General features: G+C 38.1%; 48 protein-coding genes (2 of these 48 running past the window's edge). 44 read left to right on the top strand and 4 right to left on the bottom strand.

The window, feature by feature from the left end; all coding sequences use genetic code 11:
• The 14 genes from F0Q01_RS05360 to F0Q01_RS05295 all read left to right on the top strand — a co-directional run.
• A protein-coding gene (locus F0Q01_RS05360; RefSeq protein ID WP_242941831.1) for a response regulator crosses the window boundary here: on the top strand, positions 1–313 show its end. The gene continues 2,657 nt to the left of window position 1, outside the view; 313 of the gene's 2,970 nt are visible here — the last part of the coding sequence; its start codon lies beyond the left edge, outside the window; its stop codon occupies positions 311–313.
• Positions 314–337: 24 nt separating this feature from the next.
• Complete coding sequence (locus F0Q01_RS05355) at positions 338–1,102, top strand: response regulator (RefSeq protein WP_090486997.1); 765 nt, start codon at positions 338–340, stop codon at positions 1,100–1,102.
• A gap of 104 nt (positions 1,103–1,206) precedes the next feature.
• The gene (locus F0Q01_RS05350; protein ID WP_090486992.1) at positions 1,207–2,568 is read left to right on the top strand and encodes an ATP-binding protein; all 1,362 of its coding nucleotides are present in this window, start codon (positions 1,207–1,209) and stop codon (positions 2,566–2,568) included.
• 88 nt (positions 2,569–2,656) lie between these two features.
• Positions 2,657–6,163 carry a DNA topoisomerase gene (locus tag F0Q01_RS05345; protein WP_090486989.1) on the top strand — a complete coding sequence of 1,169 codons (3,507 nt, stop codon included), beginning with the start codon at positions 2,657–2,659 and terminating at the stop codon, positions 6,161–6,163.
• Between the two features lie 22 nt (positions 6,164–6,185).
• The gene (locus F0Q01_RS05340) at positions 6,186–6,854 is read left to right on the top strand and encodes a UDP-N-acetylglucosamine pyrophosphorylase (protein ID WP_090486986.1); all 669 of its coding nucleotides are present in this window, start codon (positions 6,186–6,188) and stop codon (positions 6,852–6,854) included.
• Positions 6,855–6,981: 127 nt separating this feature from the next.
• A complete protein-coding gene (locus F0Q01_RS13975) occupies positions 6,982–9,114 on the top strand; it encodes an HD domain-containing phosphohydrolase (RefSeq protein ID WP_163927154.1) in 2,133 nt (710 codons plus the stop codon).
• A 23-nt stretch (positions 9,115–9,137) separates the two neighbouring features.
• Positions 9,138–13,367: a two-component regulator propeller domain-containing protein gene (locus F0Q01_RS05330; protein WP_090486980.1), complete on the top strand. Its 4,230-nt coding sequence runs from the start codon at positions 9,138–9,140 to the stop codon at positions 13,365–13,367.
• A gap of 20 nt (positions 13,368–13,387) precedes the next feature.
• Complete coding sequence (locus tag F0Q01_RS05325; RefSeq protein ID WP_090149353.1) at positions 13,388–14,143, top strand: response regulator; 756 nt, start codon at positions 13,388–13,390, stop codon at positions 14,141–14,143.
• A 20-nt stretch (positions 14,144–14,163) separates the two neighbouring features.
• A complete protein-coding gene (locus tag F0Q01_RS05320; RefSeq protein ID WP_090486978.1) occupies positions 14,164–16,545 on the top strand; it encodes an HD-GYP domain-containing protein in 2,382 nt (793 codons plus the stop codon).
• Between the two features lie 141 nt (positions 16,546–16,686).
• The gene (locus tag F0Q01_RS05315; RefSeq protein ID WP_015549537.1) at positions 16,687–17,379 is read left to right on the top strand and encodes an iron-sulfur cluster assembly scaffold protein; all 693 of its coding nucleotides are present in this window, start codon (positions 16,687–16,689) and stop codon (positions 17,377–17,379) included.
• A 20-nt stretch (positions 17,380–17,399) separates the two neighbouring features.
• Positions 17,400–18,410 (top strand): GGGtGRT protein, encoded by a 1,011-nt coding sequence (locus tag F0Q01_RS05310; RefSeq protein WP_090149357.1) that lies wholly within the window; start codon positions 17,400–17,402, stop codon positions 18,408–18,410.
• Positions 18,411–18,618: 208 nt separating this feature from the next.
• A complete protein-coding gene (locus F0Q01_RS05305) occupies positions 18,619–20,478 on the top strand; it encodes a methyl-accepting chemotaxis protein (protein ID WP_090149360.1) in 1,860 nt (619 codons plus the stop codon).
• Between the two features lie 226 nt (positions 20,479–20,704).
• The gene (locus F0Q01_RS05300) at positions 20,705–22,498 is read left to right on the top strand and encodes a methyl-accepting chemotaxis protein (RefSeq protein WP_090486975.1); all 1,794 of its coding nucleotides are present in this window, start codon (positions 20,705–20,707) and stop codon (positions 22,496–22,498) included.
• Between the two features lie 126 nt (positions 22,499–22,624).
• Positions 22,625–23,599, top strand: a complete 975-nt coding sequence (locus F0Q01_RS05295) for an aldolase catalytic domain-containing protein (protein WP_090149365.1) — start codon at positions 22,625–22,627, stop codon at positions 23,597–23,599.
• Here the strand turns inward: F0Q01_RS05295 and F0Q01_RS05290 are convergent.
• On the bottom strand, positions 23,596–24,759 hold the full coding sequence (locus F0Q01_RS05290; RefSeq protein WP_163927152.1) for a glycosyltransferase: 1,164 nt from the start codon (positions 24,757–24,759) through the stop codon (positions 23,596–23,598). The genes F0Q01_RS05295 and F0Q01_RS05290 overlap by 4 nt on opposite strands.
• Before the next feature lie 108 nt (positions 24,760–24,867).
• Between F0Q01_RS05290 and F0Q01_RS05285 the strand changes: the two genes are divergently transcribed.
• The 3 genes from F0Q01_RS05285 to ilvC all read left to right on the top strand — a co-directional run bounded on the left by F0Q01_RS05285 (position 24,868) and on the right by ilvC (position 27,290).
• A complete protein-coding gene (locus F0Q01_RS05285) occupies positions 24,868–25,524 on the top strand; it encodes a 4'-phosphopantetheinyl transferase family protein (RefSeq protein WP_090486969.1) in 657 nt (218 codons plus the stop codon).
• A 179-nt stretch (positions 25,525–25,703) separates the two neighbouring features.
• Complete coding sequence (gene ilvN / locus F0Q01_RS05280; RefSeq protein ID WP_090149376.1) at positions 25,704–26,204, top strand: acetolactate synthase small subunit; 501 nt, start codon at positions 25,704–25,706, stop codon at positions 26,202–26,204.
• A gap of 57 nt (positions 26,205–26,261) precedes the next feature.
• Positions 26,262–27,290 (top strand): ketol-acid reductoisomerase, encoded by a 1,029-nt coding sequence (ilvC, locus tag F0Q01_RS05275; protein ID WP_090149379.1) that lies wholly within the window; start codon positions 26,262–26,264, stop codon positions 27,288–27,290.
• 128 nt (positions 27,291–27,418) lie between these two features.
• On the opposite strand, the gene F0Q01_RS05270 is transcribed toward ilvC, so the two are convergent.
• The gene (locus tag F0Q01_RS05270; protein ID WP_090486967.1) at positions 27,419–28,228 is read right to left on the bottom strand and encodes a hypothetical protein; all 810 of its coding nucleotides are present in this window, start codon (positions 28,226–28,228) and stop codon (positions 27,419–27,421) included.
• A 67-nt stretch (positions 28,229–28,295) separates the two neighbouring features.
• On the opposite strand from F0Q01_RS05270, the gene F0Q01_RS05265 reads away from it, so the two are divergent.
• The 16 genes from F0Q01_RS05265 (at position 28,296) to thiI (ending at position 46,904) form a co-directional block, all read left to right on the top strand.
• Positions 28,296–29,027 carry an AzlC family ABC transporter permease gene (locus F0Q01_RS05265; protein ID WP_090149385.1) on the top strand — a complete coding sequence of 244 codons (732 nt, stop codon included), beginning with the start codon at positions 28,296–28,298 and terminating at the stop codon, positions 29,025–29,027.
• Positions 29,020–29,325, top strand: coding sequence for an AzlD domain-containing protein (locus F0Q01_RS05260; RefSeq protein ID WP_090486965.1), 306 nt, complete (start codon positions 29,020–29,022; stop codon positions 29,323–29,325). The genes F0Q01_RS05265 and F0Q01_RS05260 overlap by 8 nt, the downstream gene beginning before the upstream one ends.
• A gap of 238 nt (positions 29,326–29,563) precedes the next feature.
• Positions 29,564–30,703 carry a multiple monosaccharide ABC transporter substrate-binding protein gene (gene chvE / locus F0Q01_RS05255; RefSeq protein ID WP_090486962.1) on the top strand — a complete coding sequence of 380 codons (1,140 nt, stop codon included), beginning with the start codon at positions 29,564–29,566 and terminating at the stop codon, positions 30,701–30,703.
• Positions 30,704–30,785: 82 nt separating this feature from the next.
• Positions 30,786–32,357 (top strand): multiple monosaccharide ABC transporter ATP-binding protein, encoded by a 1,572-nt coding sequence (gene mmsA / locus F0Q01_RS05250; RefSeq protein WP_090149394.1) that lies wholly within the window; start codon positions 30,786–30,788, stop codon positions 32,355–32,357.
• Entirely contained in the window at positions 32,338–33,504 is a 1,167-nt protein-coding gene (mmsB, locus tag F0Q01_RS05245) for a multiple monosaccharide ABC transporter permease (protein WP_090486960.1), read from the top strand. The genes mmsA and mmsB overlap by 20 nt, the downstream gene beginning before the upstream one ends.
• Before the next feature lie 192 nt (positions 33,505–33,696).
• Positions 33,697–35,295: a response regulator transcription factor gene (locus F0Q01_RS05240; protein WP_090149399.1), complete on the top strand. Its 1,599-nt coding sequence runs from the start codon at positions 33,697–33,699 to the stop codon at positions 35,293–35,295.
• 80 nt (positions 35,296–35,375) lie between these two features.
• The gene (locus tag F0Q01_RS05235) at positions 35,376–37,112 is read left to right on the top strand and encodes a sensor histidine kinase (protein WP_330388698.1); all 1,737 of its coding nucleotides are present in this window, start codon (positions 35,376–35,378) and stop codon (positions 37,110–37,112) included.
• Positions 37,102–38,049 (top strand): hypothetical protein, encoded by a 948-nt coding sequence (locus F0Q01_RS05230; RefSeq protein ID WP_090149405.1) that lies wholly within the window; start codon positions 37,102–37,104, stop codon positions 38,047–38,049. The genes F0Q01_RS05235 and F0Q01_RS05230 overlap by 11 nt, the downstream gene beginning before the upstream one ends.
• A 9-nt stretch (positions 38,050–38,058) precedes the next feature.
• Positions 38,059–39,093 (top strand): galactose ABC transporter substrate-binding protein, encoded by a 1,035-nt coding sequence (locus F0Q01_RS05225; protein ID WP_090486953.1) that lies wholly within the window; start codon positions 38,059–38,061, stop codon positions 39,091–39,093.
• 95 nt (positions 39,094–39,188) lie between these two features.
• The gene (locus tag F0Q01_RS05220; RefSeq protein ID WP_205467952.1) at positions 39,189–40,064 is read left to right on the top strand and encodes a hypothetical protein; all 876 of its coding nucleotides are present in this window, start codon (positions 39,189–39,191) and stop codon (positions 40,062–40,064) included.
• Between the two features lie 73 nt (positions 40,065–40,137).
• Positions 40,138–41,802, top strand: coding sequence for a glutamine--tRNA ligase/YqeY domain fusion protein (locus F0Q01_RS05215; RefSeq protein ID WP_090149414.1), 1,665 nt, complete (start codon positions 40,138–40,140; stop codon positions 41,800–41,802).
• 47 nt (positions 41,803–41,849) lie between these two features.
• Entirely contained in the window at positions 41,850–42,719 is an 870-nt protein-coding gene (locus F0Q01_RS05210) for a DUF2225 domain-containing protein (protein ID WP_090486947.1), read from the top strand.
• Positions 42,720–42,866: 147 nt separating this feature from the next.
• Entirely contained in the window at positions 42,867–43,823 is a 957-nt protein-coding gene (gene prmA, locus F0Q01_RS05205; RefSeq protein WP_090486945.1) for a 50S ribosomal protein L11 methyltransferase, read from the top strand.
• Between the two features lies 1 nt (position 43,824).
• Entirely contained in the window at positions 43,825–44,556 is a 732-nt protein-coding gene (locus tag F0Q01_RS05200) for an RsmE family RNA methyltransferase (protein WP_090486942.1), read from the top strand.
• On the top strand, positions 44,556–45,710 hold the full coding sequence (locus F0Q01_RS05195) for a cysteine desulfurase family protein (RefSeq protein ID WP_242941830.1): 1,155 nt from the start codon (positions 44,556–44,558) through the stop codon (positions 45,708–45,710). Before F0Q01_RS05200 ends, F0Q01_RS05195 begins: the two co-directional genes overlap by 1 nt.
• A 12-nt stretch (positions 45,711–45,722) precedes the next feature.
• Entirely contained in the window at positions 45,723–46,904 is a 1,182-nt protein-coding gene (thiI, locus tag F0Q01_RS05190) for a tRNA uracil 4-sulfurtransferase ThiI (RefSeq protein WP_090149431.1), read from the top strand.
• Between the two features lie 56 nt (positions 46,905–46,960).
• Here the strand turns inward: thiI and F0Q01_RS05185 are convergent, their stop codons facing one another.
• Positions 46,961–47,191, bottom strand: coding sequence for an HPr family phosphocarrier protein (locus F0Q01_RS05185; RefSeq protein ID WP_028243612.1), 231 nt, complete (start codon positions 47,189–47,191; stop codon positions 46,961–46,963).
• 113 nt (positions 47,192–47,304) lie between these two features.
• Between F0Q01_RS05185 and mtaB the strand changes: the two genes are divergently transcribed.
• The 11 genes from mtaB to yajC all read left to right on the top strand — a co-directional run bounded on the left by mtaB (position 47,305) and on the right by yajC (position 57,230).
• Complete coding sequence (gene mtaB / locus F0Q01_RS05180; protein WP_090486937.1) at positions 47,305–48,630, top strand: tRNA (N(6)-L-threonylcarbamoyladenosine(37)-C(2))-methylthiotransferase MtaB; 1,326 nt, start codon at positions 47,305–47,307, stop codon at positions 48,628–48,630.
• A gap of 109 nt (positions 48,631–48,739) precedes the next feature.
• Positions 48,740–49,006, top strand: coding sequence for an IreB family regulatory phosphoprotein (locus F0Q01_RS05175; protein ID WP_090149437.1), 267 nt, complete (start codon positions 48,740–48,742; stop codon positions 49,004–49,006).
• Positions 49,006–49,425, top strand: a complete 420-nt coding sequence (ruvX, locus tag F0Q01_RS05170) for a Holliday junction resolvase RuvX (RefSeq protein WP_090149440.1) — start codon at positions 49,006–49,008, stop codon at positions 49,423–49,425. The genes F0Q01_RS05175 and ruvX overlap by 1 nt, the downstream gene beginning before the upstream one ends.
• A 105-nt stretch (positions 49,426–49,530) precedes the next feature.
• A complete protein-coding gene (locus F0Q01_RS05165; protein ID WP_090149442.1) occupies positions 49,531–49,794 on the top strand; it encodes a DUF1292 domain-containing protein in 264 nt (87 codons plus the stop codon).
• 44 nt (positions 49,795–49,838) lie between these two features.
• The gene (locus F0Q01_RS05160) at positions 49,839–51,515 is read left to right on the top strand and encodes a ribonuclease J (protein ID WP_090486934.1); all 1,677 of its coding nucleotides are present in this window, start codon (positions 49,839–49,841) and stop codon (positions 51,513–51,515) included.
• A gap of 1 nt (position 51,516) precedes the next feature.
• Positions 51,517–52,161, top strand: coding sequence for an O-methyltransferase (locus F0Q01_RS05155; protein WP_090149449.1), 645 nt, complete (start codon positions 51,517–51,519; stop codon positions 52,159–52,161).
• Entirely contained in the window at positions 52,161–53,387 is a 1,227-nt protein-coding gene (locus tag F0Q01_RS05150) for a peptidase U32 family protein (protein WP_090149451.1), read from the top strand. Before F0Q01_RS05155 ends, F0Q01_RS05150 begins: the two co-directional genes overlap by 1 nt.
• Positions 53,388–53,446: 59 nt before the next feature.
• Positions 53,447–54,502, top strand: a complete 1,056-nt coding sequence (locus tag F0Q01_RS05145; protein ID WP_090486930.1) for a lactonase family protein — start codon at positions 53,447–53,449, stop codon at positions 54,500–54,502.
• Positions 54,503–54,552: 50 nt separating this feature from the next.
• Positions 54,553–55,647, top strand: a complete 1,095-nt coding sequence (aroC, locus tag F0Q01_RS05140) for a chorismate synthase (RefSeq protein WP_090486927.1) — start codon at positions 54,553–54,555, stop codon at positions 55,645–55,647.
• Entirely contained in the window at positions 55,644–56,780 is a 1,137-nt protein-coding gene (gene tgt, locus F0Q01_RS05135; protein ID WP_090149460.1) for a tRNA guanosine(34) transglycosylase Tgt, read from the top strand. Before aroC ends, tgt begins: the two co-directional genes overlap by 4 nt.
• A gap of 150 nt (positions 56,781–56,930) precedes the next feature.
• Positions 56,931–57,230: a preprotein translocase subunit YajC gene (gene yajC, locus F0Q01_RS05130; protein WP_090150006.1), complete on the top strand. Its 300-nt coding sequence runs from the start codon at positions 56,931–56,933 to the stop codon at positions 57,228–57,230.
• 112 nt (positions 57,231–57,342) lie between these two features.
• Here yajC and F0Q01_RS05125 read toward each other — a convergent pair whose 3' ends face one another.
• Positions 57,343–57,671, bottom strand: partial view of a putative ABC transporter permease gene (locus F0Q01_RS05125; protein WP_090486924.1) — the 3' portion only. The gene runs 463 nt beyond the window's last position; the window shows 329 of its 792 coding nt (coding positions 464–792); its start codon lies off the right edge, out of view — the gene reads right to left on this strand; it ends in the stop codon at positions 57,343–57,345.

Here is a 57,671-nt window from a genome sequence, read left to right as displayed (position 1 = left end):
AGGTAACAAGGGTGATTATATAGCTATACAAGAGAAAAATGATGTGATGATAGCAAAATATCTCTCTTATAAAGATTCTTTAGCAGCTATAGATGATTCGGGAGTTGATAAACAGCCTATATCTAAGGATGAGGTAGAAAATGCATTTAAAGATATAAAAGAACTTGTTGAAGCTTATGATTATGATACTGCCGATTCCATTATGAATATGTTAGAAGGATACAATATTCCTGATGATATAAAGGAAAAATACATGGAAGTGAAGAAGCTTATGGTGGATGTTAATAGAGATAAGTTGCTAGAGATACTGTAAAGTAATTAAGAAAAGGAGCCAATTATGGATAAACGAATAGTATTAGTTGGAGATCCCAAAAGCTTTATGGTGGGCTCGATTGTTAAGGAGTTAAGGGATAGAGAATTTGAGGTCCTTCAAGCCTCTGGAAACGTGGATGAGATTGAAAATTTAGAGAATAAGCCATCGGTCTATCTTGTGTATATTGATGAGATGGCTGTAATGAGGGATTTATTTATTTATCTTAAAGACCATTCTATTGAAGAGGATATCTCTCTTTCTGTTGTAGGGTCTAAAAATGACTTGGAGCAGGTTAAAGAGATTATGCCGAATTTCAGACTGGCTGAGACTTTTATGCGCCCAATTAACGTGAAGGATATGGCAGAAAAGATGGAATGGATTGTGGAAGCAGAGGACGAACGCCTTCAGAAAAAGAAGATTTTGCTTGTAGATGATGACGGAACCATGCTTAGAACACTTAAAAGCTGGCTGGAGACTCATTACCAAGTATTTATGGTTAATTCCGGAATGGCCGCCATTACATTTTTGGCGAAAAATGAAATAGATTTGATTCTTCTTGATTATGAAATGCCAATCACCACTGGTCCGCAAGTTCTTGAAATGCTTCGTTCAGAGGAAAATACAGCTAAAATTCCCGTTATGTTTTTGACAAATAAAGGGGATAAAGAGTCTGTTATGAATGTGCTTGGATTGAAACCTGAAAAATATTTATTAAAAACAATGTCCAAATCTGCATTATTGGGGCAGATTGATGAGTTTTTCGAAAAAGAAAAGGCAAAGCAATATTAATTAAATTTGAATAAAATTCTTTTTTACTGTAGCAAGCTAAAGTAAAGTATGTTATGATAGTAGCCGTATCATTGTTAAGACGCAGTTTTTTATGGAGAATTGTTATGGTTGCTAGAACAAACGAACTTAAGAAGCTTGACTCAATTTATCAAAGTAATGCCAATAATTTGGTACTCATGTATGGCAGAAGCGGATCTGCTAAGGAAGGACTTATAGATTCCTTTACTACAGGGAAGCCTTATTTTTACTATAGAAGCCGTCAGTGTTCTGATGCAAAGCAACTCAATTATGTAAGCAAACAGGTGGCATTAACTTACAACACAGCTGGAGAGTATGAATCTTTTGAAGCATGCTTTAAGGATTTAAAATCTAAGGATGGTTCAAAGCTTGTAATTATTATAGATGAGGCTCAATATGCTATTAAGAAGACCAACGAGCTTTTTAGTGCATTAGTAGCTCTTAAGAATAAAAAGCTAATTTCAGGCCAGGTTATGATTATTGTAGCTAGTTCATCGATTGTTTGGTCTGAGAATACTTTCTACGATATTGTAGGAAGTCAGAAGTCTGTTGTTGATGAGACTATTAAGTTAGAGAATTTATCATTCCTTGATGTTGTTAGAGCTTTTCCTAGCTATTCAGTAGCTCAGTGTGTTAGTACCTATGGTATTATCGGTGGTGTTGCTGATTACTTAGATAGATGGGATAGCAGAAAGACTATCAAGCAGAATGTTTGTGAGAATATTCTTTCTCCTTCTGGATTTCTTTACAGTGAGGCAGAGGATTATATAGCATCAGAGCTTAGAGAGCTTTCTTGCTATAATACAATCTTAGGTTCCATTGCAGCTGGCAATGAAAAGCTTAATGATTTATTTGAAGATACTGGATATTCTAGAGCTAAGATATCTGTTTATATGAAGAATCTTGCTGCTTTTGATGTAGTTAATAAGGTAGTATCATTTGAGACTGGCGGTTGGGACAACGCTAAAAAGGGTATCTACAGAATCTCAGAACCATACGTCAATTTCTGGTTCACATTTGTATATCCTAATTTGTCAGAGCTTATTTCTATGACACCTGAGAAATTCTACGATAAATTTATCGAGCCAGAGCTTGATGCATACTTACAATCATATTTTGTTGATGTATGTAGAGAGTATCTCCACCTTTTAAATATGGTAGGACAGCTTCCTATTAAGCTTGAGAAAATTGGTACTTGGCTTGGTAAGGAGGGTTCTATCGATGTAATCGGTCAGAGCTCAAATAGAGAAAATGTTGTAGGTATTTGCAACTGGACAGAAAAGTATATGAGCTTTGATGCTTACGATAAATTGCTTGAATTGATGAAGCTGGCACGTATTACTGCTAATACAGTTTTCCTCTTTTCAGCTACCAGATTTGATCCAAAACTTACACAGTTATCAAAGGAAAATAAATCAGTTGTGTTGGTAGACATGACCGAATTATAAAGTTATAATTATTAGAGCTCCTTGCCATAGGTGAGGGGCTCTATATTATTTTAATCTAAAATTAATTTTCTTAAAGGGAGTTTTAAGTTTGGGAAAAAAGCTAATCATCACAGAGAAACCATCAGTTGCTAGAGACTTTGCCCGTGTGTTAAAAGTCAGCGGTAATAATAATGGCTTCATTGAGAATAATGAATATGTAGTTAGCTGGTGTTACGGCCATTTGGTTCAGATGGTTTATCCCGAGGAGTACGATGCTAAGTATAAATCATGGAATCTAGAGGATTTACCTTTCCTTCCAAAGGATTATAAATACGGTGTTGTAGAGAGTGCTAAGGATCAGTATAAGATTGTAAATGGTCTTCTTCATAGAGAGGATATAGACACTGTTTATTGGGCAGGTGACTCGGGAAAAGAAGGTCAGACTATTGAGGAGAACATCAGAAATTATGGTGGTGTTCGAGAGGGGATGACAGAGCTTAGAGTTTGGATTGATTCCCAGACTGACGAGGAGATTTTACGAGGTATTCGCGAGGCTAAGCCTATGTCAGAATATGCTAAGCTTGGAGCCTCTGGCATTATGCGTACTATTGAAGATTATAGTCTTGGTATTAATTTTTCGCGAGCCCTCTCTGTTAAATATGGAAAGTTAATTAATGATGCTGCTGCCACAACCAAATACGTTGCAATCGCAATTGGCCGAGTTATGACTTGTGTGCTTGGAATGGTTGTTGAGCGAGAGCGTGAGATAAGAGGATTCAACGAGGATCCTTTCTTTAAAGTTGTAGGGAAGTTTTCTGATGTTAATTTTCCGGCTGAATGGAAGGCTGTTGAGTCTTCTAAGTATTTCGAATCTCCATTATTATATGGGGATAAGGGCAATGGCTTTAAAGAAAAGGCTAGCGCTGAGAAGTTAATTCAAGAATTAACTAATAAAGATGCGACGATTTCTGATAAGGAATCAGGAATTTCAAAGAAAAAAGCTCCACTTTTATTTAACTTGGCAGAGCTTCAGTCTGAGTGTTCTAAGAGATTTAAAATATCTCCAGCCCAGACTCTAGATATAATTCAGGAATTATACGAAAAGAAATATACTACCTATCCACGTACAGATGCCAGAGTTTTGACTACTGCAGTGGCTAAGGAAATCAATAAAAATCTCAATAGATTACAGAACTATGGTCCTACTGCCAAGTATGTTCATGAGATATTAGGTGAGAAGAAATATATTGGCATAGAAAAGAATGCTTATACAGATGATAGTAAGGTTACTGATCACTATGCAATCATACCTACTGGTCAGTGCAACGGAATCGAGAATCTTTCTGCTCTTAGCCAGAGAGTCTATGATTTGATTGTTCGTAGATTTTTATCTATTTTTTATCCTCCAGCTGAGTACAAAAACGTTAAGGTCACAGTACAGGTAGGTGATGAAAAGTTTTTTGCAGGTGCCAAGTTACTGGTTAAGCCAGGATATCTTGAAATTGCCGGAATTCCAAAGGCTAAGGATTCTTCTGATGGCGAATCTGAGGATGGAGAGGATACAGAAGATAAGTTCTCCAAAGAGGATTTTGTTAAGTTTATTGAGGCTGCTAATATTGGAGACTCAATAGATGTTAATGGATTTGAGCTGAAAGAGGGTAAGACATCGCCACCAAAGCGATATACTTCAGGCTCTCTTATTCTTGCAATGGAAAATGCTGGAAAGCTTATTGAGGACGAAGAGCTTCGAGAGCAGATTAAGACCACGGGTATTGGTACTTCTGCTACTAGAGGAGAAATCCTTGAAAAGCTTGTGCGAATTGGATATTTGAATCAAAACAATAAGACTCAGGTCATTACTCCAGAGCGATTGGGAGAGATGATATACGAGGTTGTTCTACTTACAACCCCATCATTGCTTAAGCCAGAACAGACAGCCAACTGGGAAAAGGGGCTTGAGGGCATTATTAATGGAACAGTTGATTTCACTGAGTATAGAGGTAAGCTAGAGGACTATATCAGAAAAGAAACTACTAATATGATAGAGCAGGATTTGACTCAGACTATTGCTCTTAACATTAATCAGTTTACTGGCAAGGATTCAAAGGGCCTTGCTACTAAAAAGCCTCTTGGAATTAAATGTCCAGCTTGTGGAGGCGAGCTGACTACAACATCTTTTGGTTATGGATGTAGTAATTACTCTGATGATTCTATTAAATGTAAGTTCAGTGTAGGCCAGATTGCTGGTGTAGATTTAGATGAGACTCAGTTTAAAAAGCTTGTTACAGAAGGCAAGACAGATTTAATCGAAGGCTTCAAAAGCAAATCAGGCAAAACTTTCAAGTCTGTTCTTAAAATGGAAAAGAACGAAGACGGAGAGTATAGAGCAAGCTTTGATTTTTCTGAAACTCCTACTGAGTATATCCCTGACCTTAAGTGTCCTGTATGCCAGGGACGCATTGTGGAGACTGGCTACGGATTTGCCTGTGAAAACAGATTTAAGGAAGAAGATCAGTGCTATTTTTCTATAGGTGAAATAGCAGGAAGAAAGCTTAATCTAGATGAGTTTTCTGCTCTTTTAAATAATGGTGTTACAGAAGTGCTTTCAGGCTTCAAGTCAAAGACCAATCAAAAGTTTTCTGCAAGGCTCAGACTTAAGGACAACGACGAGGGCAAAAAGGCTATTGTATTTGATTTTGATGGTATCGAGAGAGAAAAGCTTGAGGGCGTAAAATGTCCTGATTGCGGCGGCGATATGGTTAAGACACCATTTGGTTACGGCTGCAGCAATTATAATAAGGACGAGCCTGAAAAGGGCTGTCGTTTTATGATTGGAAAGATTGCTGGTAAGCAGCTTTCAAAAAATGACTGCATAAAGCTGCTTTCAGAAGGCAAAACTGACACTATCAGAGGATTTAAGGGTAAGTCAGGCAAGAAATTTGATGCATGCCTCTTACTTAAGAAAAATGAGGAAACTGGCAAGCATGAAATTGCTTTTGATTTTGATAATGTAGAAGCTAAAGAGGTGAAGGATGTAGTTTGTCCAGTCTGTGGTGGGAAAATAGTTGTTACACCTTTTGGTTATGGATGTAGCAACTACAATAAAGAGGACCCTGAGAACTCATGCAAGTTTAATATTGGCCAGATTGCCGGTATAAAACTAAAAGAAGCTCAGGTTAAGGAGCTTTTAAAAGACGGTATCACATCTACTATTTCCGGCTTTAAATCTAAAAAAGGTACAAAGTTTGATGCAAAACTTGCACTTTCTAAAGATGATGAAGGAAAAGTATCAGGTGTTAAATTTGTCTTTGAGGACAATGAAACCGAGCTTAAAAATGTAAAGTGTCCAAAGTGCGGTTCGCCGATAATAAAGAATCATTTTGGATATAGATGTAAGAATAATATCAGAGATAATCAGGACAGCTGTCCATTCTTCCTTGGTAAGGTGGCTGGAGTAGATATTCCTGAGGATCAGTTTGTAAAGCTTATTACAGAAAAGAAGACTGATGTTATTACTGGATTTTTAAGCAAAAAAGGGTTATATTTTGATGCGAGACTAAAGCTCAATGATGAGTGTAGGACAGAATTTGAGTTTGAAAACTATAATGGTCAATAATTAATAAAGATAGGAGTTTACAATGGAACAGGCTAAAATTAAATCTATGTATAATTTAAATGAGACTATCGCAGCGGATCTTTTCCAAGGGAAGGATTATCCATGGGAAGTGCTTCCTGAGATATCTGAGTTCATTAAGAAGTTAGGCCCAACACTTGATCCTGAAAAGTTTGAAAAAAGAGGAGAGGATGTATGGGTTGCCAAGTCAGCTAAGGTATTTGATTCTGCATATTTAAATGGTCCACTTATAATTGATGAAGATGCTGAGGTAAGACAGTGCGCTTTTGTAAGAGGCTCTGCTATTGTTGGTAAGAATTGCGTTGTTGGTAATTCTACAGAGCTTAAGAATGTAGTTTTATTTAATAATGTTCAGGTTCCTCACTACAATTATGTAGGCGACTCAGTCCTTGGCTACAAATCTCATATGGGAGCTGGTTCGATCACATCTAATGTTAAGTCTGATAAGACTCTTGTGGTTGTTAAATCTAGAAATGGAGAAGAAATTGAAACAGGATTAAAGAAATTTGGAGCTATGCTTGGTGATAATGTTGAGGTTGGTTGTAACTCAGTTTTAAATCCTGGTACAGTTGTTTGTCCTCGTTCTAACATTTATCCACTTTCTCCAGTGCGTGGTGTGGTGGAAGCTGACAGTATTTTTAAGAGTCAGGATAATATTGTAAAAAAGAATTAATGAACATATAGTGAAATCTTTGTGAAGGCCTATGAATATAGGCCTTTTTTTATTGTTTAGATACAAAATGGACATATTCTTCAGTTATGATTATAAATATCTATTTTTAAAATGTGGGGGGCATAGGGTGAGTTTCCATTTTAAGAAGAGAAAATATGGAATTATATATCGATATGTGGTGATTGTAATTGGTATTATTATCAATATTACTTTTGGTCTGATTATAAACAGTTTACTAAATCTACCATTATATCTAGATGTTACCGGCACAGTATTTGTTGCTTCTGTTGCGGGATTGCTTCCTGCTGTTCTGACAGGATTACTGACTAATGTCATCATCAGTTTTATTATCCCAAATGCTTTTTATTTTGCACTGCTAAGTGTTTTAGTGGCGATTATTGCTGCCTACTTTGTGAGATATGACAAGCTTCATAATATCAAAGGGCTAATAATTTATTTTATTATTTTGGCCCTCCTTGGTGGCAATCTCACAACTTTAATTCACTGGCTCCTATTAGGTGAGCCTCAATATAAAGCTGTGGCAGATTTGGCTCATGCTATAACTTCAACCGCTAGTAATGGTGTGGTTTTTTATTTAGGAGTTATTTTAGTTAATACAATTATTCAAGGAATTGATAAGTCATTAGCATCTGCTATAGGTTTTGGCCTAGCAAGATTTATACCAAATAAGATAAAAGAAGATATATATAATTCTGGTTGGCGTCAGAAGCCTATTCCAAAGGAAGAGATAATTGCTTCAAAAATAGAAGGCTATAGAAATACTCTTTTAAAGAAGATTATTGTAATGTTAGTAGTTGTTGCTTCTTCCTTTGTAGCTATTATTTCTCTTGTCAGCATTAACATATATTTCGAAGATCGCAAGGAAGAATATTCAATAAATGCGATGAATGCAGCTACATTTGCTTCAGAAGTTATTGATGGCGATAGGATTACTGATTACATAAAATGGGGAGAAGATACTTCTGATTACAGGGATACTCAAGATTTATTGCAAAAAATACTTAAAAATTCCCAGGGAGTTCACTACCTATATGTTATAAGGGTAGAACGTAATAATTTGGTCTATCTATTTGATATGGATACTGGAAAAGAACAAGGATATACTGCTGGGGCGGTTAAGCCTATTGATGAATCTTTTTCTTCATATTCAGATCAACTAGTAAAGGGAGAGGAGGTTGGAACTGTTATTGGAAAAGAAGGTTCAGAAATGGTTCTTACCGCATTTGCTCCAATAAAAAACTCGGCGGATAAAACAGTGGCATATGCCTGTGCAGATATATATTTTGGGTATATGTCGAAATTTGCTGAAGAATTTTTGGTTAAGTCATTGTTGATTTTTTCTGGATTTTTGATTTTGGCCATTCAATGGGCTTTGTCGGTAACTGGCTTTGGTCTTGTTTATCCTATAAGTAAAATTACTGAGGCTGCTAGAGGCTTTATAGATAGCATGGGAGACCAAAAAGCTATTGATGAAAGTGTGAGAAAGACTAGAGCTCTTGATATTAGGACTAATGATGAGGTCCAAGAATTATATGAGGCTATTTGCAAGATGGAATTAGAAATGGCTGAACAGGTGCGAGACCTGAGACACTATGCTGATTCTACTGCCAAAATGCAAAATGGATTGATTATTACCATGGCGGACATGGTTGAAAATAGAGACTCTGATACTGGAGCCCATATTCAAAAGACAGCTGCCTATGTGAGAGTTATTCTAAATGGATTAAAAAACAAGGGCTACTACGCTGAAAAGCTTACAGAGAAATATATGAGTGATGTGGAAATGTCCGCACCACTTCACGATATTGGTAAGATCCATATTTCAGACACTATTTTAAATAAACCTGGAAAACTTACAGAAGAAGAGTTTGAAATAATGAAGACTCATACCATTTATGGTAGAGAAATCATGGAAAATGCCATAGGAACTGTAAAAGGCGAGAATTACTTAAAAGAAGCTAGAAATATGGCTGCTTATCATCATGAAAGATGGGATGGAAAGGGCTATCCAGAGGGACTACATGGAGAAGTTATCCCACTTTCTGCTCGAATTATGGCGGTGGCTGATGTATTTGATGCGCTTACCTCGCCAAGAGTATACAAACCTGCATTTTCTTTGGAGAAGGCACTTTCTATTTTAGAGGAAGAGTCTGGCAAACAATTTGATCCAAAATGTGTTGAAGCATTTATGGATTCACTGACTGATGTAAAACGTATCCTAAAGAAATACAACGGTTAATTAGTGCTGGGGGGCACTGTTTTATGAAATATAGGGGCATTAGTTTAGCAGTAATAATTGTTTTGATTTTCTCAGTTGGCTTTTTATACGCCAGCCCTACTTTGAGTGCCCAAAGTGTTGAAGATACAGGCGAAAAGGAAGTATCTCAAATTGCTCTTGGTGGAGGCTATGCTGCATCAAATCAATTGGAGGGCTTTGGCTATTCTGCTCAGCTTTATGATGCTACTAATGGTTTGCCTACATCGGATGCTAATTATATATTAGGCTCAAGAGATGGTTATATTTGGATTGGTGGATATAGCGGAATAATTAAATACGATGGTTCCACATTTGAGCACCTAGATAATAGCGAAGGACTTACCAGTGGACGTGGTCTTTTTGAGGATAGCAAGGGCCGCATATGGGTTGGAACAAATGACAATGGAGTTGTTGTCCTTGATGGCAATAACAGATTTCATATTACATATAAAGAAGGCCTCCCTTCTTCATCAATCCGAGCATTTACAGAGGATAGTGAGGGAAATATCTATGTGGGTACTACCGACGGAGTTGCTCGCGTAGATTCTAATATGAATGTAAGCATCATAGATGATAAAAGAATTAATACTGAAAGAGTTTTGAAACTTCAGTGTGATGCAAATGATGTTATATATGGCTTTACTCAAAGTGGCAGCGCATTTGCTATTCACAATGATATGGTGACTAATATTTTTTCTGGAGAAGATATTGGAGTGGGGACTATTACAGCCCTTCTTATAGATCCTCATAGTGTGGGAAAAGTTTATTATGGCACACGCGGAAATATTATTTACTATGGAAATTTCGGGGATAATATTAAGAATCTCAAGCAGATAGATGTGTCGCCAACAGAAAATATACATTGCATTACTTATGAATGTGGTAGAGTGTGGGCATCTTCGCTTGAAGTAGTAGGATTTATCGATGGAAACGATAAGTATCAAATTCTCGAAGATGTACCTATGAATAGCGCCATAGAAATGCTTACTTCTGATTATCAGGGTAATCTTTGGTTCGCTTCATCTACACAGGGTGTGATGAAAATTGTTGCAAATAATTTTTCCGACTTTACAAGATTTACCCCTGTTGAAGGCAATGTTGTCAATTCAACTTGTATTGTAGACGGTCTTTTGTATGTAGGAACCAATACAGGTCTATATATACTAGATGAAAATAAGAATCTTGTTGAAAATGAGCTGACTGAATTAATTGATGATGGCCGTGTGCGCTGTATCACTCTGGATTCAAAGGGCAATATTTGGATATCAACTTTTATTTCAGATGTAGGCTTAATCTGTTATAGAAATGATGGCGAAATTTTCGTATTTAATAAGGATAAAGGAATGCCAAGCGACCAGGTGAGATGCGTGGTTGAAAGAGAAGATGGCTCTGTTTTAGCAGGCACAAATGATGGCGTAGTAGAAATCAGAAGCCGAGCGGTGCAAAAGACATACGGCGCGGATTTTGGCATATCTAATCCTGTTGTTCTTACAGTTTGCGAGGGGGATGAGGGAGAAATATACGCAGGAACAGACGGAGATGGCCTATATGTTATTAGCGATTATGGAGTTAGAAGGCTGGATAGAGAAACTGGGCTAACTAGCGATGTAATTATGCGCATTAAAAAAGACCCTACTCGCAATGTATATTGGATTGTTACTTCTAATTCATTGGAGTATATGGAAGACGGAATAATTACGCCAGTTTCTTCGTTTCCTAATACAAATAATTATGATATTTATTTTGATGAATCAGGAGATGCCTGGATATTATCTTCTTACGGAATTTATAACGTAAAGACGGAATATTTACTTGATGATGATGTAAAGGATTACAGACTTTATTCTATTTCCAATGGATTAACATATACTCCAACATCAAATTCATACAGTTTTCTTGATGATGATGGAAATATTTATATGTCTGGAAGAAAAGGTGTATGTAAAGTAAATATAAATCATTTCTTTGAAGACAATGTTGAATTAAAAATTGGTCTGGGAAATATCATTTGTGACGATGAATTGATTTATCCTGATGAATATGGAAATTATGTTATTCCTGCAAATGCGGCACGTGTAAGTATTAATCCGTCCATAATTGATTATACAACCACCAATCCTATGATTAAGGTATATCTAGAAGGGGCAGAAGACTCCGGAATTATTTCGGCTTTAAATTCCCTTTCGCCGTTGGAATACACGGGTCTTGAATATGGTGAGTACACACTTCATGTTCAGGTTCTTGACTCGGACGTAGATATGCTACTTCAGGAGAATACTTTTACAATAATAAAGAAGCCTAAAGTATTTGAATTGTTGCTGGTTAGATTTTTGATGATTTCTGTCGTTGCTGCTTTGGTGGGACTTATTGTATGGCAAATTATGGCTGGAAATGTTATAAGACGACAGTATGCCCAAATTCAAGAGGCCAAGGAAGAAGCGGAAAGAGCTAATAGCGCCAAGTCCATTTTCCTGGCAAATATTTCTCATGAAATACGTACACCTATTAATACCATTATGGGTATGGATGAGATGATTCTGAGGGAAGATTCTTCTGATGTTCCTAAGCATTATTTCATGTCGGTATTAAATTATGCTCTTGATATTAAAAATGCATCAGAATCACTTCTTGGTTTGATTAATGATTTGCTTGATATGTCAAAAATTGAATCAGGAAAGATGAATCTTGTTGAAGTTGAATATGATACAGTTGATTTCCTCAGGGGAATAGTTTCTATGATTCGCGTCAGAGGAAATGAGAAGGATTTGAATTTTGACGTGAATATTGATGCTAATTTGCCTACTCGTTTATTTGGCGACGGCGGAAAGATAAAGCAGATTATTCTGAATTTACTAACCAATGCTGTTAAGTACACTGAGCAGGGGGGCTTTAGTTTAAATCTTTTTGTTGAAGAGATAGATGGTGATACTTGCAAGCTTAAGTTTTCTGTTAAAGACACAGGAATGGGTGTCAAAGAAGAGGACATTGATAAGCTATTTACCGCTTATGAACGTTTGGACGAAACAAAAAATACAGGCATACAAGGTACGGGGCTTGGACTAAATATATCTGCGCGTTTTGCTGAACTTATGAGTGGCAAGCTATGGTGCGAAAGCGTATATGGTTCGGGTAGTGAGTTTTTCTTTACAGTTGACCAAAAGATTATTGATGCAAAGCCTATTGGCATATTCAAAGAAGAAGTTGAAGAAAATATGGGACCTTATGTCCCTCAGTTTATCGCTCCTGATGCAGAGGTGCTTGTTGTTGATGACAACCCTATGAACCTTAATGTAATCAAGGGATTGTTAAAGGCTACTAGAATGTTTGTTACTACAGCAAGTAGCGGTGAGGAATGTTTGGAAAAAATAAAATTCGGTTCATTTAATGTGGTTCTTTTGGATCATATGATGCCAGGAATGGATGGTATAGAGACATTGGCAAGGATTAGAGAGACTAATCCAGATTTGCCAGTATATGCTCTTACAGCAAATTCTACTGCTGGAGAGGATTTCTATAAATCAAAGGGATTTAATGGTTATCTGTCGAAACCAATCGACAGTTTAACCCTTGAGAAGACAATTCTTAAGCATTTGCCTGAGAATATAGTTATGAAACCAACAGCAGAGGACGCTGTTATAGATGTAGAAGAGATTCCTGCAGAAATGGATTGGATTTATCAGGTTGAAGGCATAAATGTAGATGAGGGAATTAAGGCCTCTGGCGGAATAAGTGCATTTATTTTCTCTTTGAAATTATTCCTAGATACAATTGATGATAACTCCAACACAATCGAGAAGGCCTACACTACAGAAGATTACAAGCTTTATACAATAAAAGTACATGCACTAAAAACATCCTTTAGAATGATAGGTGCTACTGAATTATCCGCATTTGCGGAGAGCTTAGAAGCGGCAGGTAATAATAATGATATTGAACTAATAGAAAAGAGTACTTCAAAACTGTTGGCTGAATATCGTGGATTCAAGGAGAAACTTGCTAGACTTGAGGAGAGTACAGACTCTGAGGATAAGCCGGAAATTAATCCAGAAGATATTGCTGATGCGTACTCTGCGCTTAAGGAAGTTGTACCACAGATGGATTATGATGCAGTTGAAATGATTATAAAGAATTTAAAGGAATACAAACTGCCGGCAGATGATAAGGAAAAGGTTGGCAAGCTTGAGAAATTACTTAAATCTTTTGACTGGGATGAAATGGAAAACTTATTAAATTAAATACATAAAAGGAGAATGCCATGGCTAGCAAAATGTTGATGATTGGAGAAAAAGAATCATTTCTTATGCGAGTTCTTTTAGGAAAAGTATCCGGATTACGGGTGGATTGCGGTTTTGTGCCCTATAAAGTAAATGAAATCAATGAGAAGTGGGCGGGTACGACACTTGTTACCCTTTATATGGATGACGGTTTTGTTCCCAATGAAGAAGTTCTTCATTTTCTTGTTGATAGATTGAATGAAGAGGGAACCCAGATGATTCTTATTGGCGAGCGAGCCGATGTGAAAATGATTGAGGATGAAGTGCCTTCTGGTCTGATTTATAAGACATTTATTAGACCGATTAATAACGAGGATTACATGCTTGCGGTGGAAGAACACTTCAAGAGAATCAATCAAGGGGATCTTAAAAAGAATATTTTGATTGTAGATGATGATTCTACATATTTGAGTCTTGTTAGGGAATGGCTTAAGGATATTTATAAGGTCTACATGGCAAACTCTGGATTGCAAGCTATTAAATGGCTTGGGAAAAACAAGGCTGATTTAATACTTCTGGACTATGAAATGCCTGTTACATCAGGACCACAGGTTCTTGAAATGCTTCGAAGTGATGATGATACAAAGGATATTCCGGTTATGTTTTTAACTGGAAAGGGAGATAAAGAAAGCGTAATGGCAGTGCTTGAACTAAAGCCAAATGGATACTTTTTAAAAACTATTGGAAAAGAGGAGCTCATTGAAAAGCTAAATGAATTCTTTATTTTAAATAGATAAGTTGGAAAGGATAAATTGTTATGGTTGAGTTCTTAATAAATCATCAATTAAATATTATGCTTGCCCTTAGTAGTGTATGCGCAACCATAGCACTTTTTGTTCTTATCGCTAGGGCGATTCCAAAGAGACGCAGAGTTGCCCTGTTACTACTAGAGCTAAGCTCTATGTTTTTGCTGTATTTTGATCGTTTGGCATACATATATTCTGGAGACATGAGTCATACGGGATATGTGATGGTCAGGGTATCAAATTTCCTGGTATTTTTCCTTACTAATATTGTAATTCTTTCTTTAAATTTATATCTAATCGATGTCATTCGTGGAGCGGGAGGCTTAGAAGGAGTAGCCTTTCGTTTGAATTTGTGCGTGATTCTTTCTTTACTTGGGGATGCTTTTGTAATTCTTTCTCAGTTCACAGGCTTTTATTATTATTTTGATGAATTGAATAATTATCACAGAGGTCCAGGCTTTATACTTTGCTATGTTTTCCCTGTTGTTACGCCTCTTATCCAACTTTCGGTTATTCTACAGAAAAAGGATAGAATAGCAAAGGGAATTTATATTTCGCTGGTTCTTTTTATTTTGGTTCCAGTATTGGCTTCTGTTATTCAGATTTTTGCATACGGCTTGTCTCTTACTAATATTTGTATTGTTGGAATGGCAGTGCTAGTGTATATCTTTGCACTCTTTGACATAAATACCAAAATAGAAAAGGCCAAAAGAAGAGAAATTGAATATTTAAAAGAAGAACGTCTAGTAATGCAGCGTTTATTTGATCAGACAGCAGCTTCTTTTGTAAATGCTGTAGATTCTAAGGATACTTTTACAAAGGGACATTCCCTTAGAGTTGCAAAGTATGCAAAAATAATTGCCCAGACCTGCGGGAAAAATGAAAAGGAATGTGATGAAATATACTACACAGCATTGCTTCATGATATAGGAAAAGTTGGTATTCCTGAATCAGTTTTAGAAAAAGGTGAGGATAGGACGCCGGAAGAACAGGAGATTTATAAAAATGTAACTACTATTGGTGATGAGATTCTTTCTAACATCAATGAGTATCCTTATTTGAGAGATGGAGCTCATTATGTACATGAAAGATACGATGGCAAGGGCTATCCTGAAGGTCTCAAAGGAGATGAAATTCCAGAGAATGCAAGAATTATTGCTGTGGCTGATTACTATGATTTATTGACTTCCAAAAAGAAGGACAGAGACCATTATCCTCAGTTCATGGTAAGAGAAGAGATGGTTAAGGCAGCTGGAAATAGATTTGATCCTAGGTTTGCAGGTGCCATGGTAAGTATTATAGATTCAGACGTAGACTACAAGCTTAGAGAAAATAATGGCGATGATTTCGAGGTAAAACTTGAGACAGAACTTTATTGCAAAGAGTATAGAAGTAAGGTTTCAAGAGGTATCTTAATAGATCAAACAATAACAAAGATAGACTTTGATTATGAAATAGACAAAGGCAGTCCATATGGCTTCTTTGGTCCATCTATAATTGTATTTGATTCATATGATGGAAGAATTCATGGTGATGTTAAAAATATAGAAGTCTTTGGATATATGGAATATGGAGAAATATGGTTTGATGGAAACTGTAATTCAACTAATGCTAGAAATATAGAAGTAACAGTTACAGATATGCAATCTAGCACATCAAAAAATATTCCTCACTATGAAATAATGACTAGCAGGTATGAAGACCATGTAAAAATTACAATTATCGGCGAAGGCAAGAAGATTGATATAGTACTTGCTCTTCCTGATACTTCAAAATATGCATATATTGGATTGGCTGGAGAGTATTGTGTTTTGAGAAATATTGTAGTTGAGACATCGGAAGATTCCAAAGCACAGCTTCCTATCGAAAGAATTGCTCCAGTAGTTTCCTATATCAACAGGTTAGAGTCGGATTTACCTAATATTCAGATAGACAGAAATCGTTCCGTATATACGGAATCAGTCGGTGTAGAAGATGGTATGAATGTTATATTCCATTCCATGAGTTTGCCTTCGGCAAAGCTGGTTTGGCATTGTCCTTATGTTGTGCTGTTCTCTTCAGATGACGGAAAGATAGATGGACCAAATTATAGGGAATATGCCCTTGTAAAACTAAGTGGTGAAAATGACTGTGATACTATCTATGCTGAGAATATAATGACCAACAATCAGTCCAGTGAATTTGGCGATTGGGATACATGGGAAAAGAAAAATAAAGAAGGCGTTGAATGCCATATTTCTTTTAGAAAAAAGAAGAATTCTATTGAACTGGCAGCGGAGGACGCAGGCATTATTATTCGCAACACAACCAAGATAAAAGAGATGCCTAAAATTGTCTATTTTGCACTAACTGGAGATGAGTGTGCCATAACGGATATTCGAATTTACAAATAATTGAAAAAATACAAAAGAATACTTTACTAAAGGAAGGGAAAGTGAGAAAATATTATCAATAATGCCGTAGTGCGGCATTGAAATAGGCTAATACATAAATAATTATGTTTTAGGTCATTGAACGAAGAAAGGAGTTCTACAATGATTTACACAAAAGAAGTAGAAAACATGTGTCCTGTAGCAAAGGGCGCAAAGCATGAACCAGCTCCTATCCCTGAAGAGGGAAAATGGGTACACGCTAAGCAGATTTCTGACATTAGCGGTTTCACACACGGTGTTGGCTGGTGTGCTCCACAGCAGGGTGCCTGCAAATTATCTTTAAATGTTAAGAATGGTGTTATTGAGGAAGCTCTTGTTGAGACAATTGGTTGCTCAGGTATGACACATTCAGCAGCTATGGCTGCAGAGATTCTCCAGGGTAAGACTATCCTTGAGGCTCTTAATACAGACCTTGTTTGCGATGCTATCAACACAGCTATGAGAGAGCTTTTCCTTCAGATCGTTTACGGACGTACACAGTCTGCATTCTCTGATGACGGACTTGCAGTTGGTGCTGGTCTTGAGGATCTTGGAAAGGGTCTTCGTTCACAGGTTGGTACAATGTACGCAACAAAGGAAAAGGGTGTTCGTTACCTTGAGATGGCTGAAGGCTATGTAACAGGTATCGCACTTGATGCTGATAACGAAGTTATTGGTTACCAGTTTGTTTCTCTTGGAAAGATGACAGACTTCATTAAGAAGGGTGATGATCCTAACACAGCATGGGAAAAGGCAAAGGGCCAGTATGGTCGTGTTGATGATGCTGTTAAGATTATCGATCCACGTCAGGAATAATATAGGAAAGGAGAAATAAAATGGCTTTATTTGAATCATACGAAAGAAGAATTGATCAGATCAATGCAGTTCTTAATAAGTACGGTATCAGCTCAATCGAAGAAGCTGAGAAGATTACAAAGGACGCAGGTCTTGATGTATACGAGCAGGTAAAGAAGATTCAGCCTATCTGCTTTGAGAATGCTTGCTGGGCTTACACTGTAGGCGCTGCAATCGCAATTAAGAAGGGTTGCCGCAAGGCTGCTGATGCAGCTGCTGCAATCGGAGAGGGACTTCAGTCTTTCTGTATTCCAGGTTCTGTTGCTGATCACCGTAAGGTAGGTCTTGGACATGGTAACCTTGGTAAGATGCTCCTTGAGGAGGAGACAGAGTGCTTCTGCTTCCTCGCAGGTCACGAGTCATTCGCTGCAGCTGAGGGTGCTATCGGTATCGCTGAGAAGGCTAACAAGGTTCGCCAGAAGCCACTTCGTGTTATCCTTAACGGTCTTGGTAAGGACGCTGCACAGATTATTTCACGTATCAACGGTTTCACATTTGTTGAGACAAAGTACGATTATAAGGAAGCAAAGCTTAACATCGTTTCTGAGAAGGCATACTCAAATGGTCTTCGTGCAACAGTTAAGTGCTACGGCGCTGACGATGTTCAGGAAGGTGTTGCTATCATGCACCACGAGAACGTTGGTGTTTCTATCACAGGTAACTCTACAAACCCTACACGTTTCCAGCATCCAGTAGCTGGTACATACAAGAAGGAGTGCGTAGACCTTGGTAAGAAGTACTTCTCAGTTGCATCAGGTGGTGGTACAGGTCGTACACTTCACCCAGATAACATGGCAGCAGGTCCTGCTTCATACGGTATGACAGATACTCTTGGACGTATGCACTCAGATGCTCAGTTCGCTGGTTCATCTTCAGTTCCTGCACACGTTGAGATGATGGGTCTTATCGGTATGGGTAACAACCCAATGGTAGGTGCTACAGTTGCTGTAGCTGTATCAGTTGAGGAAGCTGCTACTGCTGGTAAGTTCTAAAGAAGAAATAGTATAACCCCTGGTGACGGGTTCCCGTTAAATAGGAGTTGATTTTATTAATCCCTTGGCTTTGGCCAAGGGATTTTTTTGTCAAAAAATGAAAAAATAAATGAATAATTTGTGATATAAAACATATTTGGGAAAACTGCGGTTATAATTAGATTTGCAGTAGATTATTGGACTTATTTCAAATGATGGGGGTAAAACAATGGCAAAGAAAGAAAAGAAAGAGGAATTCATTAACAAAATTGAGGGAAATCTTTCTGAGGAACAGAAGGAGAACATTAAGGCTGTTGCCAATGTTGTAAAGAAAAATAAGGGCAATTTCTTCCAGACAATATCATTCCAGAACGGTCTTATCTATGGATTGATAATAATTGCCTTTCTTATTTTTGCGTACATATGGTATTCAGGTATGACAAATGTTGTTTCCGTTGCTTCCGGTGGTAGTGTTGCTGAGACAGATCTTTTGTATGAAATGTCTGTATTGAAAACAGACGCCATCCACATGACTGCAGAAATAAATAGATATATGGGTTCTCTGGAGGGCGGACAATCTGCATCAGCAAGTGATTTTGCTATGTTTGATTCGTATAACAAGGAAATGTTAGAGAAGCTTGAGTACGTTGCCGGTAATGATATGCTAAAGCAGCAGTGTGCAACTGGTGTAGAAGATACAGCGGCATTAAATGATGCTGTAAAAGCCTACTCTGAATATGCAATACAGATGAGGGATAATATTATAGCTGGAGATATAATGGGAGCAGTTCAGTTAATAGGTGGTGATTATGGTGTTTCTATTGACACTATGAATGCAGCTTTGGCAAAGTGCGATGAAGATATTCTTTGGATGGGACATAATTTTGCTCCATACCTAGAAGCACAGAAGCAGCAGGCTATTGTTAGAGCATTTATAGTACTTGGTTTTGTTCTTGCATTTGTAGTTGTTGGATTCATAATCAGCTTTGTAAGAATTAATAAAGTAATCCTTAACATTTCTTATGAACTTCAAGCGTTTATTAATAATATAAACAAGGGTAAGGGCGATTTAACTACACGTATTAATACTAAAACAAAGACAGAGCTTGCTCTTGTTACTGATTGTATTAATCAATTTATAGCGACCTTGCAAGGAATCATTAAGGATGTAAAGGACGGATCTAATGTTTTAAGCAATTCATCTGATAGTGTAATGGCAAAGATTCAAAGTGCAAGTGACAATGTTACAAATACATCTGCAGCCATGGAAGAACTGGCAGCTTCTATGGAAAATGTTGCATCTACAACAGGTACACTAACAGATAATTTGGAGGCTGTAAGAGAAGCTACTAAGGCTATTGATGCTGAGGCAATTGAAGGAGCTGAAAAGGCAAATCAGATTAAGGATGAGGCTGATTTGATTAAGCGTGAAGCAAATAGCAAAAAGGAAAGCACCGGTGCTAAGATGGAAGAGCTTGCTAAGGTCCTTGAAGAGTCAGTTAAGGAATCTGAGCAGGTTAACCAGATTGGTGATTTGACAAATGAAATTCTTGATATTGCAAGCCAGACTAATTTGCTTGCCCTTAATGCTTCTATTGAGGCTGCAAGAGCTGGTGAGGCTGGTAAGGGATTTGCAGTTGTTGCTGATGAAATTAGTTCACTTGCTGCTAATTCAAGAGATACTGCTGGAAATATTCAGGAGATTTCTTCTAGAGTTACGGCTGCTGTTAAAACACTTTCTGATAATGCTATTCAGGTTATTGACTTTATCAATGAAAACGTATTATCGGATTACGATTCATTCGTAGAAACTGGTGTTAAATATGAAAATACTGCAACAATGATTGATGAGATGCTGGTTAACTTTAGAGATAGAGCTGATAATCTTAATACTGTAATGAATGAGATGGCTACTCGTATTGAGACTATTTCTTCTTCAGTATCAGAAAGCTCTGATGCGATTAACCTATCTGCATCAGCTGCTACAGAAATCGTTGGCGAGATTCAGGGTATCAATAATGCTATGGATCAGAACAATGATGTTACAAAGCAATTAAATGCAAGCACCCAGAAATTTGAAATAGTATAAGATATAAATTTTTAAGGGCCCTTGGCAGATTAGCCAAGGGCTTTTTTTATACTAAAATCATAGTAGACAGGTGGCTCTTTTGTTATATTTTTATAAAATGAAAAAATTGGCAAGAAAAAATTAACAATTAATCTTTAATATCCGATTATAAAAGTGTACAATTTAATAACACTAAAGTGTATTGAATAAATTCTGTGGCAAAATCTATGAAAAGGAAGGGATAATAATGGGAAAAAGAGTATCTTCTAGAAGAAGTCGCAAAGGGGAGCAGAGTGGAAAATTTATTCAATCTATCGTTTTTCAAAACGTAGCAGTGTATTTAGTTATTTTAGCGGCATTTATTGCTTATGTTGTTATTTCGCATTTTGCAATGAATAGCGTTAAAAGTCAGGCGCTTTTAGCTAGTGAAAATCAATTAAAATGTTCTACAGAGGCTTCTGCGTTAAAAGAGGATATTATCCACATTTCCGCAGAAATTAATAGGTATATGGGAAAGGCCCAGGCTGGAGCAGTTGTGATTCCTGCAGAGTTTCAGGAGTTTGACAAGTATATGGCAGATACAGAGGCGAGACTTGAGTATTTAGATACATGCCTTATTGTATCTAATATTGCTGATGGTCAGCAGATTATTGATGATTTAAGAGACAATGTTGCTGACTACAAAGCCAAGGCTGGTAGCCTTCAAAAGTATTTATATAATCGTGAGATGAAGGAGGCTGTTGTTCTTTATTCTAACAACTACGCTTGGTCACTTGATGAGGTATACAAATCTCTTGAATTGGTTGATCAGGCTATTGTGGGTCTAAATGATGGATTTGCAGCTTATATGACTACATATATCAACCAGGCATCTGTACAGGGATATGTAGTTATGGGTGTGGTTGTCATACTGATTATTCTTAGCTTTATTTTGACAAATCTTAGAGTAAATAAAGTAATTAGAGGTATGTCTTCTGAATTACAGACTATTGTAAATAATATCAATAATGGTACTGGAGATTTGACCTCACGTATTAACACTAAGACTAAGACTGAGCTTGCCATGGTTCGCAATAATATAAATCTTTTCATTGAGACTTTGCAGAATGTAATTAAGGATGTAAAGAGTGGCGCGGCTGTTCTTTCTACATCATCTGACAAGGTTATGGAGAAGATTAAGAGCACAAGTGACAATGTTACAAATACTTCGGCAGCTATGGAAGAGCTTGTGGCTTCAATGGAAAATGTTGCCAATTCTACAGTTGACTTAGAGGATAAGCTTAAGCTCGTTAGAGAGGCTACAGATGCTATTTACAGCGAATCACAAAATGGCGCTGAGAGAGCTGAGCTAATCAAGTCTGAGGCTGATACTATTAAAAAGGATGCAGCTGATAAAAAGGATAGCACAGGTGCTAAAATCGAAGAATTATCGAAGGTGCTTGAGGCTTCTGTTAAGGAATCAGAGCAGGTTAATCAGATTAGCGATTTAACAAATGATATTCTTGATATTGCTAGTCAGACAAACTTACTTGCACTTAATGCATCGATTGAGGCTGCAAGAGCTGGTGAGGCAGGTAAGGGCTTTGCAGTAGTTGCTGATGAGATTAGTAAGCTTGCTGCTAATTCTAGAGAGGCTGCTGGTAATATCCAGGAGATTTCTGCTAGAGTTACAACAGCTGTTAAGGAACTTTCTGATAATGCTATTCAGGTTATCGATTTTATAAATGAAAACGTATTATCGGATTACGATTCATTTGTAGATACTGGAGCTAAGTTCGAAGATACTGCATCAGTGATTGATGAAATGCTTGGCTCATTTACAGACAAGGCTAACAAGCTTAACGAGGTAATGGATGCAATGTCAGTTAGAATTGAGGATATTGCTAATTCACTTCAGGAAAGCTCATATGCAATCAACATGTCTGCTACAGCTTCTACAACAATTGTTAGTGAGATTCAGGGTATTACAGATGCTATGGATCAAAACGGCATCGTTACTAAGCAGTTAAGTGAGAGCACAATGAAATTTGAAGTTGTTTAATAACCCATTTGCAGTGTTTCGTTTCCCCGGCCAACTGGCTGGGGAAAATGAGCATTGACGAATGGGTTTTTTAGTCGTATAATCGCTTTAATGCTTTTAATCGCTAAAGTGAATGGAGGACATAAGATGAAAGAGGTTTCAAAGCTTCTCGAGGTACGAGAGAGCATACGTGTAGTTGATGCAACACTTAGAGATGGAGGTCTTGTTAATGACTTTTATTTTTCTGATGAGTTTGCAAAGGCTCTTTATTTAACTAATATCAAGGCAGGAGTCGACTACATGGAGATGGGTTATCGTGCTGATAAGGAACAGTTCGATGAGTCAAAATTTGGACCATGGAAGTTTTCATCTGATGAATATATTAGAAAAATCGTTGGTGATAACGACACAGATCTTAAGATTGCCATTATGGCAGATGTTGGAAGATGTAACTACAAGGAAGATATTCATCCAAAGGCAGAGAGCCCTGTTGATTTAATTCGTGTAGCTACTTATTTACACCAGCTTCCTGGTGCAGTAGAGATGATTGAAGATGCTGACAAAAAGGGATATGAGACTACATGTAATATCATGGCCATATCTACTTCTTCAAAAGAGGACATTAAGGCAGCTCTTGATATTGTATGCCAGACACCTATCTCATGTGTTTATATTGTAGATAGCTATGGTTCATTATATCCAGAGCAGATTGAGCGTATCGCAGATTTATACTGCAATGCAGCTGCAAAATATGGCAAAAAGGTTGGTATGCATGCTCATGACAATCAGAAGCTTGCATTTGCTAATACTATTGAGGCTTGCGGTGATAATGTAGATTTTCTTGATGCTACCTATAATTCTATGGGTCGTGGAGCAGGTAACTGCGCTATGGAGCTCCTTTTGGGCTTCCTTAAGAATCCAAAATATAAGGAGAGATATGCTATTAAATTTGTAGAGGACTATATGATGCCTCTTAAGGAACAGGGCGTTGTATGGGGATACGATATGCAGTATCTTACAACAGGACTTTTAAACCAGCATCCTAGAACTGCTATTGAATTTACTAAGCAGGCTAGAAAGGATTACTTCGCATTCTATCAGGAGATGCTTAATTTGGATTAATCCCTGTTAATAGCACTTATTATTATTTTTGCAATATTGGTCCAAGTATGCTTATGAGAGGAAATCTCATAGCCTGCTTGGGCTATTTTTTTTAGTGTGCCTAAATCCGATAGTGAGCTGTTAACCTTATCAGTTACATCATCAATATTATCTAAATCAAAAAATAGAATGTTTTCATTATCTCTATATTCGTCAAGAAGTAATGTGGTAGGGTCTGTAAGGCTAACTGCACCATTTAACTGGGCAGAAAATACCCTGTCGTGACTTCCGGCCTTGAATCCAGGCATTATATTGATTGATATTTTTGATTTCGCAAATACGGTAAATGTGAGATTGAAAGGTATCTCTTTGTGAATCACTGCATTTTTTAGCTCTAATTCTTCCCATAGACCTCCAAAAAGATGGATTTTACTATTACATCTATCTAGGGCCTGCACTAGCTTTTTTCGGTTAATACACCGTATATACGTATCGGCTAGATAGAATATCTGAGTGTGAAGAGGCTTGTCTGAATTGATATAGTCATAGAATTCATTTTCAGCCAATCTATCAACCGCATCTTCTATAGTAAGACTGTTGTCTACCTTCATCATATCAATCAGCTCATAGACATTATTGCTTATTAATTCTGGCATTTTGTTTATGGCAGTCTCTATTCTGGTAGGATCTGTGTAAGTGCCTGAAAAAATAATATCGTATGGACGAGTCTCATAATTATCCCAGGCGATTGAGTCCTGACCAAATGCTAGCTCACCTGTCATAGGAGTCACTGTTACGGATTTAATATGAGGATAGTACTTTTGAATATATTCTTTATGTCTTTCGTCCAAACAGACCACATGGAAATTCTTCAGCTTATTTTTCAATGTATCGTGATGGTACAGTGGGTGATCTAAAATTACATCGAAAAATGGTGCATCGATATGGTCGAGAAAGTACGAATCATCGTCCATAAGTGCTCGAGGTAAGTCTGAATTAAAATCAATTAAAAGGTCGTAGGATGTGCCGACGTATCTTTCTAAATCGTCAAGGGCGTCCTCGTCTATTTTGAAGTATTCTACACTGTGACCTAGGGCTGTAAGAGCATTTCCTAGGGCATCTCCAAAATAAAGATATGAATTATAACAAACAGTTTTCATTTCAAATATAAGTATTTTCATAACTTGCCTCTTAATAAGTGTGAAAAGTTTTTTAATTCTTCTTAATTTTACCATACTTATTTTTTATTGTGATATCATATTATTAGAGATAATCACGGGGGATGAATTATGATAAAGGCGGCAGCGTACAATTGTGAACCACTACAAAATCCTTTTATATTTGACGAAGTATACGACATGATTAGTCCGCAAAGAAGGGCTCATGTTGACGAGGCTAAAACACTTAAGGGGAAATGTGAGCGACTTGGAGCTGCGCATCTTCTTGAAAAATTACTCTGGGAAAATCATATCCAAAGACCTTATGTCTATTCCACCACATCCCAAGGGAAGCCAATTTTTATACAGCCTAAAAATGTGGAGTTTAGTATTTCCCATTCTAATTTCTTTGCAGTTGCAGCTATTTCTGACAAGCCTGTTGGAATTGATGTAGAAAGAATTAGGCCTTATGATCCGGATTTGGTAAAAAGATTTTTTACTAAATATGATTTAGAATATTTAGAATCAGTAAAAAAGAATGAGTTAAATAAAAAATTTACTGAGGTATGGACCTTTAAGGAGGCCACTAGCAAGATGATGGATAGACCGCTTATGCAGATTCTTCAGTGGGTGGATTATAGTGAGTACTGCGATTGTGAGAAGGGTAAGATAGAATGGACTAAGCAAGGCTTTGAATTTAGAGATTTTTATATTACTCTTTGCTATGAGGACAATAGACAGCAGATTCAAATGGGACTGTTTAATCCTTATGATGGAAAGTATTATTAAATATGTTTTGCGTAAGCTCTGTAGCTTTTGACAGCTGACAGAGCTTTTTTTATATTTGGATTATATTTGGGCTATATTTGGGTTGACATTGTATTTGTTTGTGATAGAATTTTTTTAATGATTTTATACTGTAAACCACTAAAGTGGAAAATTTTTTGTTGTTAGGAGTATATTTATTTATGGAGTCTAAGAAGGTTCTATCTATTCTTGTAGAGAACACACCAGGTCTTACAAGTCGCATTTCTGGCTTATTTTCACGCAGAGGTTACAACATCGATAGTTTTTCAGCGGGTGTTACAGCAGACCCTAGATACACTAGAGTTACTATAGTGACACATGGAGACGAGATGATTCTCGAGCAGATTGAAAAGCAAGTTTCAAAACTTACAGAGGTGGTTGATGTCAAGGTATTAGAGCATGGCATGTCTGTTAAGAGAGAACTTATGCTTGTTAAGATTTCAGCTACTAATATGGAGCGACAGGACGTTCTTACTATCGTAGAGATTTTCCATGGTAAGGTTGTAGATGTCACACATGATTCTATGATTCTTGAGGTTACAGGAAATCAGGATAAGCTTGAGGCGTTCTTAGATATGCTTGGAGCATACGATATTTTAGAGCTTGCACGTACAGGTCTTACAGGACTTAGCCGTGGTACAGATGATGTAGTTATTCTGTAGATTAGTTTCTTTAATATAGGTAAATATAATTTATATAATAAATAGGAGGATATTGAAATGTCACAGGAAGCAAAAATCTATTATCAGGAAGATTGCAATCTTTCATTATTGAAAGGTAAGACAATAGCTATTATTGGTTATGGTAGCCAGGGTCACGCACACGCACTCAACCTTAAGGAGAGTGGTTGCGATGTTATTATCGGACTTTATGAGGGTTCAAAGTCATGGGCTAAGGCAGAGAAGCAGGGCCTTACAGTTTATACAGCAGCAGAGGCTGCTAAGAAGGCTGATATCATCATGATTCTTATCAACGATGAGAAGCAGGCTGATATGTATAAGAAGGATATCGAGCCAAACCTTGAGGCTGGTAACATGCTTATGTTTGCTCACGGTTTCAATATTCACTTTGGTTGCATCAAGCCACCAGCTGATGTTGATGTTACTATGATCGCACCTAAGGGACCTGGTCACACAGTACGTTCTGAGTACCTTGCTGGCAAGGGTGTTCCTTGTCTTGTAGCTGTAGAGCAGGATGCTACAGGTAAGGCTCTTGAGCTTGCACTTGCATATGCACTTGGTATTGGTGGTGCTAGAGCTGGTGTTCTTGAGACTACATTCAGAACAGAGACAGAGACAGACCTCTTTGGTGAGCAGGCAGTACTTTGCGGTGGTGTTTGTGCACTTATGCAGGCTGGTTTCGAGACTCTTGTTGAGGCTGGTTACGATCCAAGAAATGCATACTTTGAGTGTATCCACGAGATGAAGCTCATCGTTGACCTTATCTATCAGTCAGGTTTCGCAGGAATGAGATATTCTATCTCTAACACAGCTGAGTACGGTGATTACATCACAGGACCAAAGATCATCACAGAGGATACAAAGAAGGCTATGAAGCAGATTCTTTCAGATATCCAGGATGGTTCATTTGCTAAGGAATTCCTTCTTGATATGTCACCAGCTGGTCGTCAGGTACACTTCTCAGCTATGAGAAAGCTTGCTGCTGAGCATCCATCAGAGAAGGTTGGCGAGGAAGTTCGTAAGCTTTACTCATGGAACAACGAAGAGGATAAGTTCATCAACAACTAAGAATAATAAATGAGCCACCTCGTTATGCTATTAAGCCTCAGGTATTGCTTAGCAATATTATGAGCTTGATAGCTAGGGGTGGCTATTTTTGACTAAATATTTAAGATACTTATTCGTTTCATATTGATCTAGGCATCTCTAAAGTTTTTGTTTTTGAAAAACTTATATAGGTGAGATGATATTTTAATTTCCGTATATATGTCAGCATATTCTCTAGGGGTGTATTCGGTTATGAAATTAGTTGGGAATGATTTGGTCATTCCTCGAGCTTTACACAAATCAACTGCTTTGTTGTATGCTACAGCTGCTGTGGCTTCTGTACTGTATCGTCCTACGATAAAGTCGCCGTTCAGATGTATTTTAGCAGTATATATTGGCTTGCCTCTTTTTATTTCTTTAAATACACCGTGATATTTGTTGATTATGATAATATTGGAGTAGCGATAATCAGTTTCGTCTCCATTGGCAAAAGAATAATCCTTGCCTTTTATGGCATAAGGCTTGATTCCATAGCGGCCTAATATGTTGTACTGCAAGCCGTAATCGCTTACAAACATGTGACCGCCACGATTTTGAATCTTATGGCTAGAATAATAGAATAAATCATCATTATCAAACTTTAGGACAGTGCCTGGAGTGAGATAATAGTTGAAATAGTTCTTTTGCAGATATATTGGATTCTTAATGTAAATTTGATTGTCTCTAAAATTAAGAAGGGTGATACCTTTTTCGAATTTTAGATATTTTATGGTTGATTGCAGATTAAGAATAGTTATTTTTGTATCTTTTAGAATCTTCCAAGCTTCTTTATATGCGAGGTTACATTCTTTTTCTGTGTTGAAGCTTCCTAGACTAATATGTTTTCCACTATAGGTGATGTTGCATCGATAATAGACTTCACCATTTTTTCTTTTGGCAATGAATACTCCCGGTTTCATATTTGCCTCCCAAATAATTTATATATATGATTGTACACTTTTGTGAAGATGAAAGTATTAAAAAATTATGAAATCTTTTGAATCAAAATCTAATAAACAAGTTTTTATTGAGGGCATAAGAGATGGTTTTCCGATTGCTCTAGGTTATTTGGCGGTTGCTTTTTCTCTTGGAATTATAGCCAGAAAATCTAATTTTAATCCGATTCAGGGCTTTATCAATTCTGTTTTAAATCATGCCAGCGCTGGAGAGTATGCAGTATATACGGTAGTTGCTGCTGGTGCGGGTTATGTTGAGATGGCGATTATGACATTAGTTGTTAATGCAAGATATATGCTGATGTCTACAGCGCTAAGTCAGAAATTTAGTTCTAAAACTTCTATGTTACATAGGATTTTAGTCGGATTTACTGTGACTGATGAGCTGTTTGCTATTACCATCAAAAGACCGGGGCATATTAAGCCTTTGTATAACTATGCAGCTTTTTTAATTGCTGTTTTGGGATGGTCTTTTGGCACTGCCTTTGGAATTATAGCAGGAGAACTGATGCCTATAAGATTAGTTAGCGCTTTTTCAGTAGCTTTATATGGAATGTTTTTAGCTTGCATTATGCCTGAGGCTAGAAATCATCGGATAGTTACGGTGCTTATTATTATCAGTTTTATATTGAGCTTTATTGCTTCCAAAGCATCTATATTTTCAGGTATTTCTAGTGGTACTAAGACTATTATTCTTACAGTTGTGATTGCTTCAGTTGCAGCTATTATTTTTCCACATCCGGAGGTAGAAGACGATGACTAACACATATATATACATATTAGTGGCGGGAATTGTTAGTACCATTGTAAGAGTGCTTCCTGTTACCTTATTTACAAAACCTATTAAAAGCAGATTTATAAGATCCTTTTTATACTATGTTCCTTATGTTACATTGGCAGTTATGACTTTTCCTGCCATTATTGATGCCACCCAGAGCAAGATTTCTGGAATATTGGCTCTCGTAAGTGGAACAGTTGCAGCCTGGTTTAATATGAGTCTTTTTAAAGTGGCTTGCATTTGTTGTGCTGTGGTTTTTATATCAGAATTGATTTTAGTTTAAGGAAAAATACATATAAAACTTTGAAAATCCCTAGGGTACTAAGTGAAAGTGCCTAGGGATTTTTTTATATATAGATAATTTGCTGTAGTGGACTGTTGATAAATGTGTCCAAACTGTGTAGAATTTCTAAGAATGAAAATAGAATTTTATATTTTCTACAAAAAACTATGTTGATAGAATCATATCATAGTTAAAAGCAACAATGAGTTGCTTACAAATCTTTTAGGAGGAGAAGAAAATGAAAAAAAAGATTCTAAGTTTGATGCTCACAGCAGTATTGGCTATGGGGTTAGCTGTAGGATGTGGCCCTGCTGACAACGGACAGCCAGCAGATGGTACAGCTACAACAGCAGATGGCTCAGGTGATGCATCTACACCAGCTGCATCTACAGGAAAGAGAGTTGCAGTTGCAATGCCTACTCAGTCTTCTGAGAGATGGATTAACGATGGTAACAACATGAAAGAGAAGCTTGAAGCTTTAGGTTACGAAGTTGATCTTCAGTACGCAGAGGATGATGTACAGGCTCAGGTATCTCAGATCGAGAACATGATCGCATCTGGCGCTGATTGCTTAGTTATCGCAGCAGTTGATTCTTCAGCTCTTGTAAACGTTGAGCAGCAGGCTAAGGAAGCTAATATTCCTATCATCGCTTATGACCGTCTTCTTATGGACACAGACGCTGTAAGCTACTATGCAACATTCGATAACAAGGGTGTTGGTACAGCAATTGGTAAGTACATCGAGGAAGCTAAGGACTTAGCTAACACAGATGAGACTTATACAATCGAGTTCTTCATGGGTTCACCTGATGATAACAACGCTGTAATGCTTTACAACGGTCTTATGGAAGTTCTTCAGCCATACCTTGACAACGGTACATTAGTATGTAAGTCAGGTAGAACATCTTTCGAAGATACATGTATCTTAAGATGGTCTCAGGAGACAGCACAGCAGAACTGTGAGAACTACCTTACAGGTTTCTATGCTGATGAGAAGTTAGACATCTGTGCTACAGCTTTTGATGGTTTTGCTTATGGATGTAAGGCAGCTCTTGAAGGTGCTGGTTACACAGTAGGTAAGGATTGGCCACTTATCACAGGTCAGGATGCTGAGCTTATGGCTACAAAGAACATCATCGCTGGTTCTCAGACAATGTCAATCTACAAGGATACACGTCTCCTTGCTGACAAGTGCGTAACAATGGTTCAGGCAGTTCTTGAAGGCGCAGAGCCAGAGATCAATGATGAAGAGCAGTATGACAATGGTAAGCTTGTTGTTCCTTCATACCTTTGCACACCAGTTGCAGTAGATAAGGACAACTACAAGGAAATCATCGTTGATGGTGGTTACTACACAGAAGAGCAGCTTGCAGAGTAATTTATAAAAGTTTATTAGAAAAGTAATTATAGTGGCGACTTAAGTCATTAAGTCGCCACAGTTTTTAAAGAAGGAGAATAAAATGTCAGATTACATCTTGGAAATGAAACATATCACAAAAGAGTTTTCTGGAGTTAAAGCCCTTGATGATGTTAATCTGCAAGTAAAAAAGGGAGAAATCCATGCTCTTTGTGGAGAGAATGGTGCTGGCAAGTCCACACTTATGAATGTTCTCTCAGGTGTTTATCCTTACGGAACATATGAAGGTGATGTTGAATACAATGGTGAAGTATGTAGATTCCATAATCTTAGAGATTCGGAACATAAAGGTATTGTAATCATTCACCAGGAGCTTGCTTTATCTCCACTTCTTTCAATCGCAGAAAATGTATTCTTAGGAAACGAACAGCTTTCCATGAAGGGCGTTATAGATTGGACTAAGACCAGACAAAGAGCTCAAGAGATGCTTGCGAAGGTTGGTCTTGAACATGAAAACGTTAATGCACCAGTTAATTCACTTGGTGTTGGAAAGCAGCAGTTAATAGAAATAGCAAAGGCAATGGCCAAGAAGGTAGAACTTCTTATCTTGGATGAGCCAACAGCGGCTTTGAATGATGAGGAATCTAAAAAACTTCTTGATATTATGCTTGAGCTTAAGAGACAAGGTATTACATGTATTATCATTTCACATAAGTTAAATGAGATTAGTTATGTAGCAGATGCAGTTACTGTCATTCGTGATGGTAAGACAATTGAAACTCTCGTTAAGGGAGTTGATGATTTCTCTGAGGATAGAGTTATTAAGGCAATGGTAGGTCGTGAGCTTACTAACAGATATCCAGTGAGAGAGGGAGTTACTATAGGTGACACCATTTTTGAGGTTAAGAACTGGAATGTATTCCATCCAGACGATCCAGATCGTCAGGTTCTTAAAGACATTAACATCGAAGTTAAAGCAGGAGAGGTAGTTGGTCTTGCAGGACTTATGGGTGCTGGTCGTACAGAATTTGCCATGAGTGTATTTGGACACAGCTACGGACAGAAAATCTCTGGAACAGTTAAGATTAATGGCGAGGAAGTAACTATCCACAATGTAAAAGATGCCATTAACAACAAGCTTGCTTATGTTACTGAGGATAGAAAGACAAATGGTCTTAATTTGATAGGTGATATCAAAGAAAATATGACTATTGCAGCTCGTCCTAAATTCTTCTCTAAGAGAGGTGTAATTAACGGTAACGATGAGATTTTAGCTGCTGAAGAATATAGAAAAAGAATTAACGTAAAAGCCAATTCCATCAATCAGGTGGTAGGTTCTCTTTCAGGTGGTAACCAGCAAAAGGTTGTACTTGCTAAGTGGATGCTTACCCAGCCAGATGTGCTTATCCTTGATGAGCCAACTCGTGGTATTGATGTCGGTGCTAAATATGAGATTTATTGTGTCATTAATGAGCTTGCAAAAGCAGGTAAAGCTGTAATCGTTATTTCTTCAGAAATGCCAGAAATAATTGGTACATGTGACAGAATCTACGTTATTAATGAAGGCGAAATTGCGGGAGAGCTTTCAAGCGCAGAAGTTTCTCAGGAGAAGATTATGCAGTGCGTAATGGCACACAATAGAAAGGATGATGGAAATGGAAAAGAAGAGAGTTAATTTAGACATGAAACAATACGGCATGTTCATTGCCCTTATTGTTATTTATTTAATATTTGCTGCACTTACAGGCGGTAAAAACCTTACACCAATGAATATTAACAACTTAGTTATGCAGAACGGCTACGTTGTTATCCTTGCTATCGGTATGTTGCTTTGCGTACTTACTGGTAACGTCGACCTTGGTGTCGGTTCTGTAGTTGCACTTTGTGGTGCTTCTGCTGGTATTGTTATGATGGACTACAAGATGAATATGTGGGTTGCTATTATTGCAGCACTTGCTATTGGTCTTTTAGTTGGTATGTTTGCAGGATTCTTTATTGCTTACCTTAGCATCCCTCCATTCGTAGTTACCCTTGCTACAATGCTTATGGGCCGCGGTCTTACCTATACACTTTTGCAGGCACAGACTAAAGGTCCTCTTCCTGCAAACTACAACTTTATCGGTGCTGGTTTCCTCCCAACTTATAAGATCTTCTTTGGTGATGGAATCCTTGATTTAGTTTCAATCTTTGTTGCAATTATTGCTTCAGTAGCTCTTGTTTGGGCAGAGCTTAAGAGCATCAAGACAAAGAAGAAATACAACTTTGCTCTTGCTCCTACATGGCAGACAGTATTAAAGCTTGGTATTGAACTTTTCATTATTTGGTTCTTCTTCTACAAGCTTGCAAGATACAATGGACTTCCATTTGTTCTTCTTATCATGGTGATTCTCATTGGTATCTATGCTTTCGTTACAACAAAGACAGTAGCAGGCCGTCAGATTTATGCTCTTGGTGGTAACAGAAAAGCTGCTAACCTTTCAGGTATTGATACAAACAAAGTATTCTTCTGGGTATACACAAACATGGGTGTACTTTCAGCTATTGCAGGCATTGTGCTTTCAGCAAGAAACGGTTCTTCAACACCAAAGGCTGGTGATGGTTTCGAAATGGATGCCATCGCATCATGTTACATCGGTGGTGCTGCCGTAGCCGGTGGTTCTGGTACAATCCTCGGAGCAGTAATCGGTGCCTTCGTAATGGGTATCCTTAACAACGGTATGTCACTTTTTGGATGGTCAACAGATATCCAGAAAATTGTTAAAGGTGCTGTTCTTCTCGGCGCTGTAACAGTGGACGTACTTTCTAAGAGAAAGAAAAATTAATTTGTGTTCCTAAAAGAGGCCGGGCAGGAGTTTCTTGCTCGGCTTTTTTGGACCTGGGGGACGGGGTTAGTGGTCCATTTTGCTATTTGAAAATGGACCACTGACTCCGTCCCCTAGGTCCATTTCTTCTATACTTGTGAAGCAATTTTTGCTATAATTTAGGCATGTTTTAGGTATTCGGGGGAATAATTTATGTACAATGTTATGCTTGTTGATGACGAGGAGGAAGTTCGCCTTGCCATCGAGAAAAAGATTAATTGGCAGGAGCTTGGATTCAATGTGGTGGCCACTGCGGAAAATGGCCAAGATGCATTGGAGAGAGCCCTTGATACTCAGCCAGATGTTGTAATGACTGATGTCAATATGCCTTTTATGAATGGACTTGAGTTTTCTAAGCAGTTAAAGGCCCAGCTGCCAGCTACTAAGGTGGTTATTTTTTCCGGCTATGATGAGTTTGACTATGCTAAGGAGGCAATCGAGCTTTCTGCTGAAGAATATATTTTAAAGCCAATAGATGCAGATGAGCTTTATCAGGTTTTTGCTCGGATTAAGGTGCGTCTTGATGACGAGGTAGATAAGCGCCGCAATATGGAGACTCTGGAGAAGTACTATCAGGAGAGTTTTCCTTTTTTTAGAGAGCAGTTTTTGATTGGTCTTATAGAGGGCCATATTGAGCCTGATAGGATTAATGAGATAGCAGCAGACTATGGACAAGGTATTGAGGGGAATTTCTATGCTGTCGGCATAATAAAGCTTTCCTTTGAAAATCAAAATGAAATTAATAACGATACAAGGCGTCTTCTTTGCGTTTCTTTAAATCAGCTTGCCAAGGAGAGGCTTGCTGGTCATGCTAATTATTATTGCCTTAATTATCTGGGCAATGTGATTGTGCTGGGATGCTTTGAGAGAGCTGAAGAGTACGATGAGTTTGTTACAGACTTAGACAGAATTTGTAAGCTTTCTGCCAAGCTTTTGCAGACTAATACAACTGCAGGTGTTGGTGGTATGGTTACAGAGCTTAAGGATTTATTTAGCTCATTTAAATCCGCAGGAGAAGCAGCTGCCTACAGAATACTTTTAGATGAGAACCAGGCTATTCCTATAGGTGATGTTGAACCTAAGGGTGCCCATATTAACTTATTTGAGACAGATAATGTAAATCAGATTTTAAAGCAGATAAAGATTGGTTCACCAGAAGAACTTAAGGGTTCAATACATGAGTTTTTCTCCAATCTTCATCAAAAAGGTGTGGCTCTTTATCAGCTGAAGCTTTCAATCCTAGAGGCTTATTTTGAGATAATTAAGCTGGCTAGAACATATGATATCAATTCTGAAGATGAAAAGGGTGACAAGGACATACTTGAACTTTTGGAAAAGGTAGAATCCCTTGATATGGTGGAAAAGTGGTTTGAGGACAGATGCTTTAAGGTAAAAGACATGGTCAATAAAACCAGACTTGATAGCACGGGACTTATGATAGAAAAGGCCAAGGGATTTATTGCAGAGCATTTTACAGAGTCGGATATTTCTGTTGAAAGTCTTTGCACTTATCTAAATGTTAGCCCTAACTATTTTTCGTCGGTGTTCAAGAAAAACACGGGCCTTAGCTTTGTTTCATATCTTACTGATATTCGTCTTAAAAAAGCAGTTGAGTTACTGGAAAACACAGATGAGAAGGCCTATATGATTGCAGGAATGATTGGCTATGAGGAGCCAAATTATTTCAGCTATGTATTTAAAAAAGCTTATGGTATATCACCATCAAAATATAGACAGCAGAGAGGTAATTAATGGAGCGCTTTGACCTAAGACATTATTTTCATCGGGTCAAGAGAGCTTCCAAAAGAAGAAGCATTCAGCTTATTATTTCATTGTCATTTACTATAGTTGCCATACTTAGCATGTCATTTATGGCATTTGCTTTTTACACCAACTATATTAACACTGCCAAGCAGGCGGCAATTGATAATAACAAGCAGGTCGTTGACCAGATGAGTTGGAATCTTAATTCCTATCTTAGAAATATGATGGGAATTTCTAATAGTATGTATTACAGTGTCATCAAAAATATGGATCTTACTAGTGACACCATGACCAAGGAAATGGATATTTTATATGAGGCCAATAAGGACAGCCTCATAAGTATCGCCTGCATTTCCCAGGATGGTGCCCTTATTTCTGCTGCTCCAATTGCAACTAGAAAAGCTGGCGTTGATTTTACTGAGCAGGATTGGTTCACAAACACTGAAGAGAAAATCGAGAACTTTCATTTCTCAACCCCACATGTACAGAATATGTTCGAGAGCAGTAACTACAGATATTTCTGGGTAGTTTCCTTGAGCCGTAGTGTGGATCTTAATTTTATGGGATACACAAGAAGAGGTATTCTCCTTGTAGATATGAACTATTCTGCCATAGAGCAGATGTTTTCAAGGGTAAATGAAAGAGGCGCTGGATACGTTTATCTGGTGGATTCAGATGGAGAGATAATCTATCACCCTAAGCAAAAGGCTATTTATGCAGGCCTTGTTAAAGAGAATAATTTGGTTGATGTCACTTACGATGACGGGGATTATATAGAGACATTTGAGGGAGATAAGAGAGCGGTTATCGTAAAGACGATAGGCTATACTGGATGGAAAATTGTGTCAGTTGTGCCTGTTTCTGAGCTTACAGGAGACTATAATCAGCTTAGAGTTTTTATGTTGGTTATAATTACATTTACCATTTTCTTAATAGTATTTGGCAATGTTATTATCTCTAAAATTGTTACTGATCCAATTAAGCGTTTAGAGGCATCTCTCAAGGATATTGAAGAGGGTGCGCTTGATGCTGAGCAGGTATATATAGGTGGTTCCCACGAGATTAGGCATCTGGGCAGGACCATTAAATCTCTTGTTGTCCAAATGAGAAATATCATGGATGAGCGAGTAAAGGAACAAAAAGAAAAACGTAAATCCGAATTAAATGCGCTTCAGGCTCAGATTAATCCTCATTTCCTTTACAATACACTGGACTCAATTGTCTGGATGATTGAGACGGAAAAATATCCAGAGGCGATTTCCATGATTACAAGCCTTGCCTCCCTGTTTAGAATCAGTCTTAGCAAGGGTAATAACATAATCACAATAAAAGACGAGATAACTCATGCTAAAAACTATCTTGCCATCCAAAAGGTGCGCTATAAGAACAAGTTCGAGGCAAATATTGATATTGATCCAGCTATTGAGGATTGCATTACAATAAAGCTTATTATTCAGCCGTTAATTGAAAATGCCATATATCACGCAGTTGGCGATTATGATGACGAGGGCGTGATTGATATAGTGGGATATGAGAAGGACGGCGATATATTTATCGAGGTTAGGGATAATGGAATGGGAATTCCACCTGAAACCTTGGAGAATCTTCTCAAGGATAAATCTCAGTCAAAAGGCAAGGGCTCAGGAATTGGTCTTTGGAATATCAACCAGAGAATCAACCTCTACTTTAAGGAGGAGTATGGACTGACTCTTGAAAGCGAGCTGGATGTGGGAACAACAGCCACAATTCATCTTCCTAAGATGACTATGGAAGAATATCAGGGAGGTGAAGGTCGTGAAAAATAGGAAAATTATTATCGGCTTCATAATAGCCTTCTTTTGCCTGCTGTTGATAGAGACTTTTATATATCTAACTTACAGCAATACACAAAAGGATGAGGTAAAGATATCCTTTATTGTTACAGGTGATAATTTAGATGAATGGGAGAGCATGAAGGCGGGAGCTGAGACTGCTGCTCTTGATAAGGACGTATCAGTAGATTTTGTAAATGTGCCTGTGGATTTAGGAAGCGAAGGTGAACAGGAAGCTGTTTTAAGAGCCTTTAACGATGGGGCTGACTATGCGGTGGTTGCCACTAGCGACTATCCTGCAATGATTTCTTTTATAAATGAAAGACAGCTTTTTAACAAAGTGTTTTTGGCGAGAAATGGTGCTCTTAACGCTACTATAAATGGAGTGGTTGCAGATGATGAGGCTATAGCTACTGATTTTTCCAGGTATATTTCCTTTAATTATAACTGCAAGAATATTCTCATTGTTTCATCCCATGAAGATGTCAATGTGGATACTCTTAAAGAGTCCCTTATAGAGAATCTTGATAGCAAGGGAATTAAGGCGGAGTACAGGCTTATGTCCTCTGACCCTTCTGTAATTAAAAAGTCTTTATATAACATAGAAATCCTAGGAAATTATGATGGGATAATTACCCTTGATTATTACACCATGGAGGGAGCGGCTTCTGGTAAATTGAGAATCAATAGAGATATAAAGGTATTCTCGGTTGATAACAGTCAGGAGGCAGTATATTACCTGGATTCTCAAGGAATTAATGCCCTTGCTTTCAAGGATGATTATTCGATGGGATTCCTGGCAGTTTTGCAAATTACAGACAAAAAAGAGTATGGAAATATGGCCTCTAACGCGCCTCTTTACTACATAGCTGATAGAGAGAATATGTACAGTGATGAACTTGAAAAGGTGCTGTTTCCATTTGTTAAATAGGATAAAGGTATGAAAAAGGTATCGTTATTAATTGTTTTTGTTTTGGTGGTTGGACTTATATGGGGATGCAATCTTCCAAATAATGATGTGGAGGAAGTTAGAACTATAAAAGTTGGAATTACAATGTACAATGAGTTTGACCCATTTACAGAAGAGATAAGACACAATATAGAAAACAACTTAACCCAGATTGCGGATAGACAGAATGTTGAAATCGTTACAACAACTGTATATTCCAGCCAAAATCAACTGGTTCAAAATGACCAGGTGGAGGATTTTATTGAAAAGGGTTATGACATAATATGTGTAAATCTTGTAGATAGAACTGACCCATCTGTGATAATTGAGACTGCTAAATCTACAGATACACCTATTGTTTTCTTTAATCGAGAGTTGGTAGAGGATGATTTGAAGCGATTTGATAAACTCTATTACGTAGGTGCAGAGCCTGAAGAGAGCGGAAAGATTCAGGGGGAGCTTGTTCTTTCTGCTCTTGAAAAGAGGTTTGATGAAATTGATATTAGCGGTGATGGTGTTATCCAATATATTTTGCTAGAAGGAGAAGTGGGACATCAGGATGCAATTATTCGCAGCCGTGTATCAGTGGAGACTATTTTAGATGGCGGAATCGAGCTGGAACGATTGGGAGATGAAATAGCCAATTGGGACAGAAAACAGGCTCAAACCAAGGTTACATCACTTCTTCAGGGATACCCGAGACAAATTGAGCTTGTAATTGCCAATGATGATAATATGGCTCTTGGAGCTGTAGATGCTATGAAGATATTTAGAGTTCAAAACATGCCATTAATTGTAGGTGTCAATGGTGACCAGGAAGTATTGAAATATATTTCTGATGGAGTCATTGAGGGGACAGCTCTTAATAATGCTGAGGCTAAGGGCCGGGTTATTGCTGAGATGGCATATGGAATTGCTGCAAATGGAAAGGTCCCTGATGATATTAATCTAGTGGACGGTAAATATTACTATGTTCCATACATTAAGATAGATAGGAGCAATGTAAAGGAGTACATAGAGGAATAAAATTCCTATTGATAACATAGGCTTTAAAGGGTTATAATCTTTAAAGTCTATTATTATGTCTAGAAGTGTGCGAACAATAACGGAGGATAGTTATTTTGCTTGATAAATTAGAGAAAAAACTAGGTAAATATGCCATTAACAATTTGATTATTTACCTTTTATGTGGATATGCAATTGGTTATGTACTGTTGTTTGGACAGAGATTTACTGGAGTGCCATACCTTAGTTTTATGACATTGGAGCCACAACTTATTCTTCAGGGCCAGGTTTGGAGATTAATTTCATGGGTCCTTGTACCACCTAGTAGTCTTAGTCTTTGGACTATCATCATGTTTATGCTTTATTACCAGCTAGGTTCTGTGCTAGAGCGTACATGGGGTGCTTTCAAGTTTAACGTTTATATATTGGGTGGAATCATATTTACAGTAATAGGCGCATTTGTTGTTTATTTCTTTTTCCCACCTTTGCTTGGAGGGGTAATTCCACTTTCAATCGGCCAATATTTCAGTACGTATTATATTAATTTGTCTATATTTTTGGCCTTTTCTGCATGTTTTCCTGATATGCAGGTGCTTTTATATTTTATTATTCCGATAAAGATGAAGTGGATGTCAATTTTCTACCTTGCTATTGTTGGATTTAATGTATTCCAATATGTTAGTGCAGGAGAGTGGTGCGCCGCTGTACCTATCATTGCTTCACTTTTGAATTTCTTTATTTTCTGGCTTATGACTAGAAAATATAATAGATACAATCCTAAGGAAATCCACAGACGTGCTGAGTTTAAGCGTCAGGTCACACCACCTAGAACTGCTTATCGGGATGGCACCCCTATTGCAAAGCATAAATGTGCTGTTTGTGGACGCACAGAGATTACTAATCCAGAATTAGAGTTTAGATTCTGCAGTAAGTGCAATGGTAACTATGAGTATTGCAGCGACCATTTATTTACTCATACTCACGTTAAGTAATTACTTTGATTTTTAGGCTGTCATTTATGGCAGATATTCGATGCAAAAATAATGGGAAGGAAATATTAGTAAAATGAGTGAAGAAGTAGTTAGCAAAAATTTTATCGAGCTTGAAATCGATAAGGATCTTAAGGAGGGTGTATACGACCACGTTTGTACACGTTTCCCACCAGAGCCAAATGGTTATTTACATATTGGACATGCTAAGTCAATCATCTTAAATTACGGTCTCGCTAAGAAATACAATGGTGAGTTCCACATGAGATTTGATGACACTAATCCTACAAAAGAAAAGGTAGAGTTCGTTGATTCAATCAAGGCTGACATTAAGTGGCTTGGTGCTGATTGGGGCGACCACCTTTATTTTGCATCAAACTATTTTGACAAGATGTATGAGGTGGCTGTGGACCTTATTAAGAAGGGTCTTGCCTATGTATCTGATCTTTCTGCTGATGAGATGAGAGAGTTTAGAGGTGATTTTGAGCACCCTGGTAAGGAAGATCCTAACCGTAATCGTAGCGTAGAAGAGAATCTTCAGATGTTTGAAGATATGAAAAATGGTAAATACGAGGATGGAAGCCATACACTTCGTGCAAAGATTGATATGGCATCTCCTAATATCAATATGCGTGATCCAATCCTTTACAGAGTTGCCCACATGACACATCACAACACAGGTGATAAGTGGTGCATCTACCCAATGTACGATTTTGCACATCCACTTGAGGATGCTTTCGAGAATATTACACATTCAATCTGTACACTTGAGTTTGAGGATCACAGACCTCTTTATGATTGGGTAGTTAAGTCTGCAGGATTTGCTAATCCACCACGCCAGATTGAGTTTGCTAAGATGTACCTTACAAATGTTGTTACTGGTAAGAGATACATTAAAAAGCTTGTTGAAGATGGTATTGTAGATGGTTGGGACGATCCTCGTCTTGTATCTATCGCAGCTCTTCGTAGAAGAGGATTTACTCCTTCTTCAATTCAGAAGTTTGTAGAGCTTTCAGGAGTATCTAAGGCTAATTCGTCTTCTGACTATGCAATGCTTGAGTATTGTATCAGAGAGGATTTAAAGACAAGCCGTAGCCGTGTTATGGCAGTTCTTGATCCAGTCAAGCTTGTTATTGATAATTACGACAGTGATGATGTTGAGTGGCTTGATGCTCCTAACAACCTTGAGAATCCTGAGCTTGGTAGCCGTCAGGTGCCATTTGGTAAGGAGCTTTACATTGATAGAGAGGACTTCATGATTGAGCCTCCTAAGAAATACTTTAGATTATATCCAGGCAACGAAGTTCGCCTTATGAACGCATACTTCGTTACTTGTACATCTTACGAGACTGATGAGAATGGTAAGGTAACTTGCATTCATTGTACATATGACCCAGCTACTAAGGGCGGCGACGCTCCAGACGGTAGAAAGGTTAAGGGAACAATCCACTGGGTAGCAGCTAAGACGGCTTTAAAGGCTGAAGTGCGCCTCTACGAAAACATTGTGGACGAAGAAAAAGGAGTGTATAATGAAGATGGTAGTTTGAATCTTAATCCAAACTCCCTTACAGTTCTTAAAGATTGCCTTGTAGAGCCATCTCTTAAGGATGCTAAGGCATATGATAGCTTCCAGTTTGTGAGACAGGGATTCTTCTGTGTTGATTCTAAGGATTCTAAGCCAGATGCTTTAGTATTCAATCGTATCGTTTCCCTTAAGAGCTCTTATAAAATTACAAAATAAGCATTTAACTGTTACCAACTAATTAGTTTTTAGTTAAAGGACGTATTATGAATTTACTTTCAGGAATGGAAAAATTTGGCTTCTCAATGGATGGGGAGCTTGATATTTTAGCCGATGAAAAGCAAAAGGCAGGGGCTACTCAGTCTGGTCAGGCTGCAGCACCGGTTGTAAAGGAAGAAAAGGACTTTATACTTGATAAAAAGGTTAGATGTCCTGTATGTGATAAGGAATTCCCTATCAAGGCTGTTCTTGCTACAAAGCTTAAGCGTCTTGAGCCTGATTTCGACTTGAGACCTAATTATGAGTATGTTGACAAGTGCAAATATGACTTTATATCATGCCCACATTGTGGCTATTCAGCCCTTGATACCACATTCTCTAAGATAGATACAGCTAGAGTTAAGCTTATCCGTGCTGAGTTTTGTCCTAGTTTCAAGCCTCAGATAGGTGAGACACTTCCTGATATATATTCTTATGATTATTCAGTAGAGAAATTTAAGCTCGCTCTTATTTGTACACTTAAAAAGCGTGCTAAGATGTCAGAAAAGGCTTATGTTTGTCTTAAGATAGCTTGGCTTCGCCGTGCCCAGCTCAAGGAATTGCAGGGACAAAAGGATGCAGATCCTAAGGTGGTAGAGCTGGTTAAAAAAGAGCATGAAGGCTTCTATAAGCAGGCATACGAGGGATTCATGAAGGCAGTATCTTCAGAGACTCCACCATATTGCGGTATGGCTTCAGAGGCTGTTGAGTTTATGCTTGCCAACATGTCTATGCACTACAAGCAGTACGATGCAGCTATGAAACTTATAGCTAGACTTATTCAGTCCCCTAGCACATCTCGCAAGCTTAAGGACAAGTGTGTTGACCTTAAGGATGAGATTACTGCTAAGGCCGCTGCTGCTAAGGCACAATCATAATATTTTTGATAAGACCACATATCAAGGGATTCCTTGATATGTGATTTTTGTTGTTATATGGAAATAGGGGAGCACCTGTTTCCAACAGTAGGATCATTGCTGTAAGCAATTATAAATGGCCCTGCTTTCCCGTAAAAGGAGAAGAATATGAACTGGATTAAATATTCGATTAATACAACTACAGAAGCCGAGGATTTTGTCAGCGCTTCACTTATGGAACTTGGTATTGATTCTATTGAGATAGAAAATAATGTTCCTGTTTCTGGAGACAAGCAGGGTGGAGAGTTTGAAGAGCTTCAGCCTGATTTACCAGAGGATTTAGGTTTGTCAAAAGTCTGCTTTTATTTATCTGATGAAGAGGACCATGAGGTTTTATTATCTCAGGTAAAGACATCTTTAGCAGAGCTTAAGGACGTAATGGATATAGGCGAGGGCACCATTGATACATCTGTTACAAAACAAGAGGATTGGATTAACAACTGGAAGCAGTTCTTTAAGTCTTTCTATATTGATGACATTTTAATCAAGCCTACTTGGGAGGAGCTTCAAGCTTCCGATGAGGGCAAAATCTTTGTGGAGATTGATCCTGGCGTTTCATTTGGTACTGGCAAGCATGAGACCACTCAGCTTTGTATTAGACAGCTGAAAAAGTATCTCAAGCCAGGGGATGAAATTCTTGATATTGGATGTGGAAGCGGCATTCTTTCAATTATAGCAAGCAAGCTTTTAAACGGACAATGTCATCTTGTTGGTACAGATATTGATGAGGACTGTATTGCTTCTACCTATGAGAATTTCCAGGTTAATCATATTGATAAATCATCTGGTGATTTCTATGTTGGCAATCTTATCGACGACAAGGATTTGCAGGACAAGGTAGGATATGAAAAATATGATGTGGTAGTTGCTAATATTTTGGCAGATATCATTATTGCTATGGCTCCAGCTATTCCGCCTACAATGAAAAAGGACGCTTACTTTATTTCTTCTGGAATTATCGATTTTAAGGAAAATGAAGTTAAGGAAGCGTTGGAAGCTGTTGGACTTACTATTGTTGAAATAAACCATCAAGGTGAGTGGGTAAATATCACCGCACGTAAATAATATGCAACAGGTATTTATTGATAATTCGCCAGTAGATGGCGTAATAACAATAACTGGACAGGATGCACATCATCTGATTAGGGTAGTACGCCTTAAAAATGGTGAAAAAATAAGAGTGTCATGTTCTGACGGCAGCAATTATATTTGTCAGGTTAATGGACCAAGTGGCGATGATTTAATTGTTGATGTTATTGAAGAGGTTCCATCTACCGAGCTAAACAACCGTATATATTTATTCCAGGCAATTCCTAAGGGAGACAGAATCGAGACGATTATCGAAAAATGCGTTGAACTTGGAGTCTATGAGATTATCCCTGTGCAGATGAAAAACTGCATTGTAAAGCTTGATGAGAAAAAGAAAAAGAACAAGCTTGCTCGTTATCAGGCTATTGCAGAATCTGCTGCCAAGCAATCAAAGCGTTCTATTATCCCTAGTATTCATGAGATTATGGACTTTAAGCAGGCTTATGAATATGCCTGTGATTTGGATGTTATTCTTTTACCATACGAGTGTAAAAATGGCATGAAAGACACATTTGATGTGCTTGCTTCTCTACAGAAGGGCCAGAGCATTGGTGTCTTTATTGGACCAGAGGGAGGATTTGATTCTTCTGAAATTGAGCTTGTTAAAGATAGAGCTAAGCTTATTTCTCTTGGAGGCAGAATCCTTCGGACTGATACAGCCGCTATATGTTCACTTAGTATGTTAATGCTTAAATGCGAGGAAATGTAATGATTTATTTTGATAATTCCGCCACCACCAGATGCTCTGATGAGGCGATGAAAATAATGCAAGAATGTTTGCAGGAAAACTACGGCAATCCTTCTTCGTTGCACAGTATGGGTGCAAAGGGCAAGGATTATCTCAAGGACGCTAGAGACATTATTTCTGGCATATTAAAAGTTAATTCTAAAGAAATCTATTTTACCAGTGGTGGTACAGAGGGTAACAACCTTGCTATTCGCGGTGGAGCTATGGCCAAAAAGCGAAGAGGCAACCATATTATCACCACAAAAATTGAACATGCTTCTGTTTTAAATCCTGTAAAGGCTCTTGAAAAAGAGGGCTTTGAGGTTACATATCTTGGCACAGATGAATACGGCGTGATTAATCTTGATGAGCTAAAGGATGCACTTCGTGAGGATACTATTCTTGTTTCAATCATGATGGTTAACAATGAGATAGGTGCACTTCAGCCAGTTGCAGAGGCAGGCAAGATTATTAAGAGCTTTAACAAGGACATTTTATTCCATGTTGATGCTATTCAGGCCTTTGGAAAGTTCAAGATACTCCCAAAGAAAATGGATATAGATTTTCTTACAGTTAGCGGACATAAGATTCATGGTCCAAAGGGATCTGGATTTATATATATTAATGAGGCTATCTTTAATATTATGGTACCTCAGATTTTAGGTGGCGGCCATGAGAGAGGGATGCGCTCAGGTACAGAGAATGTGCCAGCTATAGCAGCTCTTGGAATTGCAGCTAAGGCTTGCTATGACAATCTTGACAGCAATGCTTCTCACATGTATGCTATGAGACGTCGATTGATTGAGGGCGTTTCTTCTATAGATGGCGTCAGTGTCAATGGACATCTTGATGATAATAGCGCTCCACACATTGTAAGTGTATCTATAAAGGGTAATAGGACTCGTGCTCAGGTTATTCTTAATGCACTTCAGGATAATTACGGCATATTTGTATCAGCTGGGTCTGCTTGTTCATCTAACAAGCCGGCTATTAGCGAGACTTTAAAGTCTATTGGACTTGAGAAGGACTTGCTTGAGCGTACAATACGTTTTAGCTTCTGTCCTGAGAATACAATGGATGAGGTAGAAGAGGCTATTAAGGCGCTTACAGATTTAGTTCCTAAAATGACATTATAAAGGATGGGAAATATGACATATCAGGCATTTTTGATTAAATATTCAGAGATTGGTGTTAAGGGCAAAAATAGATACGTTTTTGAAGATGCTCTTGTTACACAGATTAAGAGAGCTTTAGACCCAGTAGAGGGTAAGTTCGTTGTTAGAAAGCAAAGCGGTAGAATTCTTGTTTCTATAGATGGTGAATATGATTATGACGAGGCAGTAGATGCGTTGCAGCATGTATTCGGTATCAGCGCTATTTGTCCTACTGTTGTTGTACCAGATGAGGGCTTTGACGCAATGGCAGAGGCTGTTATCAAGTATGTTGATGAGGAGTTTGAGGATAAGAATTTCTCTTTCAAGGTAATGGGACGTCGTGCTAACAAGCAGTATCCTATGACTTCAATGGAGGTTGCTGCTGAGATTGGAGCCCGTCTTTTAGATGCATTCCCAGAGATGCATGTTGATGTACACAAGCCAGAGCGCATTATCTATGTAGAGGTGAGAGAGAATATTGCAATCTATTCTACAGAGATTCCTGGCCCACATGGCATGCCTGTAGGTACAGCTGGCAAGGCTATGCTTTTACTTTCTGGTGGTATTGATTCGCCTGTTGCAGGCTACATGATTGCTAAGCGTGGCGTTAACCTTTCAGCTACATATTTCCATGCACCACCTTATACATCTGAGCAGGCTAAGCAAAAGGTAGTAGACCTTGCAAAGCTAGTTGCTAAGTATTCAGGTCCTATTGATTTACATATTGTAAACTTTACAGATATTCAGCTTTATATATACGAGCAGTGTGCTCATGAGGAGCTTACAATCATCATGCGTCGTTACATGATGAGAATTGCAGAGCACTTTGCAAAGGAAAATGACTGTCTTGGTCTTGTTACTGGTGAGTCTATTGGACAGGTTGCCAGCCAGACAATGCAGTCTCTTAACTGTACAAATGCAGTTTGCTCACTTCCTGTATACAGACCACTTATCGCATTTGATAAGCAGGATATTGTTGATATTTCAGAGAAGATTGATACTTATGAGACTTCAATCTTGCCTTACGAGGATTGCTGTACAATTTTCGTTGCAAAGCATCCTGTTACAAAGCCAAAGCTTGAGGCTATTGAAAAGCACGAGCACAATCTTGATGAGAAGATTGACGAGCTCATGAAGCAGGCAATTGAGTCTGTTGAGATTGTAAAAGTACGATAACAAAAAGGAGCTTTGCTATATAAGCAAAGCTCCTAAATATTTACTGTCAGTTGGGATTAAACGATGTAATCCTTTAATGTAGACATAACGTCTTCTGCATCACCTTCAGCGTGAACTGTGAGATCGATTGGCTTAGAAAGGTCAAGGGAGAAAATACCCATGATAGACTTAGCATCGATAACATAACGTCCGCTTACAAGATCAAAATCATAATCAAACTGGCTGATGGTATTAACGAAAGACTTTACCTTGTCAATTGAATTAAGAGAAATTTGAACTGTTTTCATGCTTTTGCCTCCTCCGAAGATTTATAAAAAATATAAGATTATACTAAATCAACGATGCCCAAAAGTCAACAAACTATTGATTAATTCACAACAATTAGAAAGGCTATTTATATATGAAAAAAGCGGCTTTACACAACCTTGGTTGCAAGGTTAATGCATATGAAACCGAAGCCATGGAAGAACTCCTTAAAAAGGATGGTTTTACCATAGTAGGATTTGATGAAATGGCAGATGTATATGTTATTAATACTTGCTCTGTTACAAATATAGCTGACAGAAAATCTCGTCAGATGATACATAAATGCAAAAAGCTTAATCCTGATGCTTGTGTAGTAGCAGCTGGTTGTTATGTGCAAAACTTCGGTAAGGAAGTAGCTGATGAACTAGGAGCAGATATTATACTTGGCAACAATAAAAAGAATGAGCTTGTAGGCAAAATACATGAGTATTTTGCTAATCTTGATGAGATTTCTGGTCCTATTCTCGATTGGATAGATATAAATGATGGCAACGTATCATATGAGAATATGGTAATTGAAAAGGATTCTGAACACACTAGAGCATTTGTAAAAGTTCAGGATGGTTGTAATCAATTCTGTAGTTATTGCATTATTCCATTTGCTAGAGGTCGTATCAGAAGTCGTGACATAGATGATGTTGTTTCAGAGGTTACAGGACTTGCTAAGAATGGATACAAGGAGGTTGTTATTACCGGTATTCACCTTAGCTCATATGGCAGTGGTACTGATTATACACTTGCTGATTTGCTTGAGGCTGTTGAAAAAATAGAGGGTGTTGAGCGTATTCGTCTAGGTTCTTTGGAGCCTCAGATTGTAACAGAGGATTTTGCAACTAGAGTTTCTGCTCTTAAAAAACTCTGTCCACATTTTCATCTTTCCTTACAGTCAGGCTGTGATACTGTTCTTAAGAGAATGAACAGAAAATACACAATTGAAGAGTATACTAAGGGCGTTAACATCCTTAGAAAGTATTTTGATGATCCAGCTATTACAACAGATATCATTGTAGGCTTCCCTGGGGAGACAGAAGAAGAGTTTGCAATCACAGAAGACTATGTTAAAGAGATAGCTTTTTATGAGCTTCATGTATTTGCGTACTCTAAGAGAAAGGGCACAAAGGCTGCTACTATGCCAGGCCAGATTACAAATGCCGTTAAAAAGCAGCGCAGTGCTAGTCTTATTGCTCTTGGAAATGAGACAACTTTACAGTACAGAAAGTCTCATTTAGGAAAGACTCTAGATGTTTTGTTTGAAGAAGAGGCTACAATTGATGGCGAAAGCTATTACATTGGTTTTTCAAAAGAGTACATTAAATGCGCAATTAAATGTGATGGGAACACCGATTTTTCTAACTGCATTATGCAGGTAAAAGCAAAGGAAATTATAGGCGACGGTCAGTACTTGGTTGTTGAAATTTAAGGTTTTCTATATTACAATAGGGCTAAGCAAAAGCTATTATTGTATATTAATTTCTAATGATTCTTATATAGTTTAGTAATAGTGTGGGAGTTTGAGAGACGAGGTTTTTATGGCAGATTTAAGTAACACACAATATTTTAAGGTTCAAAAGGATAATCCTGTTGGAGTAAAGGAAGTAATCGAGCAGGTGTATAGCGCACTTTCCGAAAAAGGCTACAATCCAGTGAATCAGATTGTGGGCTACATAATGTCTGGTGATCCTACATATATTACCAGTCATAATAACGCTAGAAGCCTTATTATGAAAGTTGAACGTGATGAGCTTGTTGAAGAGCTTCTAAAGGAATATATTTCTAGTGAGAGCTGGAGAAAGTAATGGGAAGAATTCTTGGTCTTGATTATGGGACGAAAACAGTTGGGGTCGCGCTAAGTGACCCTTTGCTTTTGACTGCACAGGAGTTTGAGACGATTACAAGAGAACGTGCCAGTGCTTTGCGCCATACTCTCGTTAGAATAAAAGAAATATGTGAAGAGTACGATGTTGAGCTTATTGTCCTAGGTTACCCTAGGAACATGGATGACACAGAGGGATTTCGTTGCGAGGACACTCTCAAGTTCAAGGGTCTTCTTGAGAAGAGAGTGGATATTCCTATTGTGCTTGTGGACGAGCGACTTACTACCGTATATGCGGATGAGATACTAGAAGAATCAGGAGTCGCAAAAAAGGATCGTAAAAAGGTAATCGATCAGATAGCGGCAGCAATTATTTTACAAGACTACTTAGATAATAAATAGCCAGTAGATGTCAAGCTCTTAGATTTCTCAAGCTAATCATGTTAGATTAGCGGAGAAATACTAAGGCTTGATATCGTAACTGGCGAGAAAGGCATTTATATTAGGATGGATAAAATTATTTTTACCGGTGATGACGGAGAGAACATTGAATTTTTTGTAATTGAGGAGACTCAGTTATCAGGAAATAAATATTTACTTGTTTGTGATAGTGAAAACGAGGACGAGGATAGTGAGGCCACTATTCTTAAGGAGACTGCATTAGATGGCGACGAGGTCGTTTACGAGTTTGTAGAGGATGACGTTGAATTTGAGGCAGTTGCAAAACTATTTGACGAGTTAGTTGGCGAGGATGCTGACATTGAATTTTAATTGATTTATTAACTTGATTTTTTATTATTTTAGGAGGTTATTTTTTGAAAAAGAAAACTGAACAGACGGCTGAAAGGCTAAAGATTATTCCACTTGGAGGTCTTGAGCAAATCGGCATGAATATTACTGCGTTCGAATACGGAGACAGTATTATTGTTGTGGATTGCGGACTTTCATTTCCTGAGGATGATATGTTGGGCGTGGATCTGGTTATTCCAGATGTTTCATATCTCAAGGAGAATCAAGACAAGCTTAAAGGCTTTTTTATCACCCATGGTCACGAGGATCATATAGGTGCTATTCCTTATGTTTTTAAGGAGCTTAATGTTTGTCCTATTTATTCTACTAAGCTTACTAATGGCCTTATCGAGCACAAGCTTGAGGAGCACAAGATGCTCACAAAGGTTAAGCGTAAAATTGTTAAATATGGTACACATATTAACGCTGGCGATTTCAGAGTTGAGTTTATTCGTACTAACCATAGTATTCAGGATGCTGCAGCTCTTGCTATTTATTCTCCAGCAGGTATTGTTGTGCACACAGGCGATTTCAAGGTTGATTACACACCTGTATATGGTGACCCAATCGACTTACAGCGTCTTGGCGAAATAGGAAAGAAGGGCGTACTTGCCCTTATGTGCGATAGTACAAATGCAGAGCGCCCAGGATTTACTGCATCAGAGAAAACTGTAGGTAAGACTATCGATTCTATTTTTGCTGATAACACATCTAGCCGTATTATCATTGCTACATTCGCGTCAAATGTTGACCGTGTACAGCAGATTATTAATTCGGCAGACAAATATGGAAGAAAGGTATGTGTAGAGGGCCGTTCAATGGTTAATACTATTGATACTGCTTCAAAGCTTGGCTATCTTCACATTCCAGACAATACACTTATTGATATTGAGTCCCTTAAGGCGTACCCTGATGAGAAAATTGTACTTGTTACAACAGGTTCTCAGGGTGAATCTATGGCAGCACTTTCTCGTATGGCTAATGGTACACATAAAAAGGTACAGATTAAGCCAGGTGATATGATTGTATTTTCATCTCATCCAATTCCAGGTAATGAGAAGGCTGTATCTAATGTTATCAACGACCTTACTATGCGTGGAGCTCAGATTGTAATGCAGGATGTTCACGTATCAGGACATGCTTGCGCTGAGGAAATCAAGCTTATCTATTCTTTGGTTCGCCCTCAGTATGCAATTCCTGTCCATGGTGAGTACAAGCATCTTGTGGCTCAGGCTAAGATCGCCGAGTCTCTTGGTTGGGACCATGATCACATTAAGATAATTCACTCTGGAGATGTTCTTGAGCTTGGAGATAATTACTCTAAGATTTCTGGTCATGTTCATACAGGTGCCATCATGGTTGATGGTATTGGTGTAGGTGATGTAGGTAATATCGTTCTTAGAGATAGACAGAAGCTTGCTGAGGATGGAATTATCATCGTTGTTCTTACACTTGATTCTGCTACAGGTACAGTTCTTGCTGGACCAGATATTGTATCTAGAGGATTTGTTTATGTAAGAGATTCTGAGGACCTTATGGATAGCGCTCGTGCTGTTCTTGCTGAGACTATGGAGGTTCTTGAGGAGAAGAACATTACTGATTGGAACAAAATCAAGGGAGATATCAGAGATAATCTTTCTGATTTCGTATGGCACGAGACACAGCGTCGCCCTATGATTATTCCAATTATCATGGAAGTATAAAATGATTGTTGATGAGAGATATACCACCTATTTGAATAGCCTTTATCCTGAGCTTAGCCCAGTGTTAAAGGATATTCAAAGGGAGGCATTAGAGAGTTATGTACCTATCATCAGACCTGAGACGGTAAATTTACTACAGCTTCTCATTAAGATGAATCAGCCTAAGACCATTCTTGAGGTTGGAGCAGCAGTTGGATTTTCTGCTAATCTTATGGCGGAAGCTGCAGGTGATGATGTTAGGATTACCACTATAGAAAATTATGAGCCTCGCATTCCTATCGCAAATGCGAATTTCAAAAGGACTGGAAGAGATAATCAGATTACTCTTTTAGAGGGAGATGCAATGGAGATTCTTCCTACTTTAGAGGGACCTTTTGATTTTATATTTATGGATGCAGCAAAGGGACAATACATCAATTTCTGGCCAGAGATTAAGAGGCTTATAAGAGATGGTGGAGTAGTTGTTACTGACAACGTTTTGCAGGATGGAGATATAATAGAATCTCGTTTTGCAATCACTAGACGCAATCGCACTATTCATAAGCGGATGCGTGATTATTTATATGAGTTGACCCATGACGAGGATTTTTCTACTACGATACTTCCTCTAGGGGACGGTGTTAGTATATCTGTGAAAGGAAAGTAATGAGAAATACAGAGTTATTAGTTCCAGCAAGCAGCCTTGAAGTACTTAAGGTTGCTGTTATTTATGGAGCAGATGCAGTTTATATTGGTGGAGAGGTGTATGGCCTTAGAGCTAAGGCTAAGAACTTCTCAAAAGAGGATATGATTGAGGGTATTAAATTTGCCCATGATCATGGCGTGAAAGTTTATGTTACAGCTAATATTTTAGCTCATAACGGAGATTTAGAGGGCGTTAAGGAATACTTTAAAGAGCTTAAGGAAATTAAGCCAGATGCCCTTATTATTGCCGACCCTGCTGTCTTTATGCTTGCAAAGGAAATCTGTCCTGAAATAGAGCGTCATGTCAGCACACAGGCTAACAACACAAACTACGGCACATACAAATTCTGGTATGACCTAGGCGCTAAGAGAGTTGTTTCTGCTAGAGAGCTTTCTCTTGCGGAGATAAAAGAGATTAGAGCCAATATTCCAGATGATTTAGAAATAGAGACATTTATTCACGGAGCAATGTGCATTTCATATTCTGGACGTTGCCTCCTTTCTAACTATTTTACTGGCCGTGATGCTAATCAGGGAGCATGCACTCATCCATGTAGATGGAAGTATGCTGTTGTTGAGGAACAGAGACCTGGTGAGTATTTCCCAGTTGAGGAAAATGAAAGAGGTACTTACATTTTCAACTCAAAGGACCTGTGTATGATAGAGCATGTGCCTGATTTACTTGAGTCAGGTATAGATAGTTTCAAAATAGAGGGACGAATGAAGACTGCTCTTTATGTTGCAACTGTTGCTCGTACATACCGCAAGGCTATTGACGATTGTAAGGAATCTATAGAAAAATATGAGGCTAATTTAGATTGGTACAAGGAACAGATTGCTGCTTGTACATATCGTCAGTTTACAACAGGATTCTTCTATGGCAAGCCTTCTGAGGAGTCTCAGATTTACGACAACAATACCTACAATATCGGTTATACATATTTGGGTATTGCCGGAGCCGCTGATAATCAAGGATATTTTGAAATTGAGCAGCGCAATAAATTTTCAGTGGGCGAAACTATTGAAATTATGAAGCCAAACGGAGATAATATAGAGGTAGAAGTTCTTGGTATTAAAGACGAAACTGGTGCGGATATGGAAAGCTGTCCACATCCAAAGCAAAAGCTTTTCATTAAGCTTAGCGTCACACCGGATGAGTTTGATTTACTTAGACGCAAAGAAGCATAACATAACTTCTTGTGGTAATCCCACAAGAACCTACAGGTTTTAATTACGAGGAGAATAAGATGGCAGAGAGTAAATATGTGGCTTATGTTGGTACTTACACTCACGAGACTAGTGTTGGTATTTATGTTTATGACGTTGATCCTGATAAGGGACTTCTTAAGGAGCGCAGTGTAGCACCAATTAATAATCCATCAGACATTATTAATTCAAAGGACAACAGATTCCTTTATTCAATCGCTGATGAGGGTGTGGCTTCCTTCAAGATTCTAGAGAATGGTGATTTGGAAAAGATGAATCAAGAATGGGTTGGCGGCATGCGTGGCTGCAATCTTTGCGTAGATTCTCAGAATAGATATTTATTTGTAGCAGGATATCACGATGGTCGTGTTACAATGATGAATTTAAATAAGGACGGTAGCATCGGCTCTATCGCTGATGGTATTTTCCACCAGGGTATTGGTAAGTCGGTTGCTGATAGACCACTTTACCCACACTGTACATGTGTAGAGCTTACTCCAGATGAGAAGTTCTTATGTGTTGTAGAAAATGGTCTTCATCAGATTAAAATCTACGAGGTAGATTATGAGATGGGCAAGCTTCGCCTTGTAGACATTGTAAGATGCGCTATGGGTTCTGCACCTCTTAAGATGAAGTTTTCTAATGATGGCAAATATGCTTATGTAATTACAGAGATGTCAAATGAAATTCTTGTATATGATTATCATATTATCGAGGGACATCCTGATTTTGAAAATATCCAGACAGTTTCACTTCTTGTAGGAGTTGATGAGGAGATTTCTACTGGTACTAATATCAAGTTTGGCGATGATGATACATTCCTTTATGCCAGTGTAGATGGTCTCAATGCTATCTGCATGTACAAGAGAGATGTTAAGTCAGGCAAGATTGATTACTTTGCTCATAGCTTTATTAGTGGTGATTATCCTAAGAGCTTTGCTGTATTGCCAGGAGATAAGTATTACGTTTCTCTCAATCATGATACAAATGAGATTCGTAGCTTTACAATTGATAAAAAAGAGGGACATTCTCTTATGCAGAATGCACCTATCAAGATTGCAAAGCCAAATAGTATTGTAGTTGTAAAGATTAAATAGGTCTTTAGTGTGGGGCTGTTTTAAACAGCCCTTTTTTTGGAGGGAGAAAAATGGCAGGTTCAACATTCGGAAATAGAATTTCCATTACCACATGGGGCGAGTCTCACGGGGCAGCTCTAGGCGTTGTTATTGATGGTTTTCCAGCTGGGCTGAAGCTGTGTGAAGAAGATATTCAGGTTTATTTAGATAGAAGAAAGCCTGGGCAGTCTAAATTTACTACAGCTAGAGCGGAGGGAGATAAGGTAGAAATCCTTTCAGGTGTATTTGAAGGACATACTACAGGTACACCGATTTCTTTGATGGTTAGAAATCTTGACCAGCACTCTAAGGATTATGGCGATATCGCTACTACCTTTAGACCTGGACATGCTGATTATGGTTTTTATGAGAAATTTGGTCGTCGCGATTATAGAGGCGGCGGACGTTCTTCTGGTAGAGAGACAATTGGCAGAGTTGCTGCTGGTGCTATTTGCGCTAAGCTACTTAGAGAGCTTGGTGTTGAGGTATTCGCATATACGAAATCTATCGGAGATATTAGAGTATCTGAATTTGAATTAGGAGAGAGAGATTTAAATCCACTTGCTATGCCTGATTCTCTTGCAGCCAAGGAAGCTCAGGAGTATCTAGAGGCATGCATGCTTAACAAAGACAGTGCAGGCGGTGTTATTGAATGTGTAATCACTGGCGTGCCAGCAGGAATTGGTGAGCCAGTATTTGATAAATTAGATGCTAAAATTGCTCAGGCACTAGTATCAATTGGTGCAGTTAAGGGCGTTGAGATTGGTGATGGTTTAGAGGTTTCCAAATCAGTGGGAAGTATTAACAACGATGCCTTTGAGATGGTTGATGGCAGAATTGTTAAGACTACTAATCACAGTGGTGGAATTCTCGGCGGTATTTCTGATGGAGACGATATTATAGTTAGAGCTGCCATTAAGCCAACACCATCTATTTCTCAGGTGCAGCATACTGTTAACGAAAATGGCGAGAACGTTGATATAGAGATTCATGGAAGACACGATCCTGTTGTTGTTCCTCGCGCAGTTGTTGTAGTTGAGGCAATGTGCGCTATTACTATCTGTGATGCTATGCTTTCACATATGACAGATAGAGTTGATTATATTAAGGAGTTTTATAAGAATTGAAGTACGAGTTATTAAAAACTGAGGGTAAGGCTAAAAGAGGCAGATTTCATACTGTTCATGGTGTGATTGAGACTCCTGTATTCATGAATGTTGGTACAGTTGCGGCCATAAAGGGTGCGGTTTCTACCGATGATTTAAGAGAAATCAAATGCCAGGTAGAGCTTTCTAACACATATCATCTTCATGTTCGTACAGGCGATACTCTTATTAAAGAACTTGGCGGTTTACATAAGTTTATGAACTGGGACAGACCAATTCTTACTGATTCTGGCGGATTTCAGGTGTTTTCTCTTGCAGGTATTCGCAAGATAAAAGAAGAGGGAGTTACTTTCAATTCCCATATAGATGGACGCAAGATTTTTATGGGTCCAGAGGAGTCTATGCAGATTCAATCTAATTTAGGTTCTACAATTGCCATGGCATTTGATGAGTGTCCACCTGCACTTGCAGAACGTAAATACGTGGAGGATTCTGTTGCGAGAACTACCAGATGGCTCTATCGCTGCAAGGATGAGATGGAGCGTCTTAATTCTTTAGATGACACTATTAATAAGGAGCAGCTTTTATTCGGTATCAATCAGGGAGCTGTTTTCAATGATATTAGAATCGAGCATGCAAAGCAGATTTCAGAGCTTGATTTACCGGGATATGCAGTTGGTGGACTTGCTGTAGGCGAGAGTCACGAGCAGATGTATGACGTTCTTGACAATGTAGTGCCTCACCTTCCACAGAACAAGCCAACATACCTTATGGGAGTTGGTACTCCTGCTAATATTCTAGAGGCAGTTGATAGAGGTATAGATTTCTTTGATTGTGTTTACCCTAGCAGAAATGGACGACATGGTCATGTATATACCAATCATGGCAAGCTTAATCTTTTCAATCAAAAGTTTGAAAAGGATATGCGCCCTATAGAAGAGGGGTGTGGATGTCCTACATGTAGAAGCTATTCTAGAGCATATGTCCGTCATCTTCTTAAGGCTAAGGAGATGCTTGGTATGAGACTTTGTGTTCTTCATAATCTCTATTTCTACAACACAATGATGGAAGAGATTAGAGATGCTTTAGATGCAGGCAATTTTGCAGCATATAAGAAATTCAAATTAGAGTCTATGGCTGCAGGAGAACAGTAAAATAAATACTAGTAATTGATATTTGGATTTTTCTTAAATAAATATTAATTCATGGAAAAATGTTGCTTACGAAATGGTATTTATGTAAAATATACATCAGTGTTATAAAGGCTATTAGCCATAGTTTAGGAGGATTATTTAATGGACGGAATGAACAGCTCAATCAGCTTAATTATTTGGATTGTAGTACTTTTTGTATTCATGTATTTCTTCATGATTCGCCCACAGAAGAAGGAACAGAACGCTAAGACAGCTATGATGAATTCTCTTGCAGTAGGTGATACAGTACTTACATCAAGTGGTTTTTATGGTGTTATCATCGCTATTCCAGATGAGACGACTGTTATTGTTGAGTTCGGTAGCAACAAGAACTGCCGTATTCCAATGCAGAAGGCAGCTATTGCTCAGGTAGAGAAGCCTGAGGACGCAGTAAAGACTGAGTCTAAGTAATTAACAAAAATAAAAAGCCATCTGGTTACGCTTTCAAGCCTTAAAGTTGCTACGCTTAAGCGACTTTGAGCTTGATAGTTACCAGGTGGCTTTTTTTATGCCAATTTGTTAATTACTTTTTGCGGCGTCGTAAGTATTCGGAACCCTTATCCAAAAGTGCCTTTGTAGAGGCAACTGGATGAGTAAATTTTGCAATATGACGGAACTGACCGAGTTGAGTTGCTGTGGCATTTTTAATCCATTGCTTAACATATTCTGTAGAAAGTCGTTCCTTGATTGCAGTGTCATCTTCATCGTCAGATGTCTCAGGCTTGGAATATAGAGCCTCTACACGCTGAGCCATTTGAGCGTTGATCTGATCATTGATGCGCTCGAATTCCTTGGCAAAGCTTGTGAGAGCTGAAATAGTTAGAGCCATATCAAATCCAAAGACAAACATAA

The organism is Pseudobutyrivibrio xylanivorans (assembly GCF_010906925.1).
In the GTDB taxonomy this organism is placed as follows: Bacteria; Bacillota; Clostridia; order Lachnospirales; family Lachnospiraceae; genus Pseudobutyrivibrio.
Note: the sequence above shows the minus strand (reverse complement) of the source record. Positions and strands in the feature narration are given on the sequence as shown.

What these genes read in the sequence shown, in the direction of transcription:
- F0Q01_RS05350 (WP_090486992.1), top strand. Translation starts at nt 1,207, where the DNA reads ATGGTTGCTAGAACAAACGAACTTAAGAAGCTTGACTCAATTTATCAA.
- F0Q01_RS05340 (WP_090486986.1), top strand. Translation starts at nt 6,186, where the DNA reads ATGGAACAGGCTAAAATTAAATCTATGTATAATTTAAATGAGACTATC.
- chvE (WP_090486962.1), top strand. Translation starts at nt 29,564, where the DNA reads ATGAAAAAAAAGATTCTAAGTTTGATGCTCACAGCAGTATTGGCTATG.
- F0Q01_RS05300 (WP_090486975.1), top strand. Translation starts at nt 20,705, where the DNA reads ATGGGAAAAAGAGTATCTTCTAGAAGAAGTCGCAAAGGGGAGCAGAGT.
- ilvC (WP_090149379.1), top strand. Translation starts at nt 26,262, where the DNA reads ATGTCACAGGAAGCAAAAATCTATTATCAGGAAGATTGCAATCTTTCA.
- F0Q01_RS05265 (WP_090149385.1), top strand. Translation starts at nt 28,296, where the DNA reads ATGAAATCTTTTGAATCAAAATCTAATAAACAAGTTTTTATTGAGGGC.
- F0Q01_RS05315 (WP_015549537.1), top strand. Translation starts at nt 16,687, where the DNA reads ATGATTTACACAAAAGAAGTAGAAAACATGTGTCCTGTAGCAAAGGGC.
- F0Q01_RS05165 (WP_090149442.1), top strand. Translation starts at nt 49,531, where the DNA reads ATGGATAAAATTATTTTTACCGGTGATGACGGAGAGAACATTGAATTT.
- F0Q01_RS05310 (WP_090149357.1), top strand. Translation starts at nt 17,400, where the DNA reads ATGGCTTTATTTGAATCATACGAAAGAAGAATTGATCAGATCAATGCA.
- F0Q01_RS05290 (WP_163927152.1), bottom strand. Translation starts at nt 24,759, where the DNA reads ATGAAAATACTTATATTTGAAATGAAAACTGTTTGTTATAATTCATAT.
- F0Q01_RS05150 (WP_090149451.1), top strand. Translation starts at nt 52,161, where the DNA reads ATGAGAAATACAGAGTTATTAGTTCCAGCAAGCAGCCTTGAAGTACTT.
- F0Q01_RS05355 (WP_090486997.1), top strand. Translation starts at nt 338, where the DNA reads ATGGATAAACGAATAGTATTAGTTGGAGATCCCAAAAGCTTTATGGTG.
- F0Q01_RS05155 (WP_090149449.1), top strand. Translation starts at nt 51,517, where the DNA reads ATGATTGTTGATGAGAGATATACCACCTATTTGAATAGCCTTTATCCT.
- F0Q01_RS05285 (WP_090486969.1), top strand. Translation starts at nt 24,868, where the DNA reads ATGATAAAGGCGGCAGCGTACAATTGTGAACCACTACAAAATCCTTTT.
- F0Q01_RS05320 (WP_090486978.1), top strand. Translation starts at nt 14,164, where the DNA reads ATGGTTGAGTTCTTAATAAATCATCAATTAAATATTATGCTTGCCCTT.
- mtaB (WP_090486937.1), top strand. Translation starts at nt 47,305, where the DNA reads ATGAAAAAAGCGGCTTTACACAACCTTGGTTGCAAGGTTAATGCATAT.
- F0Q01_RS05260 (WP_090486965.1), top strand. Translation starts at nt 29,020, where the DNA reads ATGACTAACACATATATATACATATTAGTGGCGGGAATTGTTAGTACC.
- F0Q01_RS05295 (WP_090149365.1), top strand. Translation starts at nt 22,625, where the DNA reads ATGAAAGAGGTTTCAAAGCTTCTCGAGGTACGAGAGAGCATACGTGTA.
- F0Q01_RS05185 (WP_028243612.1), bottom strand. Translation starts at nt 47,191, where the DNA reads ATGAAAACAGTTCAAATTTCTCTTAATTCAATTGACAAGGTAAAGTCT.
- F0Q01_RS05305 (WP_090149360.1), top strand. Translation starts at nt 18,619, where the DNA reads ATGGCAAAGAAAGAAAAGAAAGAGGAATTCATTAACAAAATTGAGGGA.
- F0Q01_RS05145 (WP_090486930.1), top strand. Translation starts at nt 53,447, where the DNA reads ATGGCAGAGAGTAAATATGTGGCTTATGTTGGTACTTACACTCACGAG.
- aroC (WP_090486927.1), top strand. Translation starts at nt 54,553, where the DNA reads ATGGCAGGTTCAACATTCGGAAATAGAATTTCCATTACCACATGGGGC.
- F0Q01_RS05325 (WP_090149353.1), top strand. Translation starts at nt 13,388, where the DNA reads ATGGCTAGCAAAATGTTGATGATTGGAGAAAAAGAATCATTTCTTATG.
- ilvN (WP_090149376.1), top strand. Translation starts at nt 25,704, where the DNA reads ATGGAGTCTAAGAAGGTTCTATCTATTCTTGTAGAGAACACACCAGGT.
- thiI (WP_090149431.1), top strand. Translation starts at nt 45,723, where the DNA reads ATGACATATCAGGCATTTTTGATTAAATATTCAGAGATTGGTGTTAAG.
- F0Q01_RS05240 (WP_090149399.1), top strand. Translation starts at nt 33,697, where the DNA reads ATGTACAATGTTATGCTTGTTGATGACGAGGAGGAAGTTCGCCTTGCC.
- mmsA (WP_090149394.1), top strand. Translation starts at nt 30,786, where the DNA reads ATGTCAGATTACATCTTGGAAATGAAACATATCACAAAAGAGTTTTCT.
- F0Q01_RS05270 (WP_090486967.1), bottom strand. Translation starts at nt 28,228, where the DNA reads ATGAAACCGGGAGTATTCATTGCCAAAAGAAAAAATGGTGAAGTCTAT.
- F0Q01_RS05225 (WP_090486953.1), top strand. Translation starts at nt 38,059, where the DNA reads ATGAAAAAGGTATCGTTATTAATTGTTTTTGTTTTGGTGGTTGGACTT.
- F0Q01_RS05215 (WP_090149414.1), top strand. Translation starts at nt 40,138, where the DNA reads ATGAGTGAAGAAGTAGTTAGCAAAAATTTTATCGAGCTTGAAATCGAT.
- ruvX (WP_090149440.1), top strand. Translation starts at nt 49,006, where the DNA reads ATGGGAAGAATTCTTGGTCTTGATTATGGGACGAAAACAGTTGGGGTC.
- mmsB (WP_090486960.1), top strand. Translation starts at nt 32,338, where the DNA reads ATGGAAAAGAAGAGAGTTAATTTAGACATGAAACAATACGGCATGTTC.
- F0Q01_RS05330 (WP_090486980.1), top strand. Translation starts at nt 9,138, where the DNA reads ATGAAATATAGGGGCATTAGTTTAGCAGTAATAATTGTTTTGATTTTC.
- F0Q01_RS05200 (WP_090486942.1), top strand. Translation starts at nt 43,825, where the DNA reads ATGCAACAGGTATTTATTGATAATTCGCCAGTAGATGGCGTAATAACA.
- F0Q01_RS05210 (WP_090486947.1), top strand. Translation starts at nt 41,850, where the DNA reads ATGAATTTACTTTCAGGAATGGAAAAATTTGGCTTCTCAATGGATGGG.
- prmA (WP_090486945.1), top strand. Translation starts at nt 42,867, where the DNA reads ATGAACTGGATTAAATATTCGATTAATACAACTACAGAAGCCGAGGAT.
- F0Q01_RS05195 (WP_242941830.1), top strand. Translation starts at nt 44,556, where the DNA reads ATGATTTATTTTGATAATTCCGCCACCACCAGATGCTCTGATGAGGCG.
- yajC (WP_090150006.1), top strand. Translation starts at nt 56,931, where the DNA reads ATGAACAGCTCAATCAGCTTAATTATTTGGATTGTAGTACTTTTTGTA.
- F0Q01_RS05175 (WP_090149437.1), top strand. Translation starts at nt 48,740, where the DNA reads ATGGCAGATTTAAGTAACACACAATATTTTAAGGTTCAAAAGGATAAT.